This is a genomic window from Vibrio sp. NH-UV-68 (assembly GCF_042940635.1).
Lineage (GTDB): Bacteria > Pseudomonadota > Gammaproteobacteria > Enterobacterales > Vibrionaceae > Vibrio > Vibrio pacinii.
Genome location: NZ_CP134975.1, coordinates 2,133,848 through 2,191,518, shown reverse-complemented (window position 1 = coordinate 2,191,518; position 57,671 = coordinate 2,133,848). Strand labels below are relative to the sequence as shown.

Here is a 57,671-nt window from a genome sequence, read left to right as displayed (position 1 = left end):
TTGTTGATGATGGAGAAGATAATACGCTCGTTGCCTTTACCAATTTGTTCAGCAAGGCGTTTGCCTGTCGTTGCCATGGCTGTTTTACGATCTTTTTCAGACAGCGCACCGCCAGAGGCAAACGTTCGTGCTAGCTGATCTTCCAAATCAACACGGTCTGTTACGACAACAACACGGCACTTGGCGAGTTCTTTAATCCAAATCAGTGCCTTAGATAAGAACACCATGGTAAAGGACTTACCTGAGCCTGTGGTATGCCAGATAACGCCTCCGTTACGTGCGCCTTTCTCGTCAAAGGAGGTTACGCGTTCAATCAGGGCTTTAATGCCAAATACTTGCTGATAACGCGCCACGATTTTGCCCGCTTTTTTATCAAACAAGGTGAAAAGTTGAGTCATTTCCAGAAGGCGGTCATGTCGAAGCAGCGATACCAACAAGCGGTCTTGATCAGTCACCATTAAATCACCGCCCGCAATCAGCGATAGGTATTCATCACGTACTTTGGCTGGGCGGTGCGCAAACAGTTTATCGAGCTGATCTGGCGTCAGTGGTGTGTTTTTCAGGCGTGCAAAGGTGGCATCGGTGATCTGTTCTTCTTTCCATTTCGCCCAAAACTTACTCGGTGTGCCGCAGGTGCCATATAAGCCTTCATTTCCGTTCACCGACATGAGTAATTGACTGTAGGCAAATAGGTGTGGGATCTCATCAACTTTTTGGTTGCGGATGTTTTGTGAAATACCTTCGGCCACCGTTGGCTTGCCCTCATGCGAGGAGTCTGGGCGCTTGGCTTCAATCACTACCCAAGGCAGGCCATTCACATAGCAGACAATATCTGGAATACGCTTGCACGTGCCATGCGCATTTTCGACCTCTAGCTCTTCAGTAAAATGGAACTGGTTGTTTTCTGGGTTTTGCCAATCAATGATATCAATCGTTGGGTTAGCTTTTTTACCCTCCACAAACTCGGTCACGCTAATGCCGTAGGTGAGGGCGTTATACAGCTTTTCATTCGCGGCTTTTAACCCTTCATTCATGGCAGGGTTGGCAAGCTCATGGACGATTTTATCCATCGCAGCTTCTGATAGCTGGCGATCCTTACCCATAAACGAGAAGGTTTTGTGTTTGAGCACATCACGCAGTACATCAGGCAAAATGACCGTGGAAAGATTGCCACGTTTCATCACACACTCTCTTGGTGGAATGAACTGATAGCCAAGGTTGGTGAGCAAGGTTAACGCGGGAATTTTTGCGCTTTGTTCTTCTCGGAAGTTTGGGATCTGACTCATGCGGGTTCACCTTGTAAAGATGGACGAACATCAGTTTCAAATACATCCATCAGTTTTAATTTTTGAGCAAGTTTATCTGTGATGGAGTCATCATCGAATCTAGCAAAATGTGCTTTGTAACAACGGAAAGTTTCTTTTATTTCATTCCATGGCTTGCCAGTATCATCTTCTTTGAAGTGCTGATCAGCGATGGCTCTCTTGTCATTGGTATCGATATCTGCTGAGTAATAGTTGATACAGAATGATTTGTTTGCTCGTCCATCAAGAAAAAGAACAACGTCTGATTCATTACTCCAACTTTCGTATGAGAAACGAATTGCAGGGAAACCATGCCACGTATGAATCGTCGTCTGTAAGTTGCACTCTAATGTCGACTGAAGCTCTTGAAGCAACGATTGTTGGTAAGCTTTGATTGCTTTCTCTTGAAGCCTTTGGGCTGCTTTAAATTCGGTGAGATTATCTAATACAAAATCAATACTCTCTTTTGAGAGGGTGGGTTTAGCCATTATGTTCTCCAAGTGAAGCAGAAACTCACGCAATAAAATTGTCCACTTATTTAATGGTTGATTAAGGAAGTGGTCAGCAAGCTGTTGTTTAATTGAGAGAATAAGCTGTGGGTAACTAATTCCAACCCAATTGGTCTCTTCAGCGACACCTGTAGGTGACAAGACCACGAAAATAGCTGTCTTACCTTCAAACCTATCTTGATGCATTTCATCACTAATAAACGATTCATAATCGTCAAAAGGATTGTTTTGTTGATGGAATAGTTTGTTTTCGAGAACGATTACCCATTCCTGACTTTCGATTAGTAAGTCGATTCGTTTGCCTGTAGACGTAACCACTTCCCTCTGAGGGCTTTCGATTAGCATTGAGTCAAGAGACTGAAATTTATCTGAACAGCTTAGTAATGCATTAAGAACTAAATCATCTAGCCCGTGAGCAGCATTGGTATCGCAAAAAAAAGCGAGAATATCTGTGGTTGGATTCTCGTAGTAGCCGCGACTACCTATACTAAATATGGTTGGCTCGGATTCTTCTTCTATGGGAATGCTTTTAATTTTGTCCAGTAACCTTTGTACTCGTAACAGCGTTTGCTTTTCCATGATAGTTGTCCTATTTGATAGGAGAGGAAGAAACATCAGTAGCAGACTCTAGCGTTCTTCCTTGATGGTCATGCAAGGTGACCCCTTGCTCTGTTTTCCAATCAACCCAGCCATTTGAAGTGCCAAGCAAGAGACACATAGATGCACCACTAGGGGTTCTAAATAGGTAGTTGCGTTGGAAGACAAAGCGTTGACCTTCTGCAATGACCACACCTTTCGAAATTAGCTCGTCACGCTTATCATAAAAGCGTTGATCGGTTTTTCTTTTTGTCGTCATAGGTGCCGACGAGCCTTTTAAGATAACCATCCCTTCACTGGTGTAGATGCCTTTTGCATCAACACCAGCGCGATTACATATAAAGGTCTGTTCCGCCTTTTCCGTTGTTGGCTCAGTCAGAGGCTCGAAAATCGGATAACCCAAAGTTGCTAAAAGTAGGCTCCCGATATCATGGATTTCGTCGCAATCGGCTTTGAGAGGGATAGGGGTGTGAGGCTTTTGTCCACCATTTCCATTGAGCAAATCGTAGCGTTGACATGCTTTGGCTTTTTCAATAGAAAGCGACTCTAAATACAGGACATGAGTTTGGGTAAGGTTGTTGGTAAGAGAAACTAAGACTAAGGCTCGCTCCCAGTCTTTAGCTTCGCTTTTATGGTGCTGCATCAACCGAGCCCCCACTTCACCAGATTGGCCGATGTAGCATTCCTCTTTGTTGTCACCAGAAACAAGGAAGTACAACCCCACTTGTTTGGATTCTGGCATACTAATAAATTCTGCCATTTCGCTACGCGGAACCTCAATCAAGCGAATGATTGAGGTAGTTTGTTCGGCTATGCGAATACCCGATGGATCTCCGCTAGGTAGAAAAATCTGGATGGTGCGAGGTCTCTTATTCATTATGCGACTTCCATATTATCAACTTTTACACGGCGCTTACCCGTCAACAACTGTTGCATCAGTGCCTTTTTTTCTTGTTTAAAGTGAGCGAGCTTAGCTTCAAGCACTTCGATTTCCTTATCGGCAGCAGTAAGGACAGAGGCGATTTTTTGCTGTTCTTTGTAATTTGGCAGCTTGATTTTTATGCTTTTGATAATGGAAGCATTTAAGTTAGGCTGACCACCTTGAACTAAGCTCAGTGCTTTCTCCATTTCTTTTTCCAATAGATAAAAGAGAAAAATATTTGAAAATGAATTCTTTACTTCCAGAGCTAAGACAGCTTGATTGATTGTGGCTGATTGTAATCGGTTTATTGCGACTTTCCCTGCGGTTGCACCATACATAGCAACGAGTAAAGCACCTTGTTTGACATATTTAGCCGATGAATTGGCAACACCAGACTCCGTTATGTATTCGTTTACTGTTTCAACAAAGCGGTCATTTAACTTACCTGAAGTAATCCATGGAATGCTTCCTCCATAATACTCATCTTTTGTTCTCGATGGAGTACCACCCGAAAAACACTTAGATGTAGAATCTACAGAAGTAACTTCCCACTCCCCCTCAAACGCTTTACCCGTTTCAGGGTTCACTAAACGCTTCTTACCCGTCAAAAGCTGCTGCATCAGGGCTTTTTTCTGCTGCTTGCTGGTTTCAATCAGCTTCTCAGTAGTGGCAATCGCCTTGTCCCACGTTGATAGGATTTGGGCGATTTTACGTTGTTTTTGGAGTGACGGTTTTAAAATTGGAGTTTTCTCAACTACAGATTTGTTTATCTTCACCATGGAGCTACTACTGCCCGCTGCACAGTTTTTGAAATACTGTCTGGCCTTAGGTGACTGGAGGTATATTTCTAGATAATTTGGATCTACCTTAGACTCGTCAGCACGAAATTTCATCATTAAGTCAGGGTAAGAGCAGTTCGTGATTTCACCTCTAAACATAACAGAACGACCAACTTTATCAGGTGTATTTGAGCGACTAATTAAAAAGTCACCATGACATAGTTGAGTCTTGAGTACTTGTTCAGTAGCTTCCACATTTTTGATATTAGTTGTATCAATAGTATGGTCGGTCAATGCACCTAGCCCCAGTACAACATACCCTGTGTTTTGCTCGACGGCATTTGGTGAATAACCATTTTTGATTGATGTACAAAGTAAATTATTAAGGAGAGCCTTTTCCCAACCATTAGGCACCATAACCCAACTCCTCTAGGTAACCTGCCATTTCCGCTTCCAGATCAGCTAACTCAGTTTGTAGCGCTAAACGCTCATTACGCACGGCTACAAGATCGATCTCTTCTTCTTCCTCAAAAGTATCCACATAACGAGGGATATTGAGGTTGTAGTCGTTCTCGGCAATCTCTTCGAGGGTCGCTAGATACGAGTATTTGTCGGTGGTTTCTCGCGCCTTGTAGGTATCAACAATCTTCTGAATGTTCTCAGGCGTAAGCTGGTTTTGGTTCTTACCAGACTTGAACTCACGAGAGGCATCAATAAACAGCACCTTGTTATCATCTTTGTGTTTTTTGAAGATAAGGATCGCAGCAGGGATACCTGTACCAAAGAACAACTTTTCAGGTAGGCCGATGACGGCATCTAGCAGGTTTTCTTCAACAAGTTGCTTACGGATTTTGCCTTCACTTGAAGCGCGAAATAGCACGCCGTGAGGCACAACTACACCCATGCGACCAGTTTGCGGTTTTAGCGTCTCAATCATGTGTGAGATAAACGCATAGTCACCTTTGGTTTTAGGTGGGATGCCACGGCGGAAACGACCAAAGTGATCGTTACTAGCATCCTCAAAGCCCCACTTATCAAGGGAGAACGGTGGGTTCGCCGTAAGTACATCAAAGTGCAACAAGCCGCCGTCTTTGTCTTGTAGTTTAGGGTTACGGATGGTGTCGCCCCATTCGATGCGGTGGTTATCTTCACCGTGCAGGAACATGTTCATTTTAGCTAGTGACCACGTTGAGCCTATCGCTTCTTGACCGAACAGCGCATACTGCTTAGAGCCTGCAAAGTTTTTTTGTACTTGCTTACCACATTTCATTAGTAGTGAGCCTGAGCCTGTACACGGGTCACAGATGCTATCGCCTGGTTGTGGCTCTAGGATAATCGAGAGGAGATCAGATACCTCTGGCGGAGTATAGAACTCACCCGCCGATTTACCGCTGCCAGCAGCGAAGTGTTTGATGAGGTACTCGTAGGCGTTACCAATCACATCAAGTGACCCAACGCGGCTTGGGCGTAGGTTTAGCGTATCTTTACCAAAGTCTTCCAGTAGGTGGCGTAGAATGTCGTTCTTTTGTTTCTCATCACCGAGTTTATCGGTGTTAAAGCTGATGTCTTGGAAGACGTTCTTTAGCTTAGTGCCGTTGGCTTCTTCAATCGCGTGTAATGCCGTGTCAATGCGTGTGCCGTTGCCAGCCTCAAAACGCGCTTCGTACAAGTCCCAGAAGGTCGCGCCTGCTGGAATTTTGAAGGACTGTTTTGACATCATGGCAGCGATCATCTGCTCATTGCCATCAAACTGCTTGGAAAGCTCATCAAACTTATCTTGGTGTACATCAGAAATGTACTTTAAGAACAGCATGGTTAGGATGAAATCTTTGTAGATGGATGGGTCAACTGTACCTCGGAAGGTGTCACAGGCAGCCCATACGGCTTTGTTGATCTCATCTTGATTGATTGGTGTGTTTACCATGGTTTCCCAGCCTTAATTACTTCGATTTTCATTGGTTAGAATTCTGGATTAAGTCAGTAGCAATAGCATTAAGCTGCTGCTGACGGTTGTTTATAAGCTTATGAAGCAAAGCATTTTCTTTGATGCTGGCTTCATAGAGTTTGGCAATCGTGTTTTGTGTCTCGATATTTGGCAGCGCAATAGGTGTAGAGCCTAACACAGGCTTGCGAATGCTGATCTGTAAACTACCCTCAGAGCCACGTTTTAGGTAACTCTGTGCAGGAGGTTGGTTTAGTTGCCATGTTATAAACTGTGTGTTTACCGCACCCTTGAGTTCTGGCTTCAAACGCAACAGGAACAGGCTAGGGGAGCAGACGGTACTCTCCAGTTCAGCCCCCACATAGCATGCCAGTTGCCTTGCGCCTTTGGCACTGAATAGCACATCGCCTTGTTGTAGCCAGTCAGGGCGTTTTTTCCCTGTCAGATCGGTAACGATAAGGTTATCGGTTACCAGCTCTCCAAGATCTGAAATGTCCTTAGCTTGTACCGCTCGCACACCACCCGAGGGAATATCTCGGATAGCCCCTCTAAAAGGATATCCAGCCTGAATCGTGACAAGCTCGGATAGAGCGACAGATTCTGAGGTACGTTTTCCCTCGATCATGACAATACATTCTTTCGATATTGAGTAATCCGTTCATTTTGACAGGTTAAATAAATCTTTCAATTAGATTATTACAGTATTCACATGATGCAAAAATAAGTTTGACATTGCTCATATATGCAACTAAATTATTTATTGCAGTATATAAATGGTGCAGTTGATTGTTAGTGTTTCTTATAGTGTTCCCGTTGCTTTAGGAAGCTAGCCTCAGATAAGGATGTGCAATGTCGAATATATTGAAAGCGGAGACATCGGGATGTGCTGAGCAGTCCCTTTCTCAGTTATTAAAGCATGTGAGTGCGGTAATAAAGCGAAGTGTTCCTGGTCGGCATTGGGTGACGGCAGAGGTAACCAGTGTAAATCGAAATCGATCTGGCAATGTGTATTTGCAGCTATCAGATAGCAGTGACGGTGGGGGAGAATCTCAAGCGCGTGCTGTTATTTACTCAGATTGCACGTCTATTCTTGAGAAGTTTGAACAAAGCACTCGAATGAGGTTTGCTGAAGGCTTGAGCATTCTTTGTTTAGTGAAAGTTGATTTTCATACCAAATTTGGTTTTAGCTTGACCATCGTTGACATTAACCCAAGCTACACGATTGGGGCATTTGAGTTAAAGTTACAGCAGATCCGCTACTGGCTGACCGATAAAAGAGAAGCAGATTTAAATCAACGCTTGAGAACTCCTACTGAGTTTACAAGGGTTGCTGTGATTGCACCGCAAAATGCGGCTGGGTTGAGTGACTTTCGCAGTGTAGCGCATTTGCTTGAACAGCACGACTTGTGTCAATTCGACTATTTCTACGCATCATTTCAAGGTGAGGCTAGGATAAGAACCATTGAGATGGCGTTTACTGAACTAGTTCAAAATGAACATGCGTATGATGCAGTATGCGTGATTCGAGGTGGTGGTGATAAGGCTGGCCTTAACGAACTCAGTGAACCTAGACTTGCTCGGTTGGTTTGCCGTTGTCCATACCCTGTTTTCACGGGTATCGGGCACAGCACAGACTCTGTCATTCTTGATGAATTTGCGAACCAATCCTTTGCGACGCCGACTAAGGTCATTGAGCACATCAAACTCACCATAATTCAAAACGTGCAGTCTGTTAGCGCGAATTACTCTAAGTTGCATAACTCAGCGCAATCGCTATGTAACCATCAACGACAGTCTATTGAGCAGCAAAGTGAACGTATAGACAAAGGAAAAAATAACGCTTTAACCTGTTGGCGTAATCACGTTGAAGAGTTCGGTCATCGTTTGTTTGAGCGAGCCCAAAACCGAGTGAGAGAAAATGGAGACTTGGTTAATCGACAGTTCCAATATCTTAGTGCCAACGCAAACCAGAAATTTAATTCATCACGTATTGCGCTTAATCGCCTTCATGAGCAAGTGTTTCATCAAGCAAACAAGGCGCTGAGTGGCTCCAAATCTGCCGTCCTTGCGGAGCAGCAGATTATGAAACAATCGAGTGTCGCAGTACTGATGCTTGCGAAGCAAAATGTTTTATCGGACTACAGGGACTTAAAGCAGTTAGCAGAACATCGGCTTCACAACCATAAACGAGACACTCGTCAACTTTGGCTCAACCTGAGCCAGTCTTCCAAAAACTCGATATATATTGCCCGTAATCAGACGGTTGCAGCCTCAAACTCATTGGTTATGTATGCGCGGATGCATGTACAAAGCCAACAACATGAGATCCAACAAGATACAAATGTTCTCTTTGTGAATGCCAAGAGGGCTTTGTCTACTCACCAAGATTTAGTCCGAAATGACAAGAGATTAATCGAGGCCTATGACCCTCAGAGAGTTTTAGAACGTGGCTACGCACTGATGTGTGATGATGAAGGCCACGTAATTAAAAGCACTCAACAACTTGTAAATAATCAACAGTATACAGTCCAATTGCATGATGGCAGTGCGACGGTAACCAACCACTATTTCCAGAAGGATGCGAAGAATGAACCAACAAACTAGCAGTTACATGGATAATTACTCGAAGCTTAAATCAGCAGCAGAGGAGCTTTCTCAGCAAAATGTTCCAGATGTTGATCGCATCATTCCACTGGTAAAACAAGGCACAGAAGCCTATCAGCACTGCATGAGCCGTATTCAGCAAGTAGAAAAAATGCTGCAAGAGATAGAGCAGCAGGCGAGCTCTAGCCAGTAAAATGTAAACATACAGAGGTAAAGGCTACTAATGTCTTTACCTCTAATCAAAAATGGGGAGTGCCACTGGGCTCAGATTGCCGCAATCCTCGAATTATTTTTAAAGGCCTCCAGTATCTAATCCGCCAAGCACAGTCTTACGAGACCATTCTGAATTTCACTTCAACTGTATATTGAGAAGCTGTGATCACATGATCAAAATTGATCTATATCAAGTAAACGCAATTTAATTCTATTGCTTCCTTTCGAACTAATCTTCACAAATATTGACTCATCTAAGTCGTAACTGTCTGAATAATAATGCTTTTTACTGCTTATTTACTATTATAAATAATAATCTGTAATTCAATTATTATTTATAATATTTTCAATGAAATCAATGGCTTGAAGTGTCCATTTCTTTGGGGTTACTATTCCTGTCGAAGGCAAAAACAATAATAAGAATACAACTATCACAACAATATAAAGGCTTTTTGCAATGACAAAAAAATCAAACACAGAGATCCGTAACGTAAGGGAAGAGCTCGAGAAAGCACAATCAAGATCACGAGCCAGAACGTTATCACTGGATAATTTTTACGAGAAGGTCAGCACGCTTCAACAGAGTTTGGATGACGTACTGTACAAGCATGATCAGCGAGGCATTGAGGCTAGTATTACAGTCTATACCAAGGTTGCTAGTGCCTATAATGGTGTGCCACAGGCCACATTCGTCGATTTAGTTCGTAACACTAAAGGCTGGAAATTGGTGGGCGTTCGTCGTGATACGGGGATTCCAGCAGATATCCAGATCCACAATCTAGAGAAGTACAAGGAGAAAATTGCTTACAAAATCACTCGTGATACGCAAAGGATCGTTTGTCCTGACATACAGGATTAATTAACAAAGCTCTATTCGTAGGGCATCAATTCAAAAACCAAGGGGAATGCAACACTATGATTAATAAATAAAAAGGAAAAATAATGATTCTCAATATAATAAAAAGAAACCGCAAATATTTCGCCGCAGAAACGGCAAGCAAACACAAATGTAAACTGCTTATTGATTCGAATTCTGAAAACTTAGAGCTTGGTGAACACTGCCTCGCAGTAGAAGATATCTCTGTACGATCTAAGTACGGAACCGACTTAATTTATAAACTTAGCGCTAGTGCGGAGGCTCAAGCAGAGCAGGGTATAGTGTCGCTCAAGTCAGATTACAACTCTCTTCTTGTCGAGGAATGCCGTTGGTTAGGTGGCACATGGGACAAAGAGCAAAACGCATGGATATTTCCAGGCTTTGTCTCTGACGAGGTAGAAGAGTTGGACGAAATCTACAATAGCGCACCCATAACGGTAGAGATCACTGCAATCGAAGAAATTCGCGAATACGGTAAAGGCATTGAGTTTCTAGGTCGCCCTCTTTGTAGAGCTTTTGGGCGTGATTCAGGTGCTCGGATTGATAGCGATATTGCGCTCATATCTGGATATGCAACTTCGGGTGGTTCCCATAAGAATTGGGCGACTATCCTCAATGAAGACTCAGTCCTTCGTCTACAAATACCTTCAACGATCCTTGAGATACATCAAGACGATCGGTTTGACGTCAAGATAATCAAATAGTCATAAAAATTATTGGGAGCTGGCTGCATGTAAGCAGTGCGGCTGGCTTCTTCACACCACTAATAATTAAAAATAAAGGTAAATCATGGATATTTTAAATCCAATCAAAATAGTAAAAGAAGATGAGAGCGACCGCGCTCCGATGTTGGCCTTTGATGGAAACCAACAAGTTCTGCCTGTCTATCTTGTACTGGATCTAGAGAATGGCTCGTTTATGGCGAGGCATCTAGAGCAAATGGATAGAAGGTACTTTCTTAGTTTTTTCAAACTAGTAGCAATGGAAGTACCCGCAACCTTAAGTGGGAAAGAAATCAATTCGGTACTGGATAGCTACGCCGATGACATGACTTTTGTATTTAACCATTACTCGCGGGAACTCGATAAGTCGGACATGAACAACCTGAGGGCTCACCAGTTGGTTGAATCCATGACTAATGGCGGTGTTATTGGTGATCAGAAAGTTGTTGTCGATTCATATGCAGCGTTAATCGAGTTTGCAGAAGAATTGGGTTACACCGCTAGTGCATATGAGAGCCTAAATTCGTTGGAATGTGCTGTAGAACAAATCCTTGATGGAGACTGCAACACCTATGTCGCATTGAGTGAAGGTGATGTTGAAGAGGCTATCAGAGAGAATTGGGAAAATTCGTTCTCTTCTATGGCTGAGCTACCTGAGTTTGTGCTAACCGAGTTACTGAAGAGTGGCTACATTAGTGAAAGCGAACTTGAAGACTATCGCTCTTCAATCTACAACTAAACGCGCTGAAGTCACTGTGGGCTTATTCCTCGTAAGACATTGCTTTCTGGCTTTCCTTGGAAGTACATGACCAGCGTGTCGGTTTACGTGAGCCCAATAACATAATAGAAATTTAGGAAGCTGGTGTCATGAAGGCTTCCTTCTACCACTAAATAATCAAGAATAAAGGTAAACATAATGAATAAACAAAAAATTACGCTAATCCGTGGTATCCCAGGTTCTGGCAAAACAACGATGGCTCACGATATGGATGCGGCGCTTGTTGAAGCTGACCAGTTCTTTGTCAATAAAGATGGCGAATACCATCATGATCGCCGTTTTATCAAGGAAGCGCACGAGTGGTGCCAATTGGAGATGAAGCGTTTGTTACTTGCTGGGAATGACGTTGTAGTTGCAAATACGTTCATCAAAAAGTGGGAAATTGTAGGCTATTTGAAGGCTGCCCAGTCCCTAAAATTGGATCTAGACATTGAAGTGCTAGAAGCGAAAGGTGAGTATCCAAATGTGCATGGTGTTCCAGAAGACATTGTTTGCAGGATGAAGCGCCAATATGAACCATTTGTCCTGGTAGCCCCAAAGTGCTCTCAGCGCTCTAATGTTTCAGTAGTGCAGTAAGGAGCCACATGAAGACTATTGACTATTTTTACAACAAGCATATCCGCGCTGCTAGAAGGGCATCAAGAGGGCTTGCGGGGCTAGAACGGGCTAAAGCCATTTATCATTATTTTGAAGACGAAACCATCCACCCTCATGCTTGGTACACCTACCAAGAGGAAATGTTGAATCGCTTTTCAGACCATCAGTTCCCAATTGACTTAATGAAGGAAATGGCGATGTTGACAGCGACTAACGAATACTTTGACTTAGATAGCCAAACTAACAAGGAAGGCCAAAATCACTTCTATGAAGCCGATTAGATTATAGGTGATGAGCTCGAAACTAGCGAGTCTCCTTAATTGAGCCTACTAATAACTTGAGCCACTTTTTCCGTAAATGCAAAAGTGGCTTTTTCTTTATCCAAAGCTGCCGCTTTGAACACGTCGACAGATTCATGGGCGCTAGTCCATGGGATTCAAGTCCTTTCAACTTTCATTTAATTCCATACGCATGCAGTGGCATTTAATTGACGATTTGGATACTATGCCCTTGTATAGAAGAGGAAATTGAACATGGGAAGTCGTAAGATTGCTGTTCTCATTGATTCTGAGAACACGCCACATTCTAAATTGAGTTCAATCATCGAAGAGCTGTCAAGTTACGGCCAAATCATCGTTAAGAGTGCATATGGTGACTTCTCAACTGAGCAACTCAAAAACTGGAAACAAACCCTCAATGAGCTTGCTATTCAAGCGAAGCAGCAATTTGCATACACAACAGGCAAGAACTCTACTGATGCATTGATGATTATTGACGCGATGGATTTGCTTTATAGCCAGAGGTTCGATGCTTTTGCACTCATCTCAAGTGATAGTGATTTCACTAGCCTGGCAACAAGGCTGAGAGAGTCTGAAATGTTTGTTATAGGCGTAGGTAAGGCAATGACGCCAGCTTCGTTTAAAAATGCTTATGATGATTTTGTCGCTATTGAAAACCTAAACGGGGATAAGCCACAGGAAGAGTCCACGCAACCTCCTCAACAATCCACTCAGATAACTGGTGTTGAGAAAGAAATTTGGCAATTGATGCATCGAGCATGGCAAAACTACCGTGATGAATCTGGTTGGGCCAAACTAGGTGAAGTAGGGCAGTACCTTAAACGCTTGAAGCCTGACTTTGACCCGCGTAATTATGGCCTCAAGAAATTGTCTGACTTTTTCGACAAGTTCCCTAACCGTTACTCGACACGTCAATCGAAGCAATCTGGATTGGAATTTAGGCTCGTGACCAAAGGCAGTAAGCAGTGAGAGCTACGTGATCGTGCTCACGGGGGCTGTAGCTCGTAAGTGGACAGATGCCGAGAGTGAATCACAGATGTTAGAACACTCGTAAATCACGCATCATCAACACAGGTATCGCAAAGTTACGTAATACAGAAAATCAATCTAGCCGAGATATAATCTGACAGGCACCCAGTCGAAAAGTGAGCAACTGTCAGATCAAGTCTAAATTGTTACAATCTAGTTTATGTCTTTTAATGATGAGATTGCTTTCTCTCCATTTTCAAGAGCAAGTGGAGAACTAGCATCTGTAATGTGGAAGCGCTCAAGGTGATTTTCAATGAACTTTTGACCTTGGTTAGTCAACCTATCAATACTTTGGTTGAGGCTAACGATGTCTCGGTTCAGCTCTTCCAAGAAGCGAGTTGATGTATCAATGATATTACCCATTTTTGTGTCAACGGCTTTGATAAGAATATCTTTTGCTCTTTCATTATCAGCAAACTTCTCTTCAATTCTAATGAAGTCATTCATCGCTTCTTCAATGGCTATATCTTGTAGCTCTTTGTATTGAATTGTTTTTTCATAAACAAGTTGTTGAGCACGTTCTTTTAGCTCTAGCTGCATATGACCAATTGCATTAATCGTTTCTACATTTAGCTTCGTTAATTGTTCTAGGTATAGAGCAATTGCAGCCGTAGTACGCTCCATACGTTCAAATTCTTTCTCTTTTTTCCATTCTTGGATCTCAGCAACAGCTTTTTCAATTTCACGGACTCTGCGAACTTCAAGGTTTACATCGAGCTCTTTTTCCTTGGCTCGTAGCCCGTGCTCAAGCTCCATCTCTTTTGTTCTGATTTCGTGTTCAGACTTAGACTGAGCTGTTAATGTGTCCATATTTCTTTGATGTGCTGAATCTCTAGCGGCTTCACTTCTTTCGTGTGATCTCGTTTTCAAAGGCTCAGAAGCCCAATCACATAAAACTTCTACTGGTTTGCTAATGCAATCGAGAAGAGCGCCACCTACTTTACTAAACCAACCCATTTCATTCTCCTAACAAACGATTAAACTCTCTTTCGAAGAGAACTTGATCTTTACTTTTTATATATTTGATTTCATTAAGGCGATCCTTGTCTTTATCAAAGATAGAAAATATCTTCTCTATTTGTTTGACTTTATCATCAAGAAAGAATGAGTCGATACAAGATGTAGTTTTAGACTGCTTGAAGCTAACAAATTCTTCGGTGATGATTTTCAACTTTTGCTTCGTACTTTCATCATCTATATCGGATATGTGATTAGAAAACTTTTCCAAGTTCTTATTGATGAATATGAAAAATTCCCTTTCAAAAGAGAGGGATAGCAGGTTCTCGCTCTTCTCATATTTGAAAAGCGATTCAAAAAGTTGTGGATCTTCATTAAGTGTTCGAGAAACAAGGTCTTCCCTTGCTTCCCTTAAGGATGTTAATAACTCCTGCGTTGCTCTAGGAGCTATTCTAATTTCAGACGCTTTCGTGTGCATTATAAGTTGTAATACTCTAACCAAAGTGGTGATTGCATTTCTATACTGTCCATCTTCGGAAGCTTTTCTTTCCCTGATGACGTAAAGAGAAGTGATCAATCTTTCTATCTGAGTATCTCTACACATTGACTAGCTATTATCTCTAGAAGCAACAGTTGGTTTGTTAGATTTGGCTTCTGCACGAATTTTGCCAATTGTATCAAGCGTATGCTCTTCGATAAGACTACTGCTCAGATCTAAACTTTTAGTGTAGCTATCTACTAGCTCTTTCAGCCACTTAGAAGCAACATCACCATCTACTTGAGATTCACTTAGTGTATGAGAAACTTCTTTAAGAGTTTCAGAGAAGAACTTAGAACGCTCCTTTCGTAGATCTTCTTGTAATGTACTAGCAAACTTGATTTCTTCTTTGTACTCTTTGACAAGCTCAAGATAATTTTTCTCAAAGTTGTACAATACTTCTAGTTTTGTTTTAAGCAGTTCGAGATTCACATAGCCGCTTAGCTCTTTCTTTAAAGCTTCTGTCAGTTGAGAATTGATAGAGTCGTCTGCGCCTGATGCTTTAACTGCGGAAGAAATGAGGTTGTTTAGATCAGTCATTAGCTGTATTCCATTGATAAATAATACTATAGGGCCTTATAATCAGTTCTGTGATTGTGAAAATCAAAGCATAGTATCTATAGTCTTGACTTTGCTCATATTCAGTGTTGCTGTTTGTACAATATTTCACCAAAAAGGCAAGTCTGAATAAAGTGAATATTGAAAATGTTGTTTATTGAGAGGTATTTACATTAAGAGCAATTCACTTTGGAGCAGATCTAAGCTGGCTGCGATAGATAGTTAGTATGCACAAAGTATTCATATTCTTAGAGCATTAACCATGACTTTACCCGCACTTGATGACTGGCAAATCTTGCCATTTCGTTGTGTAGTGAGGAGTTAGCATTTCACGCCGCATACCCCATTTCTGTGCTATTCCTTGTGCTCCTAGGAATAAAGTGTCAGAACCATAACGTTGGTTCAACGAATCATACACTGTCATTAGTTTTGGGTCGTTGGGCATAGGGTTAAACAGATCTGACTGTTCATGTTTGCCATCGGTTAAGTCCAGCAGTCCGACGCCAATTTTGTAGAAGCGAACACCTTCACAAAATAGCTCTTCTGCCAGTAAAGTGGCAGCTTTGGTGATCTGTGTGACATCTGAAGTAGGGTAGGCAAACCTATGTACCGCTCTTCGCGTTACGGCCTTCTCATCGAACGGCGAGCTATTAGCAAAACACAACATGACTTTACACAGGCTGTTTTGCTGACGAGCTTTTGATGAAGCGATATTGGCATGCTTTGCTAAAGCCTGGCGCAATGATTCCAAGTCGGTAATACGCTTACCAGCACTCCTTGTAGAGTAAATTTGTTTTTTGTCTGCCCGCGATTGATCCCAAGCTTTACATGATTGTCCGTTGAGCTCTCGAATAGTACGTTCTACTTCGACGTTAAATTCTTTACGAGCGAGCGCTGGTGGATAGTCAGCGAGTTCTAGAGCTGTATTGATGCCCATAAACTTTAATCGAGCTTGAATCTTTTTACCAATGCCCCAGACGTCACCTGCACTTAGCTTGGATAGTATGGCTCTGCGCTTTTGTTCGCTATCGAGTACACAGACGCCGTTATATCCTAGTATTTTCTTGGCGGCATGATTAGCGATTTTTGCTAGTGTAAGAGTTGGGCCAAAGCCGACGCAAACGGGTAAGCGACATTCTCGCCATACAGCTCGTCTCAGCTTCATTCCATGCGTTTTCAGGCATGGAATGGCAGGGTAACAGCGATCGAATGATAGGAACGATTCATCAATACTGTAGATGTGTTGTTCTGGAGCGAATCGAGCAATTACTTGCATCATTTTAGAGGATAGGTCGGCGTATAACTCATAATTGGAAGATAGGGCGATTACGCCTTTCTGCTCACAAAGCGCTTGAACTTGGAAGAATGGTTTGAATTTTTCAATGCCCGCTTCTTTGGCCTGTCGATTTGCAGCTACCACGCACCCGTCGTTGTTGGAGAGAACAACGATGGGTTTACCGCGCCAATCAGGGCGAAAGACTTGTTCAGCGCTACAATAAAATGAGTTCGCATCGACTAAGGCATACATTATTTTGTTCTCAGCAGGTGACTTGGTCTGTGACAACGTATCGATCGGATGACAACACCTTCTAGCGAGAAAGAGTCACATTCGGTAATGAGTGATGGTTGATACTTATCATTTGCTGAGAGTAATAGCTTGCGGTGGATATCAATCTGCTTACATATAAACTCACCATTGAGATTCGCGACGATAACGTCGTTATGTTTCACATCCACATGTCGATCAACGATCAACAAATCCTGATCAAATATGCCAAGCCCTTGCATAGAGTCACCACATGCACGCCCAATAAACGTTGCGCTGGGGTGCTCGACTAAAAGCTCGTCGAGGTCTAGAGATAGTTGAGTGTACTCGGTAGCTGGACTCAAATCCAGTGATGCCAGCATGTGCGCTAATAGGAATAACTTTCATAAATAATACTGTATAAATAGACAGTCTTATTTTGGTGTGGAAAAGTCATTTTGGCAAGTGGGGGTGAACTGTTTGCACAATGTCTCAGCAAATTTAATGTAGCGTTTTGAAGGCTGGCTTCAGTGATTCCGTCAAATTACTATTAGCGTTAGCGAGATACTCAATTGATTCGGTAGGATCAAAACTCGAACATGGAAACGTCCCACAATGTGACTTTTGACTCAATTCAATAATGAACAATGCCTCGATGATACTTTACGGCATACAATTTAGATAATGTATAGTAAAACGTATCATCATTTATGAATCCATCAGACCTAGATAAGCTTAAAGAACTATCAATATTTACCACATCAGACGCCGCAAAATTTGGCATAACGCGTGCAGCTCTTGGTCGCGCTGTGGAAAAAGGACTTCTAGAAAAACTACAAAGAGGGCTGTATGGATATATTGGTCGAGAAGAGTCAGAAATGCAGTCTTTTGCGGTGGTTGGAGCCAGAGCCAAAAATGGCATTATCTGCCTTCTGTCCGCTCTTAGATACCATAATCTTACTACCCAAGCCCCTTTTCAGGTATGGCTATGCATCAAGAAAGGTGATAGGGCTCCTCGAGTTGAATATCCAAAAATTCAAATAATTAGGAGCAGGGAGACTGAGGACTTTGGCGTTATCTCCACAAAGATTGATGGTGTCCCTGTGCTGGTTACGGACATTGAGCGAACAATTGTTGAGTGCTTCAAGTTTCGCAATAAAATTGGTGTTGATGTTGCAATTGAAGCACTTACAGAGGCAAAGCGAGCCAACAAATTAAATCAGGAGAAGCTCTGGGAGTACGCTAAACGCTACCGAATGACGAATGTGATGATGCCCTACATGCAGGCGCTAAGCTTGACGCTCTGACAGAGTTGGAGATTAACGAGAGGGCCGCTGGCTCTCTCGTTTGTTTTTAATTGATGCCGCCGTTGGCGAAGGGGTGAGTTTACTTGTGGTCGAAATACCAGATCGACAACATACGAAGCCCGCATTACCATTACCAGACTCTTCATGCATCTTTACCCACTGTAGTCTTCGTTGAATTTATCTGTCTATAGACATCCAGTATAGTTGAAAGGATGTCCGTGAATCACACAACTAACTATATCAAAATTCACCACAAACACGATTGCGTCCGTTTCTTTTCGCAACATATAAGGCGTCATCGGCTTTTTTAATCACAGCGCCAACCGATTGCTCGCCCCCAAACCATTGAGCCATTCCTATCGAAATTGTGACATGACCGACAACGTCAAAGTCAAAACTCTCAATTGATACTCGTATTCTCTCTGCAACGGTACGTGAGATAGTGCGATCAATCTCGGCAATAAACACAATAAACTCTTCTCCTCCCGAACGACAAACCATATCCTGGTCTCGTACTTCGTTCTGAATCAACAAAGCGGTTTGTTTCAAAACATCATCCCCTGCGCTATGACCAAACTTATCATTTACTCGCTTAAAGTGATCAATGTCTAGCGTCAAAACAGTAAAAGGCACATTGGCGTGATAATAATCTTCGATGGCTTTAGACAAACCTCTACGGTTAAGTACGTTTGTCATTGGGTCAGTTAGGTTCTCATCGTTTAGCTTTTTAACGGCTCTAGATACAGAGAAGAAAGCTCTAGAAAGCGTCAATTTCAATTGATATGCTTCAAAATACCACCCACTAATGCTCTCGAAAAGACGGGGGTTCAAGGCGTTAGAATCAAACCTACTTACAATATCAGAAAGTTTTGACAGTGGCTTAGAAATCCAATAAGCGGCAAACCAAATTGCGACTAGCATAACTGTCAACAGGGGAGCAGAACTGATAACCATTGTCCACATCTGAGAATCTATTTCAGTAAATAATTTGTCTTTAGATGTTTGAGCGATAATACCCCAACCAACTTCAGACACAGGATGAAAACCTGCTAACATGGGTTTGCCTTTGGAATTCACTATATCTTTAGAACCTACCTCACCATTAATCACCGCATTAATAGCCAGATTGCGCTCAATCACCTCTCCGACCCTCTCAACCTGAGGATGGTAGATCAGTGTTTTCTTTCTATCTACAACATAAAGATACGAGCCTTCATCATAGCTATGGTGACCAAAAAGGTGATTTAACATGCTCTCTTGGTCAAGGTAAACACTCCCTCCGATATAGCCTAGGTATCCATCTGCTGAGATGATAGGGTGGGTCATATTAATCATATAATTTCCTGCTGGAGAGATTAACGGATCGCTAATGTATGGCTCCTTCAAAGCCAGTGGGTGTGTCGCTCCAAAGCTCGAAACAATATGATTATGCAAATCTTCTCTATTCATTGAGGTTGCAACAATTTTTGCGCCTGATGTAACCACATAAGTGGAATTGAAAAAGCTACTTTGTTGGTACAAGTGCTCTAGTTCTTCATTCACAGAGGCTGTGTCATCAAAGATAGAGCTCAACGTCATAGCGGTAAACTCCAACTGAGACATCGCTCTAGTTAAATATTCATCTGTCATTTCAGCCATTTTAGAGGCATAAATGCGATTAGATTCTAACGACTGCTCTACCAATTTTATTCGCTGCACTTCATACACTGATAAGAATGTGATTGACGTCGCCCCAATCACAGCGAAGACACACAGCAATAGAATGAGAGCTCTTAAGCTGATTCTGTGTAGATTAAATAACTTCAATGTTCACTCACTGGAGAAAAATTCAATTTCTGTTAGTTGGTTTCTTGGTCACGAATGTGCAAATGTCTTCAGCCATTTGAGGTCTTGAATAGTAATAACCCTGTATCGCATGGCAGCCCATTTCCTGAAGGCACTTCAGTTGCTCTGATGTTTCGACCCCCTCTGCTATTACTTTCAAGCCAAGGTTGTTAGACAGCTCGATCACCGACTTTACTATCATTCGATCACGAAAATTCGTCGTAACACCATCGATAAATACTTTATCAATCTTCAGTAACTTCGCATTCAGCTGAGAAAGATAAGCAAGTGAAGAAAACCCAGTACCAAAATCATCGATTGCAATAGAAAAGCCTAAATCACTTAACCTTGTGAGCACTGCCATCGCTTTTGCTGGCTCTCGCATTAACACTGACTCGGTCACCTCAAGCTCTATCATACTCGGTGAAACACCTTCCCTATCGAGCGTGTTACAGACACTATCGAAAAAGTCAGGGTGTTCAATTTGTTGAACAGACACGTTAATAGCCAATCTACCTGAAATATCTATCCCTAGACCCTGCCACTCCTTGAGTTGGTGACAGGCTTGCTGAATGACCCACCCACCGACGAGGTTCATTAACTTGTGTTTTTCTGCAATGGGTATAAACTCAGCAGGTGTAACATGACCCAAATCTTCATCAGACCAACGAAGTAGGGCCTCCAAACCACACATACGGCCACTAGCTAGATCAAGCTTAGGTTGATACAGAAGGTACATTTTTTGCTTATCTAATGCTGAGGCAATCTTACGCGAAAGTGTAATGTCTCTATAAAAGCGTGAGCCTACTTGCTCAGTGTACCGAAAGTAATCTCTGCCAGTCGATTTGGCTTCATACATGGCGAGATCAGCACGCGACATCACTTCACGGAGTGTCTTGCCATCTTGCGGCCACTTAGCGGAACCAATGCTCATGGAGAGTGAAATTTCTTGCCGCTCTATCGTGTAGGTAGAGTGAGAAATGGCAATCAAGTCATGGATGAGTTTTCGGGTGCCGTCTTCAGAAGTGTTTTTGTGGATAATAACAAACTCATCTCCACTCAATCGGGCCGCAAAGTCACCTGGTTGGATGACTTTCTGAATGCGTTTTGCGACTTCAACTAACGCAACATCTCCAGCTTGGTGACCAAGGTTATCATTTAACTCCTTAAAGCGATTTAGATCGCAGAAGATTGCGGTAAAGTAATTCTCATTGTTGTGCTCCCTGCTCACAAGTCCTGAAGCATATTCAATAAAATGGTTTCGATTGGGAAGATCCGTTAGGCTGTCAAAGTGAGTCAGTTTTCGAACACTACTCTCTGCGCTAACCAGAGAAGTGATGTCTTTCTTTTCGGCAAAATAGAAGAGGATTAAGCCCTCATTGCTAACAATAGGGGTGATGACAGCTTCTTCAATATACTCATCACCATTTTTATGAAGGTTTGTAAATACACCTTTCCAAACCTCTCCCTTTTTCAGCGTATGGTTTAGCTCTTGATACACAGTCAATGGCGTTTTCTTCGACTTTAGTATGCTTGGGCTTTTCCCTAATACTTCTACTAGCCTGTAACCACTTAATGATTCGAAAGCTTCATTTACATAAATTATTTCTCTGTTCGAATTGGTTAGCACCACCGAATTCTGACTTTCAGATACTACAGAGTAAAAAATGGGCAGCATTTCCATGTATGAAATTTTTGCGTCTACAAGGCAAGACTTAAGAACTTCTAGTCGATCTGCATCAAAATGTAATTTCAACAACAGCCTTTCCCTTCAAATGGTTCATTGCAATGAAAGCAGAGAGATGGCTCAGACACATTCCCTGCTTTTTAAAGTAGCCTCTGATCATATTTTAAACTGTCTGACTAATTGACCAAGCCCTTCTGCCAATCGAGCAATTTCGGCGCTAGCGCTACTAGTTTGGTTCGCTGCTACAGCGTTCTCCTCTGCTACGCGTTTAACGCTAACCACACTTTTGTTAATATCTTCAGCGACAACACTCTGTTGTTCTGATGCACTGGCAATTTGCATGTTCATATCATTAATGACACTTATCGCATGTGTGATTGCCTCTAGTGCGACACTTGCTTGACTCGCAAGAGCCACACAGTTTTCTGCTTGTGCAATACCTTGATCCATGGCGTCTACTGTACTTTGTGTACTGCCTTGTAACTGTTCAATAATTGTTTGGATTTCAGAAGTAGAACCTTTCGTTCTTTCTGCTAGAGAACGCACTTCATCTGCCACCACAGCAAATCCTCGTCCTTGCTCTCCCGCCCGAGCTGCTTCGATTGCGGCGTTCAACGCGAGCAGGTTAGTTTGGTCTGCAATTTCACCAATTACTTTCAAGATATTTCCAATATTGATCACTTCGCGTTGAACTTCATTGAGCTTATCAGAGGAGTGATTGACACTATCAGACAATGAGTTGATTGAGCCAATCGTTTTTTGGATAACTGAAGCCCCTTCAATCGCTTCATTATCTGCCTGATTCGCTGCGTCTGACGCTTTTTGTGCGTTATCAGCAACATCATGAACGGTTGTCGTCATTTCGTTCATAGCAGTAGCAACCATCTCGGTTTCAGTTTCCTGTTGACTAATCCCTTTTGAAGTTTGCTCTGTCACTACGGCAAGCTCTTCAGAGGCAGAAGCGAGCTCTGAGCTGGAGTTTGAGATAGTCGAAATCATTTGCTTTAGGTTGTTCGTTGTATTTTGAACTGCATCTAATAGTATGCCTGTTTCATCTTTAGAGGTTTTGCCTACATTAACATTCAGTTCTCCATTGGCGAGTTGGTTCGCCGCATCGACCGCCTTTTGAATAGGTTGTGTGATAACACGAGTAATAACATAAGCAGCTAAAATACCGAGAGCAAGTGCGATAGCAGAGAGTAGCAATATTATGGTTACACTGTTGTCAGTATTCGCTTTCAATATTGGGCCAAGTGTGTCCTGGTCTTTTATCACCGATAATTTCATGTCTTCGACATTTTGTGCGACCTTGGGGCCGATAACGTCAAGCGTGTTTAGTATAATGTAATTTCTTTTATTAATGAGGTCATTTATGTCTTTCAAGGCCAGTACATAGTCATCGTGGGCCTTGTGTAATGACATCAACGCCGCCCGTTGCTCAGGGTTTTGTAGACCATTTTCAAAGTCTTGAATTTCTTTCGCAACAACCCTTACCAGGTTTTCCCTTGCCGTATCAAAATCAGTCGGTAGATTACTGTGAAGGAACTTAGCAACGTAGAGTCTGCCTATTAATAATTTGTTTCGAACATGACCAGCATGGTAAACAGCTTCGGAATTGCCGTTTTCGTAGCTAAATTCAATAATCTTGTCGATTAAACTCAACATTCTTTCGCCAGATGGAACAAGGCGGGTTAACTCAATTTCATTTCGATGAGCGATGAGTTTTACAACTTCATCAAATGCTTTCTGATAGTCGCTCAGCGCTTCAGTAATCTCTCTAATGATTTGGGCTCGCTCAGGTTTTTGAATTTCTTTCTTCGCTTCATCCAAATAAGAGTTCATCTTGTTAACGTAGTCCGAATATTCGTCCAAGTCTTTATCGCTTTGTGTAATTAGGTAATCTTTAACATTCATGCTTACCATCAGCATGTTCGCTTGAAGCCTACCTGACAAATTTGAATCTCGAGCTAGCTCCCTATACTCACTAATCCCAACATCAGCACGTTGAAGAGCAGTAACAGCAACGACTAGCACAATGGAAAGTATTGTAAGAACAATACCAAAACCTAACCCGATTTTTTTTCCTAGTTTGATATCTCTTAACATTGGCCACCTTCCATTGTCATTTTGTATGTTGATAAGTAAATAATAGGTATCGCTAATATAATCGATAATAACAATGAATGCTGACTCTAAATTGATTTGAATCAATTGAATTTTAATTGAGAGCTTTATAGAAAAAAAGTCAATCTGCTTGGTTGCTTACGTGGCCAGTTTCGCATAAACAACATTTAAAACTATTTTTTCTAGGGTCATCAAAGTGAGTTGTACATGGAGAAAGTTACAAAAATTACGATTAATGTTATTAGCCAATGTGGAATTGGAGTGCGCCCTACCTAAGAAATAGAACATGATTGAACCCCTTAGTTAGCTCACACAAGTCAAAGTGTTCTGATTTGTTGGTTACATGAGGGCTCATATAATTGGCTAGAAAGGCTCTTTTCAAAAAATGGAGTGGAGGACTTCAACCTAGCAGATATGTATAGATAAATGCGTGACTATCGGAAGGTTTGATATGTGGCGGATAAATCTCAAGCGGCCTTGAATCAAAGTTTAGATGGACAAGCTTTGCAGGAGACGCGCGTTTGCGGTTGACAAATTCAAGATAGCCTAGATTTCGTAGTTATTGCTTGCCTTGGTTGCGAATGTTCAATAAGTTTATATCGGCTAGTTCAATAGTTATGCTTTTTGTCAAACTATTGCAAAGTCAGTTGCAAAAACGATAAGGATGTCTGACTGTATGCTCTCTACTTATTCCCTATATGGCACAATGGTTCTTAACGGATTAAACATTGTTGAAATCGATGAGGCGGGAGCTTCAATGTTTGGCTATAGCAGTAGTGCGCACTTTCTTAAATGTACATCAACAGTTGCCGACCTAGTTGTGGGCGATACCGCAGATCTTAGTTCAATGCCAAAAAGGGGGAGCTGGTTGAACGTTGGTGTTACAAAATTTGTAGGTAGATTTGGAAGAGAGTTCGAGGCGCTACAACTGGTCAAGAGCCCCGTAGATAAACAAAAAGATCATCTATATTTGGTTCTACTTGATTTGAGCTTAGTCGGAGCAGATATAAGACAGCGCAGAGAAGTTGACGAGAATTACAAGCGCCTTGTTTTGTGTTCGGGGCAGGGTATTAGTGTACATCAAGATTTTTCTCCTGTTATGGTTAATCAAGCATGGGTGGAACTGATGCATGCTCCGTCAATTGAATATGTGTTAAAGAATGTTGAGTTACTGGACTTTATTCCCTCAGAGCATCATGACGCTGTTAAGGAAAGGTATCTAAAAGTGTTGAATGGCGAAATCAGTCGATCTAAAGTTGTTGTTGAGAACATTTGCTTCGACGGCAAAAAACGCTTTTTCAGTGTTTACGATAATCTGGTTGAATGGAAAGGTCGACCCGCAGTTCAAGCCGTTATCGAAGATGTCACACATCAAGTGCATCTTGAAAAAGAGCTGAGAAGGTTATCTGAAACAGATTATTTAACAGGTTTATATAACAGAAGGAAGCTATCTTTGGTGCTCGAGCAACTCGGTGGTTGGAGCTCGAGTGATACGGAAACATTCTCAATCATTTTGCTCGATGTAGATCACTTTAAGTCAGTTAATGATCGTTATGGACATAGTAGTGGAGATCATGTTCTTGTAGAGCTAGCAGATACCCTGAAACAATCCCTGTTTAGTCGCCAAACATTTGGTCGATGGGGTGGGGAAGAATTTCTGATCATTTGTCAAGGAATGGACATATATGAGTCTTCGTTGCTCGCTGAAGAACTTAGAGAGACTGTCGAAAAACGGCGTTTTCATGATGAATTCAGCATAACGGTCAGTATTGGGGTAGCCAATGCTAGCAATTGCAACTCCATCCAAGAGCTTCTTATTAGTGCAGATAAAGCCATGTATAAAGCAAAACAAAATGGTCGGAATCGAGTTGAGATTGGTCGCATTCCATAGTTAAATCATTCACAAATCATACAGTCTTATCTCCAAGACTGATCCCCCGTCCTTTACACTTATTGTCGCACGGTAGTATCAGGCTTTATAATAACAGAGTTGACAATTACAGTTATTGTGAGAAATGTTAAAAAACTCGAAGCATCAAATACTTAAGTATACTATTACAAACGCTCTTATTCATCTCTATCTAAAGGTTGGGGAATCTTCAAGGTTTGTCACAGAAGAGCAGAGGAACAAGATCATCATAGACTTCTTAAAGCCTAAATTAAAACAAAGTACATATAGTCCGATCAAGAAAAACCTCAAGACCATTTGCTTGATGAAAGACAAATTCGGTTCAGTTGAAAATCATTTGAATGGTATGTTAAATGAATATTTAACTAAGTCTTTGAAAAACGATATTGATAAGCTTTATTCAGTACTAGAGCAACTTGACACAGCGGGTTTTGAGACGAAACTTCTTGAAGAAGCCCAAGTTGAAGAAATAGGTGTTGTTTATCTCGACAGAGCACATATAGACTCTTGTTTTGATGATACAGGCCAACTGACTGCTCCAATTACATTGTTTATAGAAACGGACGATATTGATAAGTTTTTAGCATGTTTAAAGGAACAAAAATATTTTGAGTTAGAACCATTTCAAGCTGTAGAAAAACCAAACAAATATCAATGCAAACTTTACCCAATGTTGTTTTAGCTATAGTGATTTATAGTAAGTGGAACATATTATGGATCAGGTGTAGAGGGGAACTTTCACTTCTTTCTTTGCTAACACAGTCATCGGTATAGGGCTAGCTAGCCATGAAGTGAACTCATTTGGCGTCATTTCGGTACTGGAACGCACGCTCTTCTTTGTATCGATAAAAACTTGGATCACTTTTTTGCTAAGTCGAAACCAACGATAGTTTTCTTCATGTTGAACTCCAGTTCTATGTTGCCAGTTTGGCATTATCTAGCTTACGGCTAGTGAGAAGGGGAGTCCCATTATCTGCTGGGGCGGATCAAGGTAAAGCGAGTCAATAGGTTGAACCAAGTGAGTTATAGAACGGCGATTGTATTGCATGCCATACATGCAGGCGCTAAGCTTTTCGCTCTGACTGAATTGGAGATTAACGAGAGGGCCAGTGGCCCCCTCGTTTGTTTTGAATTGATGCCGCCGTTGGCGAAGGGGCGAGTTATTTCTTTCTGCCTTCTTTAACTGTTCTCCCACATGCAATCTCATATGCAATGCGGGAGTTTGAAACAGTGTTTGTAGTTGCCGATGCTGGTAGTGCGTCCAGATTGGCTTCATCGCAGTTTGTGAATCGTGCAGTCCAATCCTGATTAAGCTCTGCCTGTTTTTCTTGTTTCGTCTTATCTGCGCTAGCCCTGATTCTTCGGTTGTTAATGTTGTATTTCTCGTCAATGAACTTAGCAGTTTCATCATCCTGATATTTTTCAACATTGAAGCTATTTGATGCATAGCCCATATTCGCAAGAATAGACTCAAGCCTAGCAACAGCTTGTTGGATATCTTGTGCTTCGTCTGCTCGTAGCTCCGCGATGCCTAGCTCCTCAACTTCACCAATCCACTCACAGAGCTCATGTATCGGCTGGGCGCTGTTGTAAATCATGCTGCCATCTTTGTGCTCAAACCTCTCTCTGCGCTCATCAAGCGTCTTTGCCGAGATTTGATTTTGTAAGATTGCGTACTGAAGAAACGGTTTCATTTCTTCAAAGTACCTTGGTTTGAGGTGCATGTTCATCCCATGCAGATCAGGATTGTAATAATCTGTTGCGTATAGCTTCACAACCTCCTTTCTGCTCACTGGCATTTTTGTTAGCTGATGCAGTGGAATCGTAATGATTGGCTTGCTGAGAATAACCTCATCGCCCCTTTTAATGAGGGCGCGGATGTGGAGGCTGGTCTCTTTGTCTTTAACCGTTGCCAACTCATCAATATCTTCGATATCTGGAAAGACCTTGCTGTACGAAATGGAGTATTCGCTATTTTCAGATTCAATTTCAGATGGGGTTTTTAGTTTATTTCGCAGTGAGATTGCTTGTTCTTCGATTGTCATTTTAAATGCCTTTATTATTATTTTTATTGGCTTTAATATATGTTTGCATTAACTCACATTAAGGTCAATGATAATTGTGAGTAATTGACAGATTAATTTTATGCATTATGTAATTATTCTCAAAATTTGTTAGGTTTGTGGGTTTTAGTAAATATTGAATAAATAACCGTTGGTTTACTAAATTAATTAATTTGTTATATTGTATGTTCTTTATTTTTTTAAGATGTTTTAATGTGGTGTTTCTAATATTAAATGCCAGCAGGTTGTGGGAGAGATATATCTACCAATTAATATAATTGACGCAAGTTACAAGTGTCATGTTGGTCAATATTACTTCACTTTAAATCAATGTCTTACGATGGGTTGATAGCAAAAGAAAAGCCACCTGCGGGTGGCTGAAGTTAGAGGGAGGGGGAGTAATCGTAGTCGTAAGTGACCGTTTTGGCGGGTGAATCGCCATCTGACTTCTTGGGTTTTTCAGGTATGTTTTTGGGAAGGGTGATGACCTCGTGTTGAGACTCAGTGATGACTTCTTTGCTAAGGTTGATGCCGTGAAGCTGGATGTAGCCGTCCTCAGGGCTTAGTGCGTGCATCAATTCGCCGCTGTCGTACATCTCTTTTGTCTTCACTGGGTCGGCCTCATTCCATCCAAAAAACTCCCAAATCATTTCGATGAGGCACTCTGCGAACTTTCTGTTAATCATTGCCTCATACTCAGATTTGGTCATCTTTCCAAGCCTCTTGAGAGCAGTCATCTTGATGCGTTGGCTAACGCAGTACCTGCCGTCTTTCCTGTGAACTTTGTAGTTCTTCTTGTTCGGCTTCCTCATCCGTTTAGCGAAGAATTGCTCGTCCATCATCATCTGTACGTCGTAAGCCACCTGAGCTAGAAGCTTAATATCCCTGATTTTGGTGAATGCAATCACATCAGCCTCAAGACCGTCTCGCATTCGGGTTTCACGCTCCGAAAGCCTCTTGGCGGCGTTCAATTCGTTTGTTGTGATTTTGGTTAGTCGCTCTTGAACCCCTTTGAATCCAAACTTCCCCTTCAATGTGGACGCGCTTGCAATAAAGTTTTGGCCGTCTTTGGTTTTAATGCGGTAAGTCATGCCAGTTACTCGAAGAGGAGGCTTCTGATCAAATCGAAGCTGAACACCGACGCCAGATTCACGCAGGGCTAGCATCCATTCTGTCAGGCTAGGCTTGTACTTCTCATCGAAAAGCTGAGCATGTATAGCGTTTAGGCGGCGCGTAATGTCATTGACATGAGGTTTGCGCTTGTCAGCTTTTTGCTCATTATCTTCAATGTATATGTAGCTTCCATCGGCTTGCTTGACTGGCTTTAGGAAGTCGCCTGGAGAGGCAATGCGCGTGAGGTTAAAATCCTTTTCGATTTGGCGGACAAGGGGGAATGCTCGCTCGTGATCTTTCCAGTCTGGAACCACTTTATGGGTAAGAGTGTTGATGCGACTTATTACAATATGCACGTGGGGATTGCCCTTCTTTGCGTGCCGAAAAGCTATCCATTTGCAGTTCTTGTATCCAAGCCCCTTCATAAAGAACTCCACGGCCTTGGCCCAGTCATCCTTGCTCATATCTTCGCCTTCGGGATTCGAAAGAATGAGATGCTTCATTGGGCGAGAGCATCGCTTGTTTTTGCTATTGGCTTCAATCATTTCATCGATCACACTGTCCCAATTCTCAACCATCGCATTTTCAGTGAAGATCATATTGTCGGCAGATGTGAGCTCGTTTGATGTAATGTATTCGCTGACACCGTCATCCTTACTGTTTGCAGCGTATAGTAGTAACTGCTCTGCTGTAAGGTCTGAGTCGTCGGCAACCTCCAGAGGAACAAGGGCTTCCATTTTGCCCTTGGAGGTGTTGGTAACGTATCGCATTGTTTGGACGAGGTCTGCTGCGGTTTGAATTTCAGCTTTGCACTCTGCTTCTTTAAAAATCATTAGTGCATCCTCCCCTCAATCCCTTCTTTGACTGTATCTAGGTCTTTAAGGGAGAGATTGTTGATAGCAAGCGCAATAATGGTTTCATTGCTAATATCGCTTAGAATCTCTGCTCTTAATTGCCTCACTTCTTTTCTGAGCTCAATACTGCGCTGGGTTAGTAGTTTGACTGAGCCTTCGTCCATCACCTCCTTGTATGTGTGGAGGTGGCGCATAAGTTTGTCGAGGTTGGAGAAGTAGCTGCGAGATGATACAAGGAAGCGCTTTGATGGCATCGACACAATCGCCTTGGGATGAGCTGTGCCCATAATTCGCTCTCGGATGTAGTCGGATGTGCGGCTGTAGCCAGCTTCATTTGCCATTCTGTCCGCCCATTCTTTAGTGCCCCTGTTGACCTTGCAGCGCAAGTCTTGATCCATTTTGTCTTCTGGAGCTTTTTTGGGAGCTCCACCTTTATTCTTTTTATTAGTACCCATAGTGTTTACCTATTTTATAATTATTATTTTGAGGTCAGCATTTTCTGCTGTTTATTTTTATTATTGTTTGTAAATATTCTTAAAGTGCCATTGGTGGCACCGCAACTGTCATTGACGGCACTGAAAGTGCCATTCACGGCACCAAGGGGGCCCGTGGCTCCTGAGCGAAGCGAAACCAGCGCAAATTGCGAAGCGAATTTGTAAGAGCCCTCGGAGAGCAAGCAGTTGTCAGGGTAGAAACGAAGTTTCGTGTCCCTGAGAACTCCAGCTTGCTACCTATATTTCAATCAAAATAAGGCTGTACTTAATAAAAACTCTTCATATTTATTAGCAGTACACGTGTGCGCTGAAATATAAACTCGCCAAGTCTTTGCTTTGACAGTGAGCGTTTTAATTTCTATCTTTTTAAAGAGCGACTGGAATGTTTTTTCTAGTCATACTTATATATTAAAACTAGTGTTTCTATTATTCAACTGACATCATATTTATTATCTGGTATGCTATTGAAACTTTTTTGCTAAATATGAGTTTCTAGAAAATTTTTCCAAAAAATCATGAGCGATACACAAATGGTTAAGTGTTTTTATTAATAATTAACATCAAATTAATGCTTGTTTTGAGAGTTTCATTTCATACCCAATAAATTAATTTAGTAATATTGAAAATGAAGCATGATGAATTGTGAGTAATGTTTGCGGTACGGTTCAATCAACCAAAAAAGGTGGGAAGGTTGCGTATACAGAGTTCATTGTGCATTACGAAGATTATTAGTCATGGCAGCTACAATAGAGCTGACTGGAGCACGAGTGCTCCCTTAGCCGCCTCTGGCGAATAGCTCGATGTTATCTTTTTAGATTTTTTAAGTATTCATCAAAGTCTTTAAGGGGGCTGGCTCTGTCTCATGTCCCAACATTTAAGTGCAATGGTTGCTCATTGCGAAATCGACTGTTTAAGTTGAGTTGGCAGTTTAGGTTGACAAGTTAATCAAACGTTTATTGTCGCACCTTCAAAGCAACGCCTAAGGCCGATACTAATGAAAAACACTGAGGCATTTTTGATCTAAAACATCGGAATATCGAGTGAGATACTCGGAGAGGCGCAGAGATTCGATAGATCAATCTGTCATAACAGACTAAATTAAATCGTAATGTTACAATTGATAAATTGAGTTCAGGCTAATCCAGTTTAGGAGGTGAACTAGCCTATGGGGTGGTCGCCAGCTCAATTTTAGTTATTGATTAAACTTTTCTATGCGCTCATTAAGTTCCTTTTCCCAAACTTCCAAAGCAGCTCTTTTCTCATCGAGATATTCGTACATATCGTAATGCTTAGAGGACACGTCAGAAAAAGCGTGACCTTGGATGCGATCTCGAATCTCTTTGGATAACTTTATTGTTGCACCAAGAGTTTTTACGGTTCTTCGAAAGTCTCTGCCAATGAAAGGCCGAACTTCCTTTGTTCGGGACTTGTAAGTTAACAATGCTTGAGCAATCGAGTTAGTAGGCATGTGCTCAAGGGGATTTGTCTTCTTGTAGAATACGTAAGGGCTATCTTGTGTTGCGTTACTCTTTAAGTCCTGAAGGATGCTAATTGCTGTTTTGGTTAAAGGAATTACGTGAGGAATGTTCGTTTTGAAGTTTGCTTGTTGAACGGTGAGATACTTATCCTTGAAATTAATGTCACTCCATTCAAGTGTTACGACTTCGTATGGACGTTGACCACCTAGATGAAAGCACAGTTTTATGGCTTGGCGGGTTTGAAAAGCAAAATCAAGATCTGCATATCGATGATCCATATCCCAGAGTAGCTTTTCGACTTCCTCCCAGCTTAAGAAATGTGTACCAGCTTTTTCCGCCCAAGTCTGTTTTGGTATGTCAGCAATCGGATTCCCTGAAATTCCAAACTTTGTGTTACGGTTTTTGTATGCGGGGTCATTGTCATAGAAACGACCAAAATTGAAAGCAGCGTGAAGGATTGAGCGTATCTTGTTGCTTTTAGCTGCATGCCCTGATTCGATTGGAATGGAAAGGATGTGGATGAAGTCTTCAGCTGTAAAATCCTTAGCCTTTCGCTTTATATCCAGATAAGGAAATACGTTATCAACAATCTTTTTCATTTCATCTTGATAAGATCGCTTGCCCTCTGTTTTCTTGTGTTCTGCATGTAGCGTGATTAATTGCTCTAAGCTGCCAATTTCACTCGCTTCACGTTCTTTTTGAGACTTTTCTCTGGCACGCTTTTCAAGCTCGCCTTTTGGATCTATGCCCTGGGACAATAAATCGCCGTACTCTTTACAAAGGTCTCGAGCTAAAGCGAGGCTCATTCCTGGCATCTTACCTAACTGTATGAATATTGACTTGGAGTCTTTGAAGTAGCGAAATTTGAAGTTGATGGCTCCTGAAGGCATAACTTGTACACCAAGGCGACCTTTCCCTCTCTCCCCTGATTTGTCCCAGGTGTAGTAGGGTGTCTTTTTGGGTTTTAGTCCCTTTATTTCTTTAACCGTTAGCATATGTTCACTGAAATCCCTAAGTGGCCGTTACTTGACTAACATTAAAGTTAGTCAAGTAACTAGTCAAGTAAGGAGGTGAATTAGTGTAGTTGTATGTAATCTTATGTAATTAGTAATTAGTTAAACCTTTAAGTAAGTTTCTGTTATTGAAGGTTAATTTAATCGAATGCAATCAAGGGTAATCATGAGGCAATATCACTTCTAAGGATGTGGTCGTAGGTTCGAATCCTACAGGGCGTGCCATTTATTCTAAAAAGCTCTGACAACTCAATGAGTTATCAGGGCTTTGTCGTTTCTGTGGTGCCGTGGTGGTGCTTTTCTGATCATTTAAAACTGGCTACTGTACTTACGCAAAGCTTTTCGGTAGCATATCGCTCCTTCTAAAACAAATAGACCAAACCTAAGTTTGGCTCCTTACGTTCAGAGAACATGCGCAGTATCCATACCAACATTAAACCAGAGTTTGAACCTTTGCTGGCCGAGTTAGCCTTGCATGCTTTGCTTCATCTGCGAACGAATCATTCAGGTAAGGTTTTGGTGCGTAAGTCACGTTCAGACATCAACGATATCCTTTCAGCGTGGCTAAATAAGGCCGCCAACAGCAAGAAATACAAACCCTTGAAAAAGAAAGTGCGTTCACTTGTGAGCCACGCCCGTGCTCAGCGTTTGGATATGGAAGGTATGCTGGGTAACTTACTCACGCCGACGGAAGGGGACGAGCTTCCTCACCTCGACAGTTTTCTGCTGTTAGTGAATACCCTAGAGAAAGAACTCAATACCACCGTCTTGGTATCGAGCCCAGAATCGGTTGATCTCAAACATAACAGCAAAGGGTGCTTGTTGTGTGTGCTCTCGCAAGATTTAAATGCGCATTTTAACCACCGAAATCGACTGGTTAATGATATTTCGATGCTATTTCGTGGTACGCACGGCGAGAAACATGCGTTCTTACGTATCATCTATTCTTCATCGTTGTTTGATCACAAACTTGAGTTCGAAGATGGCGACTTTGTGCGGATATCCTTAAGCCTGAGAAAATAACGGGCAATAAAAAAGTGACCTTGGCCACTTTTTCATCTTTAGTCTTTATCTTTTAGGCTAACCTAAACTCTTGTAGTTGTTGATTAACCTCGGTAACTTCGCCGCGGTAGCTACTGACGATTTTATTCATATTCTCAGACAGTTCACCAGTGTGCTGCGCAATCTCGCTCAGTACGTCGATATCCCTATCGACCGCCTCACTCGCTTTAGACTGTTCTACCGTCGAATTGGCAATGCTATTGATGTGTTCATTAACCGTTTCGATAAGCACCTCCAACTGCGATACGCTATCGTTAACCTCTGATACCGAGTTAAATGTCGTATCGGTTGCATCTCGGCTTTTATGCATATTGCTGACCGCCGTTTGAGTGTTGTTACTGATATTCGCCAGCAGCTGTGAAATGTGCTCTGTTGCCTCTTTACTGCGCTGGGCAAGATCGCGAACCTCTGAAGAGACCACAGCAAAACCACGCCCATGCTCACCAGCACGCGCTGCTTCGATTGCGGCGTTGAGAGCCAATAGGTTGGTTTGTTCTGAAATGCCATTAATGGTGTCGACGATTTTACTGACACTCTGCGCATCTTGCTCTAGCTGAAGCATGCACGCTTGGGTCTGCTCAATCTGATGAACTAGCGCTTTTACAATGTCATAAGATTCTTGGCTTTGTTTTTGACAGGTGAGGACTTTTTGGGTCATCTGCTCTGTTTCATCCAAAGCCCGCTCAGAGGAAGAGGCTATTTCTAAGCTTGATTGTGAGAGTTCGGTCATTGCCGTGGCGATAGCCGCACATTTATCGGCCGTCGCACGACTGCTATCGCCAAGGTCATCCGCGCCTTTTACCATCTGGTCAAGCCGCTGATTACTGTGATCGTTGGTTTCGGTGACTTTCATCAGCAGGTTTTTGATACTAAAGACCAAGCCGTTGACACTGCTTGATATATGCGACAGCTCATTGTTCCCCTCGGACTGCAACACCAAACTTAAATTATTGGTTTTCGACATATCAGCAAGTTGAGAGGTCAGTTCTCCGACGCGGCGTTTTAGACTGGTCAAAGCGGCATACAGTCCGGTGAATAGCACCACACCGATACACAGGCCGCTAGCAACGACTAAGCTCATTTGCCAGGCAGCTTGTTGTGCTTGGTTGCTGACCACTTCCGTCATCTGTTTGACCAAATTGTTGCGAATCCCATTCACGAGCTTGATTCTGTCTGTCGCGGCGGCGAACCAAGACAATGCCGAAGGCCCTTGCAAGTTATCCAGATTGGCTTTTTGTGCCAGATATTGCTGTTGGATCTGCTCGACTTGCTGCCAAGTCGCGCTGCGTTTAGCTTGCTGTAAGTTATCGAGATAGTCACTCGGCATTGTCATTGTGGCCATTCGCTCACTGTATTGACCCGATCTTAGGTAATTTTCGATCGCGGTATATTGACCGATTGAAGAGTGTTGACGAGCAAAGGCACCATTTAAGGCTCCGCGAACCTGTCCTGCGCGCTCTTTTATCACCATGATCGCAATCAGCGAGTTACCAAGTTGAGTGATTTCAGCGTTAGTTACGCCTGAAACAAGTAGCGAGGCATTATCGATAGCAAGTTGATTGAGGTTTGAGTAGTAAGCGAATGGAGATCGCTGCGGCGCAAGTTGATCGACTTGGTTACGTATTTGCGCGAGTTGGTCGAGTTCATTGATGATGGCTTGTTTGATTTGGTCGGTAAAATTTGGATCTAAGTACAAGGGAGTAAACTGTCTAAAGGCGGCGATGTGGGTATCAGCTTTAGCACGTTGCTCTTTGAGTTTAGCCACCTGCTCTGGTGCTCCTTTACTGCCGAGCACGCCAGCCGTAAGCCCGCGCTCAACCGCTAAATTATGAGCCAGATTGTCGTACAGTAAAGTCAGCTGAATCGCTTCTTTATCGTTGTTCGCTTGCATCAGCGTATTTTTTTTATGGAGGGATAGTTCCACGGCCATTATGAGCGCAAGCAGAAATGGGATACCTGCTAGCAGCATAACGATATGATGCAGTGAAAACCTTTTCATGACTGACTGCATAGTTAGTCTCCTGACATTGAGTTATGATTTTTAATTCCACTAATAATAGAAGAATGCCGTACACTTTGATGTGATATTGTTTTTATGAACAACAATTTATTATCAAAAGTATGTTTGGTTACGTGTGTTCTGTCATAAAAAATTAATTTATCAAAGGGTTGAGGCTTGGGCTAAATTTAATCATATTGTAATGACTATGTAACAAAGTGGATTAAGCTTATGCAGCATGATGAAATGATTCAACACTCAAATTTTGGCGTAATTAGCCGTACCTGCCTATTTTCTTTGCTCGCTATATTGACCATATTTGCCTTTTTATGATCTTGTTTTTCGGTTTGTAACCTTAGTTTTATTGTGTCTTTTAGCGAGAGTAAATACTTACCTTGTGTTGCGTTTTAAGCAACAGCGTTGCTAGATATCGTTAGACGAGTGTGCTAGCGTCAAACTATTATTTGGTTAATAGTTTGTATGTCTTAATGTTGTCATCACTTACACATCGATTCTCTCTACTACCGAGTCAGTTTTACTCTTATGTCACTCCGCAGCCATTAGAATTGACACGTTGGGTTATTTGGAACGCTCAGCTTGCTGATTCCTTTGCTCTGCCTCAATCCGCGCCACAAGGTGAGTTAAAAAATCTTCTCAGCGGAGAAGCATTACCTGACGGCACTTTACCTTTAGCGATGAAATACGCAGGTCACCAGTTTGGCGCTTACAATCCGGATTTGGGTGATGGGCGAGGCGTATTACTTGGTGAGTTGAGTAACCGCGAAGGTGAATGGTTTGACTTACACTTAAAAGGTGCAGGTCTAACGCCTTATTCGAGAATGGGCGATGGCCGTGCTGTGCTGCGATCGACGATTCGAGAGTATCTGTGCAGCGAAGCGATGGCCGCTTTGGGTGTTCCAACCACTAGAGCATTGGGTATGTTGGTCAGCGATACGCCGGTATACCGTGAAAAATGTGAGCAGGGAGCCTTATTACTGCGTACTGCACGCACGCATATTCGTTTCGGCCACTTTGAGCATTTCTTCTACACCAACCAAATTGACGAACTGAAGCTGCTCGCCGATAAAGTCATCGAATGGTATCTGCCTGATTGTAAAGATCAGCAAAATCCTTATGCGGCGATGTTTCATCATATTGTGACGCGAACGGCTGAAATGATCGCCTGGTGGCAAGCGTACGGCTTTGCGCATGGGGTGATGAATACTGACAATATGTCGATTCTTGGTGAAACCTTTGATTATGGGCCGTTTGGCTTTTTGGATGACTACGAACCTGGCTACATCTGTAATCATTCCGATTATCAAGGGCGTTATGCGTTTGATCAGCAACCGCGTATTGCATTGTGGAACTTATCTGCATTGGCACACAGTTTGTCCCCTCTGATTGAGCGCGCCGACCTAGAGCAACAACTGGCGCAATTTGAACTGCATTTGAGTGACTGTTTTAGCCAGCGCATGCGGGCAAAATTGGGCTTATTGAGTAAACAAGCGCAAGACAGCCAGTTGTTTGCGGAAATGTTTGGACTCCTCGAAACACACTCAATTGATTATACGCGTTTCTTCCGCGAGCTCTCCTGTGTCGATCGTCACGGCACTGCGGCGTTACTTGATCTGTTTGTTGACCGCCAAGCGGCCCAGCCGTGGTTAAATTCATACTTATTACGCTGTGAAATAGAACGAGATGAGCAAGGCAATCCATTAACGGCCGAGCAGCGTTGCCACAAGATGCGAACGGTTAATCCGAAATACATTTTACGCAATTACCTAGCACAAATTGCGATTGATAAAGCTGAACAAGGGGACTTTAGTGAGGTGGAGCGCTTAGCTCGATTATTGGCCCAACCTTATGATGAACAACCCGAGATGACAGCGTACGCGAATTTACCGCCGCAATGGGGCAAAAAGATGGAGATAAGCTGCTCCTCATAACAGCTGTTAACAAGATGTGACGAGTGTCCGCAAGGGGTTCAAATTATTACTATTCTTGCATAAGAATCACATTTGGAACCGATTACACTCGCAGCAGTTATTAATAACGTATCGCAATGGATGGAGATATGTCGGCAAAAATTCTCGTCGTCGATGATGATCAAGAAATTTGTGAATTGTTGGAAGAATATTTAGCGAAACAAGGCTACGTCGTCTCGGCGGTCAATGATGGCATTCAGATGAATGCCTACTTGGAACAGCATGGCTTTCCTGATCTGATTTTATTGGATGTCATGTTACCCGGTGACGACGGCTTTGCGCTTTGCCAGCAGATACGCCGCCGCTCTTCTGTACCGATCATTATGCTGACGGCAGTATCGGATGATACCGACCAGATCATCGGTTTAGAAATTGGTGCGGATGACTATATTGCCAAGCCGTTTAATCCGCGTCATCTAACCGCACGAATTAAAGCGGTGCTGAGGCGAGTCAACAGCGGGGTAGATGAGGCGGCAAGTATTGCCAGTGCGAAAGCGATTATGTTTGGTGATTGGCGACTCGATACCTTAGCCCATCGCATCACCCATCTCGACACTCAGCAATCCCATGATTTATCTGGCAGTGACTTTGCACTATTGATGCTGTTTCTTAAACGACCCAATCAAGTGTTGGATCGTGACACTATCTCGTTTGCCACCCGTGGAAGAGAAGCACTGCCGTTTGAACGTGGTATCGATGTACAGCTAAGCCGCTTACGCCAAAGGTTAGGCGATAGTGCTAAGTACCCTCATTATATTAAGACCATGCGTGGCAATGGCTACTTGCTCTGTGTTCCAGTTAACCATGAGTAATCGTTGGTGGCGTACGATTCGCACATTTAAGCTCAACTCTTTAGTGAGTCGCACCTTAGGCTTAACCTTATTGGCCGTGATACTCGCGCAAGGTGTCGCAACCACGCTCTGGTACTCTGAATCGAGACACCGAGAGCTAGCCGGAATTCACGATGCTTCGCAGAGCATGGCCAACATGTTCTCGTCAACGGTGAACTTTTTTCAATCGTTACCGGTGAAATATCGTCATATCGTCCTCGACCAAATCCGCAATATGGGCGGCACGCGTTTTTTTGTTTCATTCAATAAAGAGCAATTGGTGGTCGACCCAATCAAAGATACCCCGTTAAAACTGGCTTCTATTGAGGCGATAGAGCAGGTCTTAGTCAGAAAAATCCCTAAGGCCAAAACCATTTCGGTGGATTTTTCTTTGCCAGAAAATTTACGTTTATTAAAAAATGATATTTACCTGAGCGACTTACCAAGGTCTTGGGCGCATCATACGTTAACCTTGAATCCGATTGATCCGCCCATTCTGGTGGTACAGATAGAATTGGCGAGTCATGAGTGGCTGTATATCGCCGCGTTGTTGCCAGCACCTTATGTGACCCTAGATGACACCTTGATTGGTCGTGAGCAGGTCCTGTTTCTGATCTTCTCGACCACTATTTTACTGTTTTTAACCTATTTGTTAGTTCGCCGCCAAGTGAAGCCGCTTAAGCGTTTGGCCAAAGCGGCGAATGAAATGAGTATGGATATTGATCAAGCGCCATTAAAGGAGGAGGGCGCGAGTGAACTGGTGATGGCGACCCGAGCATTTAACCGTATGCAGCAGCGGATTCGCCGTTATGTCGCTGATAGAGAACACCTTTTTTCGGCGATTTCTCATGATTTAAAGACTCCGATCACTCGTTTAAGATTGCGAGCTGAGCTTTTAGACAGTGAAGTAAAACGTGATAAATTTAATCGTGATCTGGATGAACTTGAGATGATGGTCAAAGGGGCACTGCAGTGCGTTCGTGATACTGACTTACATGAAAATAATGCTTACGTTGACCTTAACGAGATGATTTTTAGTGTCATTGAACCTTACAATCAGCAGCAAACACGAGTGAGTTTCAAGCCGCAACCGTTGGAACCGATTGTGGCTAAACCACTTGCGATTAAACGGGTGATCAGTAATTTGGTGGATAACGCCGTCAAATATGGCCAACAAGCTGAAGTCAGCATTGCTGTCAGTGAAGAGTGGGTAACGATTACGATTTGTGACAGTGGCCCCGGCATTGCCGAGGATCAACTCGAAGCGGTGTTTGAACCTTATTATCGACTCGCAAATGATGATAATGGCCACGGCTTAGGTCTTGGGATCTGTCGTAATATTCTTCATGGACATGGTGGAGATCTCATTATTGATAACTTACGCACTGGTGGTCTTCGCGCCCAAGTCTTTGTTCCTCCTACGCTTGAGGTGTAATGTAACATTTGTGTTACATTGTATTTACCGTTTGTTTCAATCAAAAAATTCCAATTGGGTAGACTCAAATGAGTTTAAGCAAAACAGTTTAAGCAAGAACGCTTAAGGCCATTTAGCCGTTGGCCTAACTGTCTAATCCAATACATGGAAGATAATAATGAAACTAAATAAAACCCTACTTACTCTCTCTCTCTTATCGGCAGCCAATGTTGCTCACGCAGGTGAAGTTGAAGTGCTCCACTGGTGGACAGCAGGCGGCGAAGCTAAATCTGCGGCCGTGCTGAAACAGATGCTCGAAGAGCAAAATCATACATGGAAAGACTTCGCCGTTGCTGGTGGCGGTGGTGAGTCAGCAATGACAGTTCTAAAAACGCGCGCAGTATCGGGAAATCCACCTTCAGCGGCGCAAATTAAAGGCCATGATATTCAAGAGTGGGGCGGATTGGGCTTCCTAACGTCATTAGGCACTACCGCCAAACAGCAGAAATGGGATGAGTTCTTACCGTCAGTGGTCACTAAGGTGATGAAGTTCGATGGAGAGTACGTTGCAGTACCAGTTAACGTACACCGTGTGAACTGGCTGTGGGCTAACCCAGAGGTACTCAACAAGGCTGGGGTTACGTTGCCAACGACTTTAGATGAATTCTTCGCTGCTGCCGAAAAAATTAAAGCAGCAGGCTTTATTCCATTAGCTCATGGTGGTCAACCATGGCAAGACGCGACAGTGTTCGAAGCGGTCGCTCTCGATGTCTTAGGTAGTGAAGACTATAACAAAGCGTTCGTTGATTTAGATATGGACGTGTTGTCTGGCGACAAAATGGTCGAAGTATTCACTAAGTTTAAGAAAGTCAGAGACTACGTTGATGCCAACTCACCGGGTCGTGACTGGAACGTTGCGACATCAATGGTCATCAATGGTGAAGCTGCAATGCAAATCATGGGAGACTGGGCGAAAGGCGAATTTACTGCCGCAGGCAAAGTACCGGGTAAAGATTACATTTGTGCGCCAGCGCCAGGTACCGCGGGTCAATTTACTTTCAACATCGATAGCTTTGCGTTCTTTGAATTAAGCAATAAAGACAACCAAAAAGCGCAGCAAGATTTAGCCAGCACCATCTTAACTAAGGAATTTCAAGAGGTATTTAACCTCAATAAGGGCTCAATTCCAGTTCGTCTTGATATGGATATGGCTAAGTTTGACCAGTGTGCATTAGATTCAATGGAAACCTTTAAAGCGAGTGCTAATTCAGGCGATCTCGTGCCGAGTATGGCTCATGGTTTGGCAACAACCAGTTATGCGCAAGGTGCAATCTACGATGTCGTAACCAACTTCTTTAACGATGCCGATGCCGATCCACAGCAAGCCGCACAAAAGCTAGCCAAAGCGGTCAAAGCGGCGATTTAATTGGCGCGAAAGTGACACCCCAAAGGGCGTGCAGGCTTGTGGGGAGCCTGTACGCCCTTTCCTTTAAAACCTAGTCAGGATGTGACAGGTTGTTAGACGTAAGGACTCGTTATGGAGCATGTTGTAAATCGGCATCAGAATAAGTCGAAGGCGAGGCCAAATCTCGCCGATCGACTGCAGCTTTGGTTACCGAAAATCGTTCTGGCCCCGACCGTATTAGTCACCGTAGTTTGTATCTACGGTTATATTTTCTGGACGGCGGCACTATCAATGACCAACTCTCGTTTTCTTCCTAGCTTCAATTTCGTCGGCATTGCCCAGTACGAAAAGCTGATGGAGAACGACCGTTGGATCACCTCAATTTCAAACTTAGCCATTTTCGGTCTGTTGTTTATGATTGTCGCGATAGGGCTTGGTATTGGCTTAGCCATATTACTCGATCAAAACATTCGTCAAGAAGGGGCGATTCGAACTATTTATCTTTACCCAATGGCGCTCTCTTTTATTGTCACTGGTACCGCATGGAAATGGATTTTGAACCCAGGTTTAGGGATCGAGAAATTGGTGCAAGATTGGGGGTTTAGCGACTTTAAGTTTGATTGGTTGGTCAATTCAGACATGTCGGTATACACCTTAGTGATTGCGGCGGTATGGCAATCATCAGGCTTTGTGATGGCAATGTTCTTAGCAGGACTGCGTGGTATCGATTCTTCAATCATCAAGGCGGCGCAAATTGATGGCGCGAGCTTACCAACGATTTACTGGCGCATCATCATGCCGTGTTTAAGACCGGTCGTGTTTAGTGCCGTCATTATTACTTCACACATTGCGATTAAGAGCTTTGATTTAGTCACCGCGATGACGGCTGGTGGGCCGGGTTACTCTTCTGATTTACCTGCCCTGTTTATGTATGCGCACTCTTTTACTCGAGGTCAAATAGGGCTTGGTGCTGCCAGTGCGATGATGATGTTGGCGGGGATTTTAGCGATTTTAGTACCATATCTCTATTCTGAATTGAGGGAGAAAAAATCATGATGCGCAGTATCAATTTCTCTCGACTGTTTATTTACTCAACACTGGCCTTTTTCTGTGTCGTCTACTTGATGCCGTTGTTTGTTATGGTGATCACCTCATTCAAAACTTTACCCGATATTAAAGCGGGCAACTTGATGAGTTTGCCGACAGAGTGGGTATTCGATGCATGGTTTAAATCTTGGGATACGGCCTGTACAGGGGTGAAATGTGAAGGGATCAAAGGGTATTTCTGGAACTCATTTCAAATGGTGATTCCAGCGGTAGCTATTTCGACCTTGCTCGGTGCTTTCAATGGTTACGTTGTGACCAAATGGCAGTTCCGTGGTTCGAACCTGTTTTTTAGTTTACTGCTGTTCGGTTGCTTTATACCGTTTCAGGTCATTTTGCTGCCAATGGCTACAGTACTGGGCAAATTGGGCTTGGCAAATACCACCGCTGGGTTGGTTATTGTCCATGTTATCTATGGTATGGCGTTCACCACGCTGTTCTTTCGTAATTTCTACATCAGTATTCCTGATGAACTGGTTAAAGCGGCGAAGCTCGATGGTGCAGGTTTCTTTACTATCTTCTTCAAGATATTACTGCCTATTTCAACGCCAATTATTATGGTCACGGTGATTTGGCAGTTCACGGCAATTTGGAATGACTTCCTGTTTGGGGTGGTTTATTCAGGTTCAGAAACTCAACCGATTACGGTCGCGTTGAATAACTTAGTCAATACCAGCACCGGGGTGAAAGAGTATAACGTCGATATGGCCGCGGCCATCATCGCGGCACTCCCAACACTATTAGTTTATGCCTTAGCAGGAAAATATTTTGTTCGCGGCCTAACGGCTGGATCGGTAAAAGGATAATTATCATGGCAACACTCGAACTTAAACAGATCCGTAAAACCTATCCCAAAGCGGAGCAAGAAACCTTAAAAGGTATCGATATTAATATTGATTCTGGTGAATTTCTGATTCTTGTTGGCCCATCAGGGTGTGGTAAATCGACATTGATGAACACCATTGCAGGGCTGGAAAGTATCAGCTCCGGAGAAATTGTTATTGATGGCAATGATGTGTCGGATATCGAACCTAAAGACCGAGACATTGCGATGGTGTTTCAGTCTTACGCGTTGTACCCCAATATGACGGTACGCGGTAACATTGAGTTTGGTCTTAAAATCCGCAAGATGCCGCAAGCGGATATTGACGCCGAAGTCGAGCGCGTGGCAACCATGTTGCAAATTGAACACTTGCTAGATCGTAAACCCTCGCAACTGTCTGGCGGTCAGCGCCAGCGTGTCGCGATGGGGCGTGCACTCGCTCGTCGACCTAAGCTCTACCTATTTGATGAACCCTTGTCTAACCTCGACGCAAAATTACGTGTCGAGATGCGTCATCAAATTAAGCGTTTGCATCAACAGCTCAATACCACCATCGTTTATGTGACCCATGATCAGATTGAGGCAATGACCTTAGCAGACCGAATTGCGGTGATGAAAGATGGCGAACTGCAGCAGCTTGGTACGCCACAAGAGATTTACAATAAACCCAATAATATGTTTGTTGCTGGCTTTATGGGCTCACCATCGATGAACTTTATCAAAACCATGGTTGATCTGGATGAACAAGATAATCCGGTGATCAAAGTTAAAGGCGGTAATGATCAGGAGCATCACATCAATTTGCCTTCATCAATGCGCGATCAAGATGGTAAAGAGATTGTGATTGGTTTGCGCCCCGAGCATATCACTGACAGTGAAAATCCAGACTCTAGTGCAACCACACAGTTAGATCTAACGTTAGAGGTTCTTGAACCGACTGGACCAGATACCATTGCGATGATCAAAGTGAATCAGCAAGAAGTGGCATGTCGACTCTCTCCGGAACTGGATGTCAGGGCTGGTCAAGTTGCGCCACTGCATTTTGACCTCTCTAAAGCGGTGTTTTTTGATGCGAGTACCGAGCAGCGAATCGAGTTTCACTAACGGTAATGTTATTGATTAAATTGTTAGTAAAATAACTAAAGTCGACTATTCTTAAATTAACGCGTGAAATAAGTATCACGTTCTTGTGAGTTGAGGTGTCTATTCCCGTCTCCTTATGTTCACCTTATCTCAATTTACCAAAATGGCAGTCTTCGGACTGCCATTTGTTTTATCTGCTTTATGGAATTGTTAAATATGTGTGAATTGACCCGTCTTGGTTTTTTTGATGGGTAGGTTTCCACCCATTTGTGTTGCAAGATGTGATCTCAAACAGAGCGCAAAAATGCGAGTTTTTCATAAATTATTGATTTGTAGTTATTAATTGTCTTTTTTCTAACTTGGCTTGGTTATTGCCCTTATATAAATATCAACACCCAGTGATGGGGTTGTTCATTTAACAAGGAGAATAATAATGCTTAAGCCATTGACCCTACTATCTGCTTCAATTCTTGCTGTGACCAGTTTTAATGCTGCGGCGAACTGTGACCCGGGTGAAACGGTCATCAAGTTCAGCCATGTAACGAATACAGATAAACACCCGAAAGGAATCGCGGCTTCATTACTTGAAAAGCGTGTCAACGAAGAGATGAACGGAAAAATGTGTATGCAGGTTTTCCCAAACTCAACGCTTTATGATGATGATAAAGTGCTTGAAGCGCTGCTTAATGGTGATGTGCAACTTGCTGCCCCTTCTTTGTCAAAGTTTGAAAAGTTCACTAAAAAATACCGTATCTTCGATCTGCCTTTCTTGTTTGAAGATGTTGAAGCGGTTGACCGTTTCCAAAATTCACAAGCAGGTGAAAAGCTCAAGAATGCAATGCGTCGCCGTGGCCTTCAAGGCTTGGCGTTTTGGCATAATGGCATGAAGCAGATGTCGGCTAACCAGCCACTTATCTCTCCTGAAGATGCGAAAGGCCTCAAGTTCCGTGTACAGGCGTCAGATGTATTGGTTGCTCAGTTTGAACAGCTTGGCGCTAACCCACAGAAAATGTCATTCAAAGAAGTTTACGGTGGTCTACAAACCAAAGTTATCGATGGCCAAGAAAACACATGGTCAAACATCTACGGTAAAAAATTCTTCGAAGTTCAGGACGGCATTACCGAAACAAACCACGGCATCTTGGATTACCTTGTGGTGACGTCTAAAGATTTTTGGAAAGGACTACCTGAAGATCAGCGTCGTCAACTTGGTAACATCATTCAAGAAGTTACCGAAGCACGTAACGCAGAGTCTTCGAAGGTTAATCTTGCCAACAAGAACAATATCATTGAAGCCGGCGGTGTAGTTCGTTCTTTGACTGCTGAACAGCGTCAAGAATGGGTGACAGCACTTCAACCCGTGTGGAAGAAGTTTGAGAAAGACATTGGTTCAGACTTAATCGAAGCCGCATTGGCGTCGAACCAGTAATTACCAACAATAATTATAACGATCTCTAACTATTGGCCCTCTTGTTCGGGAGGAGGGCCTTTATTTGAACTGCGATAAAGTGAAGAAACTTATGGAACAGTCTATTTTTGCCAGAATCGGGAAGGTGACGGACGCAATCGAGGAAACTCTGATCGCGTTTTTCTTAGGAGCGATGACCTTGCTCACTTTTGCTAACGTTGTGTTTCGCTATGTCTTTAATGACAACATTTTATGGGCGTTGGAACTAACGGTCTTTATGTTCGCTTGGATGGTGCTGGTTGGCGCATCATACGGAGTGAAAAAGCATTTCCACATCGGCGTTGATGTTATTATCAACCTCGCGCCAGAGAAACTGCGCAAAATCTACGCTCTCGCCGCTGCCGCTGGTTGTTTGACCTTTTCTATTCTACTGCTGATTGGCTCATGGAACTATTGGTATCCCTTTGCGACCGAGCGTGCGTGGTATGAAACCGACGATATTCCGATGCCAGAGATACTGCAATTTATGGCGGATTGGCTTAATGAAGGCGAGCGTTACGAAAAACTGCCACGTTTTATTCCTTATATGGCGCTGCCGATCGGTATGGCGTTGCTGACATTACGTTTTGCACAAGCCACTTGGCAGATCATGACTGGCGAGCTTGATCGTCTTATTGCTGGCCATGAAGCGGAAGAAGAACTCGAAGCATGGAAAGAAGAACTCAAAGACGCGGGCGAGGCGATGGAACCTAAACACAACAATAACAGCAAGGAGAGCTAAGCCATGGATATTTTATTCTTATTTATCATGGTGATTGGCTTTATGCTGATCGGTGTACCAATTGCGGTGTCATTGGGTCTATCAAGTGTCTTGTTCTTAATGATCCATTCTGACGCGTCACTGGCGTCAGTGGCACAAACCTTATTCAATGCATTTGCCGGACACTACACTTTACTCGCGATTCCATTTTTTATTCTCGCTTCAAGTTTTATGTCTACTGGTGGGGTGGCGAAACGTATTATTCGCTTTGCCATCGCGATGGTTGGTTGGTTCCGCGGCGGCCTCGCGATGGCCTCTGTGGTTGCCTGTATGATGTTTGCCGCGCTGTCGGGGTCATCTCCTGCAACGGTAGTGGCTATCGGTAGTATTGTTATCGCCGGTATGATTAAAAACGGCTATTCAAAAGATTTTGCGGCCGGAGTTATTTGTAATGCCGGGACGCTAGGAATCTTGATTCCACCTTCTATCGTTATGGTGGTGTATGCGGCGGCGACGGATGTATCCGTAGGTCGTATGTTCTTAGGTGGCGTGATTCCTGGCCTGTTGGCGGGCGTAATGTTGATGATAGCTATCTACATTGCGGCGCGCGTAAAGAACCTACCGAAACAACCCTTTGTAGGTTGGAAGGAAATGTTTAATTCAGCAAAGGATGCCAGCTGGGGTCTATTGCTGGTGGTCATTATTCTTGGTGGTATCTACGGTGGTGTTTTCACCCCGACCGAAGCTGCTGCCGTTGCGGCCATTTACTCATTCTTTATCGCTAACTTTGTCTACAAAGACATGGGACCATTTTCCGATAAGAAAAACACCAAGCCTGCACTGGTCAAGATTGTTCAAGCGTTTGTGCATAAAGACACAAAACAGACTCTGTACGACGCGGGTAAGCTGACCATTATGTTGCTGTTTATCATTGCTAATGCTTTGATCCTCAAGCACGTACTGACGGAAGAACGCATCCCTCAGATGATTACTGAGTCGATGTTATCGGCCGGACTGGGGCCGATCACCTTCCTCATTGTGGTCAACGTTCTACTGTTGATTGGCGGTCAGTTTATGGAACCATCGGGTCTGCTGATCATTGTTGCTCCACTGGTGTTCCCAATTGCGATTGCGCTGGGCATCGACCCTATTCACCTTGGTATCATGATGGTGGTCAATATGGAGATTGGCATGATAACGCCGCCAGTGGGGCTCAACTTGTTTGTCACTGCTGGGGTGGCCAAAATGTCGATGATGCAAGTGGTCAAAGCGGCATTGCCATGGGTCGGAGTGATGTTCTTGTTCTTGATCATTGTGACTTATGTACCTTGGGTATCAACCTGGCTACCAACCACCCTGATGGGGCCAGAAATCATCACCAAGTAGTGCTTGATTAGAAACGTAATAAAAAGCCCCGCAATGATGTCATTGCGGGGCTTTTTATTGGCATGTGGCATTGGTTAATCAGATTTGTAGTTATCTTTATCTAACCCATATCTTTGCATTTTATCGTAGAGGGTTTTCCGTGCGAGTTGCAGTTGCTGCATGGTTTGCTTGATGCTGCCTTGGTGATGGTTCAAGGCTTGTTCGATGAGACTCTTTTCAAACTCAGCCATCTGTTCGGCCAGTCCCATATCGTGGCTCTCTGGCTCAGGTTGACCATCGAACTGCGACAATCTACCAAGTAAAACAAAACGTTCAGCTGCATTGCGCAGTTCACGCACGTTACCCGGCCAGTCGTGGCTCATTAACTGATGGATTTGTTGCGCCTCTATCGCGGGTGCTGATTTACCATAGCGCGCGGCAGCCACTAACAAAAAGTGATGGAATAAGGTTGGAATGTCTTCTTTACGTTGTCTCAGTGGCGGTAAATCGAGTGTGACAACATTGAGGCGATAATAGAGATCTTCGCGAAAGATCCCTTCACTTGCGGCTTGCTTAAGATCAACCTTGGTTGCCGCAATCACTCGGATATCAATCGGGATCAGTTCATTAGAGCCAACGCGTTCAATCACACGCTCTTGTAATACCCGCAGCAGACGAATTTGTGCTTGCATCGGCATTGACTCAATCTCATCTAAGAACAGTGTTCCGCCTTGTGCATGTTCAAATTTGCCAATACGTTGATTGTCTGCGCCAGTGAATGCGCCTTTTTCATGGCCGTATAGCTCGCTTTCAATCAGGTTTTCTGGAACTGCGCCGCAGTTAATCGCGACAAAATTATTGTCGCGACGAGAGCTTTGTTCGTGAATCGAGCGGGCAAACAGCTCTTTCCCGGTTCCGGTCTCGCCAAACAGTAAAATGTCGGCACTGGTGTCGGCGATATGGATGATGGTATCGCGCAACGCCTGAATTGATGGTGTGTCACCAATAATTCGCGGGCCTAACGCCTGACTCGCTTTCAAGCTACGTTTTAGCTCTTGGTTCTCTATTGTCAGCTCACGTTTTTCTAGGGCGCGTCGGGTCGTGTCTATCAGGCGATCAATCGGAAATGGCTTTTCAATGAAATCATAAGCGCCGTTTTGTAGGGCATTTACCGCCATCGAGATGTCGCCGTGACCAGTAATTAAGATCACCGGAATATCTGCATCTTGGTGCAAAATGCTCGACAACATGTTCTCGCCAGAAAGACCAGGCAGACAGATGTCTGTAATCACAACCTTTGGCAGTCCATCGATTTTAATCGCCAATAGGGCGTCTTCGGCACTGGCGAAAAATCGCGCTGAGATCTCTTCAAGTTCAAAGCTTTGTTCAATGGCGAGACGAATGTCGCCCTCGTCATCGATGAATATTACATCGTACATCGGTGTTCCTTGTTACGCTTGTTCGGTGTTCAGCGGCAGTGAAATAATAAAACGCGCGCCACCTAATGGTGATTCATTGACTTGCAGGCGGCCATTCATGGCTTGCATGATCTGTTGTGAGATCGATAAACCAAGCCCTAAACCATTTTTCTTGGTGGTGTAGAAGGGCTCAAACAGTTGGGCTCGTTGGTTAAACGGAATCCCAGGACCGTTGTCATCGACATAAATACACAGCTGTTGATCTCGTTGTTGGGTCGAGATAACGACCTGCTTATGACTTTGTTGTGTCACGGCTTGCAGCGCATTGGTGATGAGATTAATCAACACTTGCTCAAATTGAATTGGGTTGAGCTCTACCTCTGGTAGTGGATCGCCAAGCTGTAACGTCAACTCAGTTTGCTCGGCTTTAAATTGCGCGCTGAGCAGCTCTTTGGCAGCGATGATCAACGGAGAGACATCAAGCTGGCTTATTTCGTTACTGTCACTCTTTTTGGCAAATGAACGCAGTTGATTACTGATCTTTGCCATTCTATCGGTCAATGCCGAGATGCGCATTAAATTATCATCGACGCGATCATAACTTTGCTTAACCAGAAAGCGTCGAGCATTGTCGGCGAAACTGCGAATTGCGGCGAGAGGATTATTCAACTCGTGGCTAATACTCGCCGACATTTGCCCTAATACCGCCAGTTTGGCCGCTTGGATTAGTTCGTTTTGTGTCTGACGTAATGCTTGCTCGGTTTTGACTCGTTCATGAATTTCCGCTTGTAATTCTGAAGTACGCTCCATCACCAAAAACTCAAGTTTTTGTCTGGCCTCTGATTGTAACTGCTCGAACTGACGTTTTTTTAACTGGCGTTGGTAGGCAAGTTGCAGTGAAAGGTAGGCGATGACAAACAGCAAGCTGGTTACTAAAGCAAAGCTTAATGAGTTCCAAACCAAAATGGATTTCGAACTCAGTACTCGCAAGGTCAGTGGGTGTTTACTTAATGGACGTGAAGAGACTAAGTAGTCATTTTCAAACCCAGAGGCCGTCGGGTTTTTTAACTCAGCATGCTCTTGGCTTATATCTCCAATAAGATTCATTGAACGAATTGGTTTATCTAAGTACTGGCGACTGTTAAGAATAGTCAAACGATCCTGTTCAGACAGAGGGGTTAAACTTTTAAACAACCAGTCGTCATTGCTTGACATAAAGATGACATTATTGGCGTCGGTAGCGACGAAGATATTGGTTCTATTTTGCCAATTGGCCTCAATCGCAGTGAGATCTGTCTTAATTACGATGACGCCAATGATTTCCGCCGCGTAGGTGACGGGATAAGAGAAATAGTAGCCGCGTTGTTTGGAGCTTGAACCGAGCGCAAAATATTGACTGCGCTGCCCTTGGATAGCGTCTGAAAAGTAAGGTCGCCAAGCGTAATTCCGCCCCAAGAACGATCGCTCAAGGTTCCAGTTGCTTGACGCAATGGTATTGCCATACTCATCAAGCAGGTAAGCGTCCGTCGATTGGATGATTTGATTAACCTGCTCAAGAAAGCGGTTGGTCAACTCTATCTGCGCCGTATTGTTGGGCGACTGGAGAGCGGCAACTAGAGCGGGGTCTTTGGCGATCAACTGCGGTAAATGCGCATACTTATCGAGTTTACTAGAAATGTACTCAGCAAAACGTTCTAGTTGTTCTTGATGGTTTGCTAACTGCCTGTTTTCACTTGATTGCCAAAACCAACTTGAGCCACCGATAACGACAAAAACGTACAGCACCAGTAGAGTAAATTTGCTGCGACGAAACGTTAGCATTTCAATCCCTGAATGATTTCTTTAACTGGCTATAGCGTAAAGGGTTTTGTTACAAATGTGTTTAGGGGCATTGATAAATTGAGGGATAAAACCGGACTTAGATCGACTTTTGTCTTTAAACTCAAAAAAAACATTAGTTTCTCTTGAAAAAGACTTTAATGTCCCCATTTCTGAGTGCAAAGAAACCGTAATTGGTGTTTTTTTTAGCAGTTAAGTGAGTTTTTAGGGTTATCGCGTGGCGATCTCTGCGATCGGCTCGACAGCTATCGATCTGCTCGGTAGAATGCTGCGTCTAAATTTTTAATCCTGAGGCTAATCGGAGATACCTTTAGCGACGATTGTTCGAGAAGATATCGCTGATTAGTCCGGTAACTAAGATGGCTTAGTTTCCGATACTCGATTTATGAAGAGTACTCATAGAGTACATACAAGGATGGGTTCTCTCTATAACACGAGTGGAGCACATAAGCTCAGTAATCTGAGCCAGTTTTGAGGTTAATGAATAATGCAAGTTACTGTTGAAACGCTAGAGGGCCTACAGCGCCGTCTAAACATTACTGTTCCTGCTGCAAACATCGAAGATGCTGTAACAGCTGAACTACGCAACATCGCAAAAAACCGTCGTTTCGATGGTTTCCGTAAAGGCAAAGTGCCGCTAAAAATGGTTGCGCAGATGTACGGCAAAGCAGTACGTCAAGACGTGATGGGCGAAGTAATGCAACGTCACTTCATCGAAGCGATCGTTAAAGAAAAAATCAACCCAGCAGGCGCCCCAGCTTTCGCTCCAGTAGAGAACAATGAAGGTCAAGACCTAGTGTTCACTGCAACTTTTGAAGTTTACCCAGAAGTTGAGCTGAAAGGTCTTGATAAGATCACTGTTGAAAAACCAACAACTGAAGTTCAAGATGCTGACGTTGAAGAGATGATCGACACACTTCGCAAGCAGCAAGCTGCTTGGGTTGAAGTTGAAGAAGCCGCTGGCGAAGGCAAGCGTGCAACAATTGATTTCGTTGGTTCTATTGACGGTGAAGAGTTTGAAGGCGGTAAAGCTGAAAACTTCCCACTAGAAATGGGTGCAGGTCGTATGATCCCAGGTTTTGAAGATGGTATCGCAGGTAAGACTGCTGGTATGGAATTCGAAATCGATGTGACATTCCCTGAAGATTACCACGCTGAAAACCTAAAAGGTAAAGCGGCTAAGTTTGCTATCAAAGTAAACAAAGTTGAAGCGCGTGAGCTACCAGAACTAAACGACGAGTTTGTTTCTAAGTTCGGTGTTGCTGAAGGTGGTATTGATGCACTTAAAGCAGAAGTTCGTAAGAACATGGAACGTGAGCTTAAGCAAGCGATCAAAAACCGTATCAAAGAGCAAGCGCTTGACGGCCTAGTGAAAGAGAACGACATCGACGTTCCTACTGCACTTATCGATCAAGAGATCGGTACGCTACGTCAGCAAGCTGCGCAACGCTTTGGCGGTAACCCTGAAGCAGCAGCGCAGCTTCCACGCGAATTGTTCGAAGAGCAAGCTAAACGTCGCGTAGTTGTTGGTCTACTTCTAGGTGAAGTGATCAAGTCTGAAGAGCTAAAAGCGGACGACGAAAAAGTTAAAGCTATCATCGAAGAGATGGCAACAGCATACGAAGATCCAGCAGAAGTCGTTGCTTACTACGAGCAAAACGAGCAAATGATGAACAACATGCGTAACGTTGCTCTTGAAGAGCAAGCGATTGACGCTATCATTGCTAAAGCTCAGGTGACTGAAGCGGCCGTTAGCTTCAACGAGCTAATGAACCAGCAGCCAGCAGCGTAATAAGCAATATAGTGCTTAGAAGGTTGACTTAGCGTTAACTATTCTGCTAACAATGGTCCGTATGAAATATTTCATCCGGGCCATTTATTTTAGGGACATAACAATATGAGCTACCAAGAAAAAAATGCAATGTCACCAATTTTAGACGCGCTAGTACCAATGGTGGTTGAACAGACTTCCCGTGGTGAACGTTCTTACGACATTTACTCTCGTTTGCTTAAAGAACGTGTCATATTCCTAACCGGTCAAGTAGAAGATCAGATGGCAAATCTTGTCGTGGCTCAACTACTTTTCCTTGAATCTGAAAACCCAGACAAAGACATTTTCCTCTACATTAACTCGCCAGGTGGCAGCGTAACAGCAGGTATGTCTATTTACGACACCATGCAGTTTATTAAGCCAAATGTAAGCACGGTTTGTATGGGACAAGCTTGTTCAATGGGCGCTTTCCTGCTCGCAGGTGGTGCTCAAGGTAAGCGTTACGTTTTACCTAATTCACGTGTGATGATTCACCAACCATTGGGTGGTTTCCAAGGTCAGGCATCTGATATCCAGATCCATGCCCAAGAAATTCTGACCATTAAACAAAGACTCAATAAACTTCTTGCTGAGCATACCGGCCAGCCACTAGAAGTGATTGAGCGTGATACTGACCGCGATAACTTTATGGCAGCAGATCAAGCTGTGGAATACGGTTTAGTCGATGCAATTCTGACTCAACGCGGCGAATAACTAGCAAGATTGGGGTATATTGATATACACTCAATTTATATCAGTAAAGGCTAAGAGGTTAGCGAATGACAGATAAAAGCAAAGAGAGCGGTAGTAGTAAGCTTCTTTACTGCTCTTTCTGCGGCAAAAGCCAGCACGAAGTTCGCAAGCTAATCGCTGGTCCGTCAGTCTATATTTGTGACGAATGTGTCGATTTGTGTAACGACATTATTCGTGAAGAAATTAAAGATGTTCTACCAAAGAAACAATCCGAAGCGCTTCCTGTGCCTCGCGATATTCGTGAACACCTTGATGACTACGTGATCGGTCAAGATTACGCTAAGAAAGTGTTAGCAGTAGCCGTTTATAACCACTATAAGCGTTTACGAAATGGAGATACAACGAGCGAAGGTGTTGAACTTGGTAAAAGTAACATTCTTCTGATTGGTCCAACGGGTAGTGGTAAAACACTGTTGGCAGAGACCTTAGCTCGTTTCCTAGATGTACCATTCACTATGGCTGACGCAACCACGCTAACAGAAGCGGGTTACGTTGGTGAAGATGTCGAAAACATCATCCAGAAATTGCTGCAAAAATGTGATTACGACGTCGCTAAAGCGGAACGTGGTATTGTGTACATCGATGAAATCGACAAGATTTCTCGTAAAGCTGAAAACCCATCGATCACGCGTGACGTGTCGGGTGAGGGTGTTCAGCAAGCGCTATTGAAATTGATCGAAGGCACGGTTGCTTCGGTTCCACCTCAAGGTGGTCGTAAGCATCCACAACAAGAGTTCCTCCAAGTAGATACATCTAAGATTCTATTTATTTGTGGTGGTGCTTTTGCGGGTCTCGATAAAGTGATTGAGCAGCGTGTTGCGACAGGCACAAGCATTGGCTTTGGCGCCGAAGTTCGTTCAAAAGACGAAACCAAAACTGTGGGTGAGTTGTTCACTCAAGTCGAACCCGAAGATTTGGTTAAATATGGCCTTATCCCTGAGTTCATTGGTCGTCTTCCTGTAACAACGACGTTGACAGAGCTCGACGAGGACGCACTGATTCAGATTCTGTGTGAACCAAAGAACGCCCTGACCAAACAATACGCAGCGCTGTTTGAACTAGAAGATGCCGAACTTGAATTCCGTGAAGACGCCCTACGTGCTATCGCCAAAAAAGCGATGGAGCGCAAAACAGGTGCTCGTGGTCTACGTTCAATTCTAGAAAACGTGTTGCTTGAAACCATGTATGAACTGCCATCAATGAATGACGTAAGTAAAGTCGTTATTGATGAGTCAGTGATTAAAGGTGAATCTGAGCCTCTGCTGATTTATAGCAACTCAGATAATCAAGCTGCAGGCGCAGAATCATAATCTAAATCACAGATTTAGAGACAGATAGAAAGGGAGTAATCATTTACTCCCTTTTTTTTATTCTTTCATTGAATCCAACCAATTAGCCCCCATATACTGCTCATAAGACTAAGCGGAAGAGAGAAGCATATGAACTTGGAACGTTCCGAACGTATCGAGATCCCCGTACTACCTCTAAGAGATGTAGTCGTTTACCCGCATATGGTAATTCCTTTGTTTGTTGGCCGTGAAAAGTCGATCGCCTGTCTAGAGGCGGCGATGGATAACAACAAGCAAGTGTTATTAGTAGCGCAAAAAGAAGCGGATACTGATGAGCCAAATCAGGCAGATATGTTTGAAGTGGGTACCGTTGCCACCATCCTACAATTGCTGAAATTGCCAGATGGCACGGTGAAGGTGTTAGTAGAAGGTCAGCAACGCGCCAAAATTAACCACTTTATCGAAAATGACTTCTTTTACGCTGAGGCTCAGTACCTTACAACGGCTGAGCTGGATGAGCGCGAGCAAGAAGTGATTGTTCGTAGTGCTATTAATCAGTTTGAAGGCTTCATTAAGCTTAACAAGAAGATTCCACCAGAAGTACTAACGTCACTCAATGGTATTGATGAAGCAGCGCGTCTGGCTGATACCATCGCGGCGCACATGCCATTAAAGTTAGCTGACAAACAGAGAGTACTTGAGCTGCTTGAAGTGAGTGAGCGTCTTGAGTTCTTAATGGGTCAGATGGAGTCTGAAATCGACTTACTTCAAGTTGAGAAGCGCATCCGTACCCGCGTTAAGAAACAGATGGAAAAATCTCAGCGTGAGTACTATCTGAATGAGCAGATGAAAGCGATTCAGAAAGAACTGGGTGAGAGCGAAGATGGTGTTGATGAGTTTGAAACGCTTAAGCAGAAAATCATCGATGCTAAGATGCCAAAAGAAGCGCGCGAGAAAACCGAGCAAGAACTGCAAAAGCTGAAGATGATGTCGCCAATGTCGGCCGAAGCGACAGTGGTACGTGGCTATATTGATTGGATGCTTGGCGTACCTTGGAACAAACGTTCTAAAGTGAAGAAAGATCTCGCCAAAGCGGAAAAAGTGCTTAATGAAGACCATTATGGTCTAGAGCGAGTCAAAGAACGCATTCTTGAATACCTCGCAGTACAAAGCCGAATCAATAAGCTCAAAGGGCCAATCCTTTGTCTTGTTGGTCCTCCTGGTGTCGGTAAAACTTCATTAGGTCGCTCAATTGCAGCGGCAACAGGTCGCCAGTACACCCGTATGGCACTTGGTGGCGTGCGTGATGAAGCGGAGATTCGTGGACATCGTCGTACATACATCGGCTCGATGCCTGGCAAACTGATTCAGAAAATGTCGAAAGTTGGCGTTAAGAATCCGTTGTTCTTGCTAGATGAGATTGACAAAATGTCTTCGGACATGCGTGGCGATCCTTCGTCTGCTCTATTGGAAGTACTTGATCCTGAACAGAACAATGCATTTAACGACCACTACCTTGAGGTTGACTACGATCTCTCTGATGTGATGTTCGTTGCGACGTCTAACTCGATGAATATACCTGGTCCACTGCTGGATCGTATGGAAGTGATTCGTCTGTCAGGTTACACCGAGGACGAAAAGCTCAATATTGCTAAGCGCCACTTAGTAGACAAGCAGATTAAGCGTAATGGCTTGAAAACGGGTGAAATCGAGATTGAAGACTCAGCCATCATTGGCATTATCCGTTACTACACCCGTGAAGCTGGGGTACGTAGCCTAGAGCGTGAAATTTCTAAGATTTGTCGTAAAGCGGTTAAAAACATTCTTCTGGCACCAGAGCTGAAGAAAGTTACAGTCAACATTGATAACCTCAAAGAGTACTTAGGGGTGCAACGCCACGACTTTGGTAAAGCGGAAGACAGCAACCGTATCGGCCAAGTTACTGGTCTAGCTTGGACGGAAGTGGGCGGTGATCTGCTGACTATCGAAACGCAATCAATGCCAGGTAAAGGTAAGCTCACTCAAACAGGCTCTCTGGGCGATGTGATGCAGGAGTCGATTCAAGCTGCGATGACCGTGGTTCGCTCTCGTGCTGAGAAGTTAGGAATTAACACCGACTTCTATGAGAAGCGTGATATTCACGTGCACGTGCCTGAAGGTGCGACACCAAAAGATGGTCCAAGTGCGGGTATCGCAATGTGTACCGCTTTAGTATCGAGCCTAACTGGTAATCCGGTTAAAGCTGAAGTAGCAATGACTGGGGAAATTACCCTACGTGGTGAAGTGCTTCCGATTGGCGGCCTTAAAGAGAAGTTGCTAGCGGCACACCGTGGTGGCATCAAAACGGTGCTTATTCCAAAAGACAACGAGCGTGATTTGGAAGAGATTCCAGACAACGTTATCGCCGATCTTACTGTGATTCCAGTACGTTGGATTGACGAAGTATTGAAAGTTGCATTGGAAAAAGATCCGTCAGGTGTTGAGTTTGCCATCGAAAAATAGTGATGTGCAGCAAAAATAAGTAAAAGATTACGCTGATAAGCATAAAAAGGCTTGTCAGCGTTTTTTTTGGGCGCTAACGTTAGCGACTATAGCTTCAAGCCTTGTATTGTAAGGGTTTGTCGTTAATTTGAAACGAAATGGAACGTATAGCCACCTATAAAAATACAACCAGGTGGCGCAAAGGGGAATCACAGTGAATAAAA

At 43.4% G+C, this 57,671-nt stretch carries 47 protein-coding genes and 1 pseudogene (2 of these 48 running past the window's edge); 27 read left to right on the top strand and 21 right to left on the bottom strand.

Annotation, left to right across the window (positions count from 1 at the left end):
- The 6 genes in view from ViNHUV68_RS09875 to ViNHUV68_RS09850 are tightly spaced (at most 28 nt apart) and all read right to left on the bottom strand, a layout consistent with a single transcriptional unit that may run on beyond the window.
- Positions 1–1,286, bottom strand: partial view of an HsdR family type I site-specific deoxyribonuclease gene (locus tag ViNHUV68_RS09875; RefSeq protein WP_391087825.1) — the beginning only. 1,978 nt of this gene lie to the left of the window's left edge; the window shows 1,286 of its 3,264 coding nt (coding positions 1–1,286); the start codon lies at positions 1,284–1,286; its stop codon lies off the left edge, out of view.
- On the bottom strand, positions 1,283–2,392 hold the full coding sequence (locus ViNHUV68_RS09870; protein ID WP_391087823.1) for a PD-(D/E)XK nuclease family protein: 1,110 nt from the start codon (positions 2,390–2,392) through the stop codon (positions 1,283–1,285). Before ViNHUV68_RS09870 ends, ViNHUV68_RS09875 begins: the two co-directional genes overlap by 4 nt.
- A 10-nt stretch (positions 2,393–2,402) precedes the next feature.
- Positions 2,403–3,287 carry a DUF4357 domain-containing protein gene (locus ViNHUV68_RS09865; protein ID WP_391087821.1) on the bottom strand — a complete coding sequence of 295 codons (885 nt, stop codon included), beginning with the start codon at positions 3,285–3,287 and terminating at the stop codon, positions 2,403–2,405.
- A complete protein-coding gene (locus ViNHUV68_RS09860; RefSeq protein WP_391087818.1) occupies positions 3,287–4,528 on the bottom strand; it encodes a restriction endonuclease subunit S in 1,242 nt (413 codons plus the stop codon). Before ViNHUV68_RS09860 ends, ViNHUV68_RS09865 begins: the two co-directional genes overlap by 1 nt.
- Positions 4,518–6,035: a type I restriction-modification system subunit M gene (locus ViNHUV68_RS09855; RefSeq protein WP_391087816.1), complete on the bottom strand. Its 1,518-nt coding sequence runs from the start codon at positions 6,033–6,035 to the stop codon at positions 4,518–4,520. The genes ViNHUV68_RS09860 and ViNHUV68_RS09855 overlap by 11 nt, the downstream gene beginning before the upstream one ends.
- 28 nt (positions 6,036–6,063) lie before the next feature.
- Positions 6,064–6,678 carry a restriction endonuclease subunit S gene (locus ViNHUV68_RS09850; RefSeq protein ID WP_391087813.1) on the bottom strand — a complete coding sequence of 205 codons (615 nt, stop codon included), beginning with the start codon at positions 6,676–6,678 and terminating at the stop codon, positions 6,064–6,066.
- Positions 6,679–6,902: 224 nt separating this feature from the next.
- On the opposite strand from ViNHUV68_RS09850, the gene xseA reads away from it, so the two are divergent.
- From xseA to ViNHUV68_RS09810, 8 genes are all read left to right on the top strand, one after another.
- Positions 6,903–8,657, top strand: a complete 1,755-nt coding sequence (gene xseA, locus ViNHUV68_RS09845) for an exodeoxyribonuclease VII large subunit (protein WP_391087810.1) — start codon at positions 6,903–6,905, stop codon at positions 8,655–8,657.
- Positions 8,641–8,850 carry an exodeoxyribonuclease VII small subunit gene (gene xseB / locus ViNHUV68_RS09840; RefSeq protein WP_371714921.1) on the top strand — a complete coding sequence of 70 codons (210 nt, stop codon included), beginning with the start codon at positions 8,641–8,643 and terminating at the stop codon, positions 8,848–8,850. Before xseA ends, xseB begins: the two co-directional genes overlap by 17 nt.
- Before the next feature lie 477 nt (positions 8,851–9,327).
- Positions 9,328–9,729 (top strand): hypothetical protein, encoded by a 402-nt coding sequence (locus ViNHUV68_RS09835; protein ID WP_391087807.1) that lies wholly within the window; start codon positions 9,328–9,330, stop codon positions 9,727–9,729.
- A gap of 83 nt (positions 9,730–9,812) precedes the next feature.
- Entirely contained in the window at positions 9,813–10,451 is a 639-nt protein-coding gene (locus tag ViNHUV68_RS09830) for a hypothetical protein (protein ID WP_391087804.1), read from the top strand.
- A gap of 85 nt (positions 10,452–10,536) precedes the next feature.
- The gene (locus ViNHUV68_RS09825) at positions 10,537–11,208 is read left to right on the top strand and encodes a hypothetical protein (RefSeq protein ID WP_391087801.1); all 672 of its coding nucleotides are present in this window, start codon (positions 10,537–10,539) and stop codon (positions 11,206–11,208) included.
- 177 nt (positions 11,209–11,385) lie between these two features.
- A complete protein-coding gene (locus ViNHUV68_RS09820; RefSeq protein WP_391087798.1) occupies positions 11,386–11,823 on the top strand; it encodes an AAA family ATPase in 438 nt (145 codons plus the stop codon).
- An 8-nt stretch (positions 11,824–11,831) separates the two neighbouring features.
- Positions 11,832–12,125, top strand: a complete 294-nt coding sequence (locus tag ViNHUV68_RS09815) for a hypothetical protein (protein ID WP_391087795.1) — start codon at positions 11,832–11,834, stop codon at positions 12,123–12,125.
- A gap of 252 nt (positions 12,126–12,377) precedes the next feature.
- Entirely contained in the window at positions 12,378–13,112 is a 735-nt protein-coding gene (locus ViNHUV68_RS09810; protein ID WP_391087792.1) for an NYN domain-containing protein, read from the top strand.
- 213 nt (positions 13,113–13,325) lie between these two features.
- Here the strand turns inward: ViNHUV68_RS09810 and ViNHUV68_RS09805 are convergent, their stop codons facing one another.
- The 5 genes and pseudogenes from ViNHUV68_RS09805 to ViNHUV68_RS09785 form a co-directional block, all read right to left on the bottom strand.
- Entirely contained in the window at positions 13,326–14,129 is an 804-nt protein-coding gene (locus ViNHUV68_RS09805; RefSeq protein WP_025587137.1) for a hypothetical protein, read from the bottom strand.
- A 1-nt stretch (position 14,130) separates the two neighbouring features.
- Positions 14,131–14,733 (bottom strand): hypothetical protein, encoded by a 603-nt coding sequence (locus ViNHUV68_RS09800; protein ID WP_391087789.1) that lies wholly within the window; start codon positions 14,731–14,733, stop codon positions 14,131–14,133.
- Between the two features lie 3 nt (positions 14,734–14,736).
- Positions 14,737–15,207 (bottom strand): hypothetical protein, encoded by a 471-nt coding sequence (locus tag ViNHUV68_RS09795; protein ID WP_025587135.1) that lies wholly within the window; start codon positions 15,205–15,207, stop codon positions 14,737–14,739.
- A 286-nt stretch (positions 15,208–15,493) separates the two neighbouring features.
- Entirely contained in the window at positions 15,494–16,753 is a 1,260-nt protein-coding gene (locus tag ViNHUV68_RS09790) for a DUF4113 domain-containing protein (RefSeq protein WP_391087786.1), read from the bottom strand.
- Positions 16,753–17,158, bottom strand: a pseudogene (locus ViNHUV68_RS09785) (LexA family protein). The gene ViNHUV68_RS09790 and the pseudogene ViNHUV68_RS09785 overlap by 1 nt, the downstream one beginning before the upstream one ends.
- 302 nt (positions 17,159–17,460) lie before the next feature.
- On the opposite strand from ViNHUV68_RS09785, the gene ViNHUV68_RS09780 reads away from it, so the two are divergent.
- Positions 17,461–18,057, top strand: a complete 597-nt coding sequence (locus tag ViNHUV68_RS09780) for a type IV toxin-antitoxin system AbiEi family antitoxin domain-containing protein (protein WP_391087784.1) — start codon at positions 17,461–17,463, stop codon at positions 18,055–18,057.
- A gap of 240 nt (positions 18,058–18,297) precedes the next feature.
- Here ViNHUV68_RS09780 and ViNHUV68_RS09775 read toward each other — a convergent pair whose 3' ends face one another.
- The 3 genes from ViNHUV68_RS09775 to ViNHUV68_RS09765 form a co-directional block, all read right to left on the bottom strand.
- Entirely contained in the window at positions 18,298–19,695 is a 1,398-nt protein-coding gene (locus tag ViNHUV68_RS09775; RefSeq protein ID WP_391087781.1) for a diguanylate cyclase, read from the bottom strand.
- Positions 19,696–19,885: 190 nt separating this feature from the next.
- Complete coding sequence (locus ViNHUV68_RS09770; RefSeq protein ID WP_391087778.1) at positions 19,886–21,640, bottom strand: EAL domain-containing protein; 1,755 nt, start codon at positions 21,638–21,640, stop codon at positions 19,886–19,888.
- Between the two features lie 84 nt (positions 21,641–21,724).
- Complete coding sequence (locus ViNHUV68_RS09765) at positions 21,725–23,674, bottom strand: methyl-accepting chemotaxis protein (protein ID WP_391087775.1); 1,950 nt, start codon at positions 23,672–23,674, stop codon at positions 21,725–21,727.
- 694 nt (positions 23,675–24,368) lie between these two features.
- Between ViNHUV68_RS09765 and ViNHUV68_RS09760 the strand changes: the two genes are divergently transcribed.
- Complete coding sequence (locus ViNHUV68_RS09760; protein ID WP_391087772.1) at positions 24,369–25,583, top strand: diguanylate cyclase; 1,215 nt, start codon at positions 24,369–24,371, stop codon at positions 25,581–25,583.
- Between the two features lie 124 nt (positions 25,584–25,707).
- Entirely contained in the window at positions 25,708–26,283 is a 576-nt protein-coding gene (locus ViNHUV68_RS09755; RefSeq protein ID WP_391087769.1) for a DUF2913 family protein, read from the top strand.
- Positions 26,284–26,761: 478 nt separating this feature from the next.
- On the opposite strand, the gene ViNHUV68_RS09750 is transcribed toward ViNHUV68_RS09755, so the two are convergent.
- From ViNHUV68_RS09750 to ViNHUV68_RS09735, 4 genes are all read right to left on the bottom strand, one after another.
- Positions 26,762–27,646, bottom strand: a complete 885-nt coding sequence (locus ViNHUV68_RS09750) for a hypothetical protein (RefSeq protein ID WP_391087766.1) — start codon at positions 27,644–27,646, stop codon at positions 26,762–26,764.
- Between the two features lie 401 nt (positions 27,647–28,047).
- Complete coding sequence (locus tag ViNHUV68_RS09745) at positions 28,048–29,610, bottom strand: relaxase/mobilization nuclease domain-containing protein (protein ID WP_391087763.1); 1,563 nt, start codon at positions 29,608–29,610, stop codon at positions 28,048–28,050.
- Complete coding sequence (locus ViNHUV68_RS09740; protein WP_391087760.1) at positions 29,610–30,086, bottom strand: hypothetical protein; 477 nt, start codon at positions 30,084–30,086, stop codon at positions 29,610–29,612. The genes ViNHUV68_RS09745 and ViNHUV68_RS09740 overlap by 1 nt, the downstream gene beginning before the upstream one ends.
- Before the next feature lie 1,231 nt (positions 30,087–31,317).
- Entirely contained in the window at positions 31,318–32,598 is a 1,281-nt protein-coding gene (locus ViNHUV68_RS09735; protein ID WP_391087758.1) for a tyrosine-type recombinase/integrase, read from the bottom strand.
- Positions 32,599–33,027: 429 nt separating this feature from the next.
- Here ViNHUV68_RS09735 and ViNHUV68_RS09730 point away from each other — a divergent pair, with 429 nt between their 5' ends.
- Complete coding sequence (locus ViNHUV68_RS09730) at positions 33,028–33,639, top strand: DUF2913 family protein (RefSeq protein WP_038172953.1); 612 nt, start codon at positions 33,028–33,030, stop codon at positions 33,637–33,639.
- 52 nt (positions 33,640–33,691) lie between these two features.
- Here the strand turns inward: ViNHUV68_RS09730 and ViNHUV68_RS09725 are convergent, their stop codons facing one another.
- Positions 33,692–35,689, bottom strand: a complete 1,998-nt coding sequence (locus tag ViNHUV68_RS09725; protein WP_391087755.1) for a methyl-accepting chemotaxis protein — start codon at positions 35,687–35,689, stop codon at positions 33,692–33,694.
- A gap of 476 nt (positions 35,690–36,165) precedes the next feature.
- Here ViNHUV68_RS09725 and ViNHUV68_RS09720 point away from each other — a divergent pair, with 476 nt between their 5' ends.
- From ViNHUV68_RS09720 to ViNHUV68_RS09675, 10 genes are all read left to right on the top strand, one after another.
- The gene (locus tag ViNHUV68_RS09720; protein ID WP_391087752.1) at positions 36,166–37,626 is read left to right on the top strand and encodes a protein adenylyltransferase SelO family protein; all 1,461 of its coding nucleotides are present in this window, start codon (positions 36,166–36,168) and stop codon (positions 37,624–37,626) included.
- A 128-nt stretch (positions 37,627–37,754) separates the two neighbouring features.
- Positions 37,755–38,477, top strand: a complete 723-nt coding sequence (locus ViNHUV68_RS09715; RefSeq protein WP_391087750.1) for a response regulator — start codon at positions 37,755–37,757, stop codon at positions 38,475–38,477.
- Positions 38,470–39,930: an ATP-binding protein gene (locus tag ViNHUV68_RS09710; protein ID WP_391090309.1), complete on the top strand. Its 1,461-nt coding sequence runs from the start codon at positions 38,470–38,472 to the stop codon at positions 39,928–39,930. Before ViNHUV68_RS09715 ends, ViNHUV68_RS09710 begins: the two co-directional genes overlap by 8 nt.
- Before the next feature lie 157 nt (positions 39,931–40,087).
- On the top strand, positions 40,088–41,335 hold the full coding sequence (locus tag ViNHUV68_RS09705; protein WP_391087747.1) for an extracellular solute-binding protein: 1,248 nt from the start codon (positions 40,088–40,090) through the stop codon (positions 41,333–41,335).
- Positions 41,336–41,446: 111 nt separating this feature from the next.
- Entirely contained in the window at positions 41,447–42,370 is a 924-nt protein-coding gene (locus ViNHUV68_RS09700) for a carbohydrate ABC transporter permease (RefSeq protein ID WP_038172947.1), read from the top strand.
- Positions 42,367–43,224, top strand: coding sequence for an ABC transporter permease subunit (locus tag ViNHUV68_RS09695; protein ID WP_391087744.1), 858 nt, complete (start codon positions 42,367–42,369; stop codon positions 43,222–43,224). Before ViNHUV68_RS09700 ends, ViNHUV68_RS09695 begins: the two co-directional genes overlap by 4 nt.
- A gap of 5 nt (positions 43,225–43,229) precedes the next feature.
- Positions 43,230–44,345 (top strand): ABC transporter ATP-binding protein, encoded by a 1,116-nt coding sequence (locus ViNHUV68_RS09690; protein ID WP_038172945.1) that lies wholly within the window; start codon positions 43,230–43,232, stop codon positions 44,343–44,345.
- Positions 44,346–44,757: 412 nt separating this feature from the next.
- On the top strand, positions 44,758–45,753 hold the full coding sequence (locus ViNHUV68_RS09685; RefSeq protein WP_038172944.1) for a TRAP transporter substrate-binding protein: 996 nt from the start codon (positions 44,758–44,760) through the stop codon (positions 45,751–45,753).
- 91 nt (positions 45,754–45,844) lie between these two features.
- The gene (locus ViNHUV68_RS09680) at positions 45,845–46,513 is read left to right on the top strand and encodes a TRAP transporter small permease (protein WP_038172943.1); all 669 of its coding nucleotides are present in this window, start codon (positions 45,845–45,847) and stop codon (positions 46,511–46,513) included.
- Positions 46,514–46,516: 3 nt separating this feature from the next.
- Entirely contained in the window at positions 46,517–47,878 is a 1,362-nt protein-coding gene (locus ViNHUV68_RS09675; protein WP_391087740.1) for a TRAP transporter large permease subunit, read from the top strand.
- A gap of 74 nt (positions 47,879–47,952) precedes the next feature.
- Here the strand turns inward: ViNHUV68_RS09675 and ViNHUV68_RS09670 are convergent, their stop codons facing one another.
- Both ViNHUV68_RS09670 and ViNHUV68_RS09665 read right to left on the bottom strand, forming a co-directional pair.
- The gene (locus ViNHUV68_RS09670; protein ID WP_391087738.1) at positions 47,953–49,296 is read right to left on the bottom strand and encodes a sigma 54-interacting transcriptional regulator; all 1,344 of its coding nucleotides are present in this window, start codon (positions 49,294–49,296) and stop codon (positions 47,953–47,955) included.
- Between the two features lie 12 nt (positions 49,297–49,308).
- Positions 49,309–51,096, bottom strand: coding sequence for an ATP-binding protein (locus tag ViNHUV68_RS09665; RefSeq protein WP_391087735.1), 1,788 nt, complete (start codon positions 51,094–51,096; stop codon positions 49,309–49,311).
- A gap of 505 nt (positions 51,097–51,601) precedes the next feature.
- On the opposite strand from ViNHUV68_RS09665, the gene tig reads away from it, so the two are divergent.
- From tig to ViNHUV68_RS09640, 5 genes are all read left to right on the top strand, one after another.
- Positions 51,602–52,906 carry a trigger factor gene (gene tig / locus ViNHUV68_RS09660; protein WP_038172939.1) on the top strand — a complete coding sequence of 435 codons (1,305 nt, stop codon included), beginning with the start codon at positions 51,602–51,604 and terminating at the stop codon, positions 52,904–52,906.
- A gap of 105 nt (positions 52,907–53,011) precedes the next feature.
- Positions 53,012–53,638: an ATP-dependent Clp endopeptidase proteolytic subunit ClpP gene (gene clpP, locus ViNHUV68_RS09655; protein ID WP_038172938.1), complete on the top strand. Its 627-nt coding sequence runs from the start codon at positions 53,012–53,014 to the stop codon at positions 53,636–53,638.
- 65 nt (positions 53,639–53,703) lie between these two features.
- Entirely contained in the window at positions 53,704–54,987 is a 1,284-nt protein-coding gene (clpX, locus tag ViNHUV68_RS09650; RefSeq protein ID WP_038172937.1) for an ATP-dependent protease ATP-binding subunit ClpX, read from the top strand.
- A 129-nt stretch (positions 54,988–55,116) separates the two neighbouring features.
- A complete protein-coding gene (gene lon, locus ViNHUV68_RS09645) occupies positions 55,117–57,468 on the top strand; it encodes an endopeptidase La (protein ID WP_391087731.1) in 2,352 nt (783 codons plus the stop codon).
- Positions 57,469–57,661: 193 nt separating this feature from the next.
- Positions 57,662–57,671, top strand: partial view of an HU family DNA-binding protein gene (locus ViNHUV68_RS09640; RefSeq protein WP_038172935.1) — the 5' end (the start) only. Its footprint extends 263 nt past the window's final position; 10 of the gene's 273 nt are visible here — the first part of the coding sequence; it begins with the start codon at positions 57,662–57,664; the stop codon falls past the right edge of the window.

Coding starts and splice junctions, on each gene's coding strand:
- ViNHUV68_RS09870 (WP_391087823.1), bottom strand. CDS start 2,392: ATGGAAAAGCAAACGCTGTTACGAGTACAAAGGTTACTGGACAAAATT.
- ViNHUV68_RS09865 (WP_391087821.1), bottom strand. CDS start 3,287: ATGAATAAGAGACCTCGCACCATCCAGATTTTTCTACCTAGCGGAGAT.
- ViNHUV68_RS09860 (WP_391087818.1), bottom strand. CDS start 4,528: ATGGTGCCTAATGGTTGGGAAAAGGCTCTCCTTAATAATTTACTTTGT.
- ViNHUV68_RS09855 (WP_391087816.1), bottom strand. CDS start 6,035: ATGGTAAACACACCAATCAATCAAGATGAGATCAACAAAGCCGTATGG.
- ViNHUV68_RS09850 (WP_391087813.1), bottom strand. CDS start 6,678: ATGATCGAGGGAAAACGTACCTCAGAATCTGTCGCTCTATCCGAGCTT.
- xseA (WP_391087810.1), top strand. CDS start 6,903: ATGTCGAATATATTGAAAGCGGAGACATCGGGATGTGCTGAGCAGTCC.
- xseB (WP_371714921.1), top strand. CDS start 8,641: ATGAACCAACAAACTAGCAGTTACATGGATAATTACTCGAAGCTTAAA.
- ViNHUV68_RS09835 (WP_391087807.1), top strand. CDS start 9,328: ATGACAAAAAAATCAAACACAGAGATCCGTAACGTAAGGGAAGAGCTC.
- ViNHUV68_RS09830 (WP_391087804.1), top strand. CDS start 9,813: ATGATTCTCAATATAATAAAAAGAAACCGCAAATATTTCGCCGCAGAA.
- ViNHUV68_RS09825 (WP_391087801.1), top strand. CDS start 10,537: ATGGATATTTTAAATCCAATCAAAATAGTAAAAGAAGATGAGAGCGAC.
- ViNHUV68_RS09820 (WP_391087798.1), top strand. CDS start 11,386: ATGAATAAACAAAAAATTACGCTAATCCGTGGTATCCCAGGTTCTGGC.
- ViNHUV68_RS09815 (WP_391087795.1), top strand. CDS start 11,832: ATGAAGACTATTGACTATTTTTACAACAAGCATATCCGCGCTGCTAGA.
- ViNHUV68_RS09810 (WP_391087792.1), top strand. CDS start 12,378: ATGGGAAGTCGTAAGATTGCTGTTCTCATTGATTCTGAGAACACGCCA.
- ViNHUV68_RS09805 (WP_025587137.1), bottom strand. CDS start 14,129: ATGGGTTGGTTTAGTAAAGTAGGTGGCGCTCTTCTCGATTGCATTAGC.
- ViNHUV68_RS09800 (WP_391087789.1), bottom strand. CDS start 14,733: ATGTGTAGAGATACTCAGATAGAAAGATTGATCACTTCTCTTTACGTC.
- ViNHUV68_RS09795 (WP_025587135.1), bottom strand. CDS start 15,207: ATGACTGATCTAAACAACCTCATTTCTTCCGCAGTTAAAGCATCAGGC.
- ViNHUV68_RS09790 (WP_391087786.1), bottom strand. CDS start 16,753: ATGTATGCCTTAGTCGATGCGAACTCATTTTATTGTAGCGCTGAACAA.
- ViNHUV68_RS09780 (WP_391087784.1), top strand. CDS start 17,461: ATGAATCCATCAGACCTAGATAAGCTTAAAGAACTATCAATATTTACC.
- ViNHUV68_RS09775 (WP_391087781.1), bottom strand. CDS start 19,695: ATGGCTGAAATGACAGATGAATATTTAACTAGAGCGATGTCTCAGTTG.
- ViNHUV68_RS09765 (WP_391087775.1), bottom strand. CDS start 23,674: ATGTTAAGAGATATCAAACTAGGAAAAAAAATCGGGTTAGGTTTTGGT.
- ViNHUV68_RS09760 (WP_391087772.1), top strand. CDS start 24,369: ATGCTCTCTACTTATTCCCTATATGGCACAATGGTTCTTAACGGATTA.
- ViNHUV68_RS09755 (WP_391087769.1), top strand. CDS start 25,708: ATGTTAAAAAACTCGAAGCATCAAATACTTAAGTATACTATTACAAAC.
- ViNHUV68_RS09750 (WP_391087766.1), bottom strand. CDS start 27,646: ATGACAATCGAAGAACAAGCAATCTCACTGCGAAATAAACTAAAAACC.
- ViNHUV68_RS09745 (WP_391087763.1), bottom strand. CDS start 29,610: ATGATTTTTAAAGAAGCAGAGTGCAAAGCTGAAATTCAAACCGCAGCA.
- ViNHUV68_RS09740 (WP_391087760.1), bottom strand. CDS start 30,086: ATGGGTACTAATAAAAAGAATAAAGGTGGAGCTCCCAAAAAAGCTCCA.
- ViNHUV68_RS09735 (WP_391087758.1), bottom strand. CDS start 32,598: ATGCTAACGGTTAAAGAAATAAAGGGACTAAAACCCAAAAAGACACCC.
- ViNHUV68_RS09730 (WP_038172953.1), top strand. CDS start 33,028: ATGCGCAGTATCCATACCAACATTAAACCAGAGTTTGAACCTTTGCTG.
- ViNHUV68_RS09725 (WP_391087755.1), bottom strand. CDS start 35,689: ATGCAGTCAGTCATGAAAAGGTTTTCACTGCATCATATCGTTATGCTG.
- ViNHUV68_RS09720 (WP_391087752.1), top strand. CDS start 36,166: ATGTTGTCATCACTTACACATCGATTCTCTCTACTACCGAGTCAGTTT.
- ViNHUV68_RS09715 (WP_391087750.1), top strand. CDS start 37,755: ATGTCGGCAAAAATTCTCGTCGTCGATGATGATCAAGAAATTTGTGAA.
- ViNHUV68_RS09710 (WP_391090309.1), top strand. CDS start 38,470: ATGAGTAATCGTTGGTGGCGTACGATTCGCACATTTAAGCTCAACTCT.
- ViNHUV68_RS09705 (WP_391087747.1), top strand. CDS start 40,088: ATGAAACTAAATAAAACCCTACTTACTCTCTCTCTCTTATCGGCAGCC.
- ViNHUV68_RS09700 (WP_038172947.1), top strand. CDS start 41,447: ATGGAGCATGTTGTAAATCGGCATCAGAATAAGTCGAAGGCGAGGCCA.
- ViNHUV68_RS09695 (WP_391087744.1), top strand. CDS start 42,367: ATGATGCGCAGTATCAATTTCTCTCGACTGTTTATTTACTCAACACTG.
- ViNHUV68_RS09690 (WP_038172945.1), top strand. CDS start 43,230: ATGGCAACACTCGAACTTAAACAGATCCGTAAAACCTATCCCAAAGCG.
- ViNHUV68_RS09685 (WP_038172944.1), top strand. CDS start 44,758: ATGCTTAAGCCATTGACCCTACTATCTGCTTCAATTCTTGCTGTGACC.
- ViNHUV68_RS09680 (WP_038172943.1), top strand. CDS start 45,845: ATGGAACAGTCTATTTTTGCCAGAATCGGGAAGGTGACGGACGCAATC.
- ViNHUV68_RS09675 (WP_391087740.1), top strand. CDS start 46,517: ATGGATATTTTATTCTTATTTATCATGGTGATTGGCTTTATGCTGATC.
- ViNHUV68_RS09670 (WP_391087738.1), bottom strand. CDS start 49,296: ATGTACGATGTAATATTCATCGATGACGAGGGCGACATTCGTCTCGCC.
- ViNHUV68_RS09665 (WP_391087735.1), bottom strand. CDS start 51,096: ATGCTAACGTTTCGTCGCAGCAAATTTACTCTACTGGTGCTGTACGTT.
- tig (WP_038172939.1), top strand. CDS start 51,602: ATGCAAGTTACTGTTGAAACGCTAGAGGGCCTACAGCGCCGTCTAAAC.
- clpP (WP_038172938.1), top strand. CDS start 53,012: ATGAGCTACCAAGAAAAAAATGCAATGTCACCAATTTTAGACGCGCTA.
- clpX (WP_038172937.1), top strand. CDS start 53,704: ATGACAGATAAAAGCAAAGAGAGCGGTAGTAGTAAGCTTCTTTACTGC.
- lon (WP_391087731.1), top strand. CDS start 55,117: ATGAACTTGGAACGTTCCGAACGTATCGAGATCCCCGTACTACCTCTA.